We start from the raw sequence: 57671 nt of genomic DNA on the forward strand, positions 1-57671 counted from the left end.
GGCTTCCATCGATGATGTCAGGTCGCTGGCGCTCTTTGGGCGTCATTGAGCTGATAATCGCTTCGATAGGTTTGAAGGAATCGTTGTCGATATCCAAATCCTTGATCATCTTGCCCATACCCGGTATCATTCCGAGCAGATCCTTCACGTTGCCCATCTTCTTGATCTGCTGTAACTGTGACAGAAAATCATCAAAGTCGAACTGGTTCTTACGCATCTTGGCGTTGATACGCTTCGCTTCATCTTCATCAAAAGCTTGCTGAGCGCGCTCTACCAGCGAAATTACGTCGCCCATACCCAGGATTCGGCTAGCCATCCGGTCGGGGTAGAATACGTCGAGGGCTTCCATTTTCTCGCCCGTACTGATGAATTTGATTGGCTTGTTGACAACCGTTTTGATGGAAAGAGCTGCACCACCGCGTGCATCGCCGTCAAGTTTGGTTAAGACGACTCCATCAAAATTAAGCCGCTCGTTGAAGGTTTTGGCCGTGTTGACCGCATCCTGCCCCGTCATCGAATCGACAACGAACAACGTTTCGGTAGGTGAGATAGCCCGTTTGACAGCTTCGATCTCCTGCATCATAGCCTCGTCAACCGCCAGCCGACCGGCCGTATCGACAATCACGACTTTTTTACCGGTTTTTCGCGCCTGGGCAATGGCATTCTGTGCAATCTGAACAGCATTCTTATTGTCCGGTTCGGCATAAACATCTACGCCAACCTGCTCACCCAATACTTTTAGCTGGTCAATAGCCGCCGGCCGGTAAATATCGGCCGCTACCAGCAATACGTTACGTCCCTGTTTTTTCAGGTACGACGCTAACTTGCCCGAAAAGGTGGTTTTACCAGAGCCTTGCAGACCCGCAATCAGCATAACTGCCGGATCACCTTTGATATTGATGCCTTGCGCTTCACCGCCCATCAACTCAGTCAATTCCTCCTGTACAATCTTAACAAAGAGTTGACCCGGTTCAACCGAAATAAGCACTTTACGATCAAGTGCTTTGTCGCGGATACGGTCAGTAATATCTTTTGCAACTTTATAGTTAACGTCGGCGTCGGTGAGGGCTCGTCGAACCTCCTTGATGGTTGCGGCAACGTTGATTTCGGTAATACGACCTTGCCCTTTTAGGGTTTTGATGGCCTTATTAAGCTTATCCTGAAGATTCTCAAACATAGTCTTTTACAAACGATCCTGTAAAGATAACAGTTTCCCGCGGGCGGTAGAACATTGAAATAAGCGAGAGAGCTGTTACTACCTATTTCATTGAATTTATCTACAGCAATATTGACCGAATAGACAATCAACTAATGGTAACGTAACGGTCAACAAAAACGCGGGAAACCATATATTATTTTATAAACTTTGTGTTCTTTATAATTAAATGAGTTAAAAATGGTTGCTTGAAAAATATTTATTGCAGTTCTATATATCAATAATTCAATTCTGCGTTATCTTCGAACAAGCGATTCATGGTTTTGTACGTTGCTTATGCAACAGAGATGAATGCTGAGAACCTACTCATGAGAATTCTTTCGATGAACAAAGTAACGAGTTATTTGGCTGCTACGCTGATAGCAACGAGTTTATTCGTATCCATGACAGCGTCGGCAATGCCATGTCAGGGTACGTTATCAACTACAGCAAAGTCGGAAAAGGAACCTATGCTGGCTGCTAAAACAGAATCCAGCGAGTCGAAAAAAGCTCCGGTACTAGTTCGTAATGCAGTCGCTAAATCCGCACTTGCGGCTCCAACAGCAACCGTTCAGAAAAACCAGGACAAAAAAACGGTTGGCCGATGCTGGCAACGGTTAATGACAATGGTTCGCGAAGTAAGCCATGCCCATCGTACCAGTAATAACCAATAGGTAGGTACTAAATTAGAGAGAAGCTACTGTTTCTTTCGTCGACGTTGCGGTTTGTTTTCTTGGTATATAGTGTCTGAAGAAACTGCTAATCTTCATTTGCAGCACTCCAAAAACAGCTTCCTTGAAAATCTTTGACGACATTTTAGAAACACCTTTCGTGCGGTCGGTGAAAATAATGGGCACCTCGCAAATCCGAAAGCCGTATTTCCAGCACGTAAACTTCATTTCAATCTGGAAAGCATAGCCTACAAATTTGATTGGGTTATGCAGAATCACTTCCAATACGTCAGCACGGTAACAGACGAACCCTGCCGTTGGGTCCATAACGGACATACCGGTAATGAAGCGTACATATACCCCCGCAAAGTATGACATCAATACTCTACCGATTGGCCAGTTCACTACGTTAACCCCCCGAATATAACGCGATCCAACCGCTACGTCGGCCCGATCAGGTCCTTCGTCCGCGCAGGCATGATAAAGTTTGATTAAATCTTCCGGATTATGGGAGAAATCAGCATCCATTTCAAACAGATACTGATACCCTCTTGACAAGGCCCATTTGAAACCATCAATGTAGGCTGTTCCTAAACCGAGTTTCCCACGTCTTTCGAGTAAATGAAGCCGAGTGCGAGTCGGTGTGTTTGCCGTACCCGACAATGAAGAATCGTTGGCTGTATTAAATATTTCCTGTAGGTCACGTACACGCTGAGCAGTTCCGTCGGGCGAGCCATCGTCTACAATAAGAATATCGAACGGTTCCGGCAATGTAAACACCTTTCGAATAATGGCTTCGATATTCTCAATTTCATTATACGTTGGAATGACGACTAAACGCTCTTTCACAGATGTCAAGATTAGATAAAGAGGTATTTATATAACTAAAGAACGTGCATTTTTTGCACAAAATAATCATTAAAAATTGTTAACGGCTGATTTTTCCGTCAACTTCTCAGCCAGTTTCTGAGCCTTACGAATACAATCTGAGAGTGATACCCCTCCGTACCAGTTCGCGCATACGTACAGACTATCCACTTCCACTGTCTGAACCGGGCGTTTGACAGCTGTAATATGGGCATTGTATTGCGGAATGGCATACTCCCATCGCTGAATAGCACGAAAAACAGGCTTACTCGCTTTAACACCAAATCCCTCAACCAGTTCCTGATGAACGCGACTAAACACGTCCTCATCAGGCAAGCGAGCATTGTCAGGATTAGCTTCTCCTCCCACAAACGTAGTGAAAAGTACTTCATCTTCCGGACATCGCCCGTCAAACACCGAGCTACTCCAAATGTGCCCACTGGAAAACCGACCTTCAATTTTTGGATTTAAACCGCCAAATCCATCAAGTGGATGCTGAACATCGGTTCGTTTATAGACCGAATGAACGGCCGTCATGGGCGGATAAGCAATTTGACTCAGTTTACTTGCCAATTCGGGATAAATCGATCCGGTTAGCTTAGCCGCTACGTTTGTAGGTGTAGTTATCACCAACTGATCAACCGTTTTTATGCCTGATCGACTCTCCACACGCCAGCCATCAGTGCTTTTTTGAATGCGTTGGACAGGATCATTCAGCGAGAGACCGGTCAGTTTAGCTGCCAAAGCGTCAGGGAGCATCTGCATCCCCTCACGAAAACTAAACGAATGACGGCGACCCGTTGCCGATTGATTTTTTATTAATCCACGTAACACCGAACCATATTCCTTTTCGTACTGGAGCAATACCGGAAACGTTTCGGAAACCAGCAATTGTTCAGGATCACCGGCGTAAATTCCCGCCACGAACGGCCCAAGAGCATACTCAACAATTTCATCGGAAAAACGACGCCGGAAAAACTGGGCCAGCGTTTCGCCTTGTGTGGACTCGGCTTGTGGCGACAACGTTTTGTTGTTACGTTCGCGAAGGATAGCCAGTTTGGTTTTCCAGCTAAAAAAGCCTCCGAATAAAAGCGAGATAGGCCCAGATGGTAGCTTCTGATAGCGCCCATTACGGAAAATGTAGCGCGCTTTACTAACGGGTTTGCTAAATAAGATGTCGGGTGTGAGTCCCAACTCGTCAAGCCAGAAAAGCAGGTCTGCATCGCCCAGAAGCGAGTTAGGACCCAGCTCCCGTAGATACTGGCCCGTTGCATCAGCAGGCTGGTTATTACTCTGGTCGCGCCTTGACTGGATATACCCTCCTGGCCGATCAGCGGCTTCCCAAAGCTGATAATCGACACCGCGCTTCTGGAGTTCGTAGGCTACTGTCAGGCCCGAAATACCTGCTCCAATAATACCAACCGTCATGATTTTGCTTTTTTTGTCGTATCTGTTCTACTCGTCAGCTTTTGGGTAACTTTCTTGTAGATCGCTTCCATATCGGCGGGGTGAGACGAATAAAAGATGTAACTCTTTCGATACGTTGCTGTATCGACAGCGAATTTTTTGAAAATCTGGCGTTCCAAATGCTTATAAACAATATTCGACGAATCGATCGAACGTAAATTCAATCGACTGACACGCGATTCGGCAATATGGACTTCCGTTAGAATAGCCGCCATCCGATCTTCTTCAATCAGGTTATCCGGTCGTTGATCTTCGGGAGCCGTACAGGCCGCTGCCAGCCAAAGGCTAACGAGCAGGCTCCACAAACAAAATTGTTTCTGCATAAACTCATCGGTTAACTGTGTAAGTTAATCGGCATCGGCAAAGTTCGGAATTGGCCGTTAAAATAGGTTAAGACTAACGGCGGATTGACCATAATCATGCATTGTCGTAGCCAGTATTGTATTTTTGTTTTACTGCTTCTGTAATTTTTACTGTTGCTTCGTACGTTACGTTAAAACAGTGTACTTGTATGGACGAATTCTTAGCCCGACTCCGCAATTTCGATATTCGTATCCGTAAGGCAGTTAACTCGCAGATGCGCGGTAGTTTTCGGTCAATATTCAAAGGTACAGGACTGGAATTCAGCGACTTGAGAACGTATCAGTATGGAGATGACGTACGGGCTATTGACTGGAACGTATCGTCGAAAGGACACGGTACGTTCGTGAAAGTATTCCGGGAAGAGAAAGACCAGACCGTTTTTTTTGTCGTTGATGTCAGTGCCTCACAACAGGTTGGGCCACACTACCGCGATAAGCTGGAAGCAACCAAAGAAGTGTGTGGCGTGTTGGCGCTGTCGGCAATTCGGGAGGCTAATCATGTGGGGATGTATTGTTTTTCTGATCAAAAAGAAAAGTACATCAAACCGGCCGATGGTCTGAAAACGGGCTATCAGCTCATTATGAGCCTTTATAAATTACAGCCCGAATCAGGTCGCACAAATATTGCCGATGCCCTGCTCTTTACGCTCAACGTACTGAAACGACGTAGCGTCGTGATCTTGCTGTCTGATTTTATTGACCAGAGCTACGAGCATAATCTCAGGGCTTTAGCCAGAAAGCATGATCTGGTCGTTCTCCATCTGTACGATCAGCGCGAAATAAAACTACCCAAATTGGGTATCATTCCTGTTCATGATACCGAAACGGGTCGGACTGTGTGGGTCAATACGTCTTCCGCTTCGTTTCGCAGCCGCCTACACGATACCTTTCGTCAGAATCAGTCACGGTTAGAGCGGCTGTGTAAGCAATTTAACGCCAACTACCTCGCCATCGACTCGCAGGAAGACTTTGTGCCAAAACTTGTCGAATTGTTTCGGGTAAGAAAGTATCAATGAAACTATTCCGTTGTAAACTTCTGGCCTTCTGGCTTTTAACTATACCGAGCTGGGCGCAGCAGCCGGTGAAGTCGACAATAGACGGTCATTTTTTGACCGATAGTGTTGAGATTGGTCGGCCATTTCTGTATTCGTTAATGTATCGGCATCCATCCCAGGTCGACGTACTGTTTCCAGATACAGCTACTAATTTCCTACCGTATCGGGTTCAGAAAATAGACGTATATGCAACGCAAACAACAGGAAATGGCATTACTGCTATCAGTCGCGATAGTGCTGTGTATACGTTAGTGTCTTTCGAAACAGATTCAATGCAGTTGCTACGTGTGCCTATCCGAATCATTAACGACGTCGACTGTACGGCTTTGTGGTCACAAACTGACACTGTGTTTTTGCGTTCAAAACTCCCATCTGTACAACTCGATTCAACTCATGACGAGCCGCTTACACTGGCGACAGAAACTGAACTAGCGCCTTTACAGCAGCAGTTTAATTATACAGCACTGGCAAAAGGTCTGCTGCTCGTTAGTGCTCTTGCCGCTCTGTTGTATGGATTATTTGGACGAATTATCCGACGTCAATGGCGATTGTATCAACTCAATCGACGTCACATTCGCTTTCTACGAAACTATAATCAACTTAGCCAGCGACTTAATTCGTTCACAGCTTCGGAAACCGCTAATCAGGCCGTTGTTTTGTGGAAAACCTATTTGGAACGACTCGACCGACAGCCCTACGTTGCGCTAACAACACCCGAACTGGCCGAGCGAATAAATGATCAACGTGTTACCGATGCTTTACGGGAAACGGATCGGATGATTTACGGGGGTACATTTTCACCTCAATCGCAGCCTGCATTATGGACCTTGCGAGACGTTGCTACACAGATATACCATCGCAGCCGAACTCGATTACAAGGTTCGGTTAACCAGTTAACAGATAGCATTCAGCAGCCTGATTCGGCTGAAACCTCTTCTTTCTCCTAATCGTATGGAACCCTGGTACTCTCTTCATTGGTTCAGCCCAACGCAGTGGAATCAGTTCCATATAGCTAATCCGCTGGCTCTAGTACTGATTCCAGCGGTGCTTCTGTTATTTTTAGTACGTCACTATCTGCATCGAAATGCGCAGCAACGCTTAAATATATCTCTTGATCCACTTGCTTCATCTCGCACACGCAGCAGGGAACTTCGTGACCAGACGACTCATTCACTGCTTAGCTCATTGCGTTACCTGTTGCCAGTAAGTATGTTTCTAGGGGTTAGTCTGGTTCTGGTTGCTCTGGCCAGACCGCAGATTGTACGTGAGCAGCGCGATGAGCAATCGGAAGGAATCGATATTATGCTGGCAATAGACGTATCGGCGTCAATGAGCGAAACGGACCTTCCTCCTACGCGTCTGGCAGCCGCCCGGCGCGTGGCGCAAACCTTCGTAAATGGTCGCCAGAACGATCGCATTGGCCTGGTTATTTTTGCTGGCGAAGCGTTTTCACTATGCCCACTCACCACCGATTATGGCTTAGTCAAACAATACCTCAGCGACCTCAATGATCAGATGATACGTACGTCGGGCACAGCCATCGGTGATGCACTAGCCCGCTGCATTAACCGAATGCGGAATCAGACAGTATCCCTAGCCGACACCACCCAGAAAGAGGCAGAGGAATGGAAAAAGGGACGTAGCAAGATCATTATTCTGTTGAGTGACGGCGACAATACGGCCGGTAATCTCGATCCTGTTACAGCGGCCCGGTTAGCCAAGTTGTTTAACATTCGGCTCTACACCATTGCGGTTGGCCGCGCCGTTACGTCGGCTTCGAAAGCGGCTACCGTCGATGAAGGTATTCTGAAAACAATTGCGACCATCGGTAATGGCAGTTTCTTCCGGGCCACGGATACCCGGCGACTACGAGCTGTATTTGCCCAGATCAGTAAGTTAGAAAAGTCGCCCGTTCGGGTTCAGATTTACGAAGACGTTCAGGACTATTACCGGATTTACCTTTATTGGGGCATCTGCTTTTTGCTTTTTGCTTTATTCCTGAAAAACACGATTTTCGGCAATGTTCTGGAAGATTGATAACCCAACCATTCCGTTATGTTAAAGTCGTATTACAACGCCGACGCCATTGAAGCAGGCTTAGACGAAGTTGGGCGGGGTTGTCTGGCAGGTCCCGTTGTGGCGGCTGCTGTTATTCTGCCCAAAGACTATACCCATCCGATTCTAAACGACTCCAAACAACTCTCCCGTATCCAACGGGAAACGTTACGTATTGATATTGAGCGAGATGCGCTGGCCTGGGCTGTGGCCGAAGTATCGCACGAGGACATTGACCTGATTAATATATTGAAAGCCAGCTTCCTGGCAATGCACCGCGCCATCGACGCTTTAGCGATCAAGCCCGAACATCTATTGGTAGACGGAAATCGTTTCGTACCCTACCCGATGATTCCACATACCTGTATTATTAAAGGCGATGCGCATTTTCTGGCGATAGCCGCTGCGTCCGTATTGGCCAAGACGTACCGTGACGATCTGATGGAACGACTGGGTTTAGAATATCCAGCTTACGGTTGGGCAAAGAACGTTGGTTACCCGACTCCCGTTCATCGCGAAGCCATCCGACAGTTCGGCCCGACGAAGTACCACCGAATGAGTTTTCGGCTGATTTAGGGCAGTCTGAGGAGTTTCCGGGCTTTTTTTGCTTTGAGGTTATGATGAATCGCTGCTCATGACCTCAAATCAGGATTATATTCTTCAGGTACGTAACCTAACCAAAACTTTTGCGGGCATAAAAGCACTGAACGATGTTCAACTAGATCTTCGAAAAGGCGAGGTTCACGCGCTTATGGGTGAAAATGGCGCGGGTAAATCGACGTTCATGAAGATTTTATCGGGTCTCGAAACGCCAGATTCCGGCGAAATCAGTCTCAGTGGCACGCTTTTAGCAAACAAAACCGTCCGGGAAGCACAACGTAGCGGTATTTCGATGATTCATCAGGAAATTCTGGCCGTTCCCGAGTTAACCGTCGCGCAGAATATCTTTCTCGGACGCGAATTAACTCATTGGCTTCCCGGCTGGCTCGACAATCGTAGCATTAACCAGCAAGCAGAAAAGCTATTGAACCATATGGGTGCGACGATCAATGTCCGCGCCAAAATGAAAAACTTGAGCGTAGCTGAGCAACAGATGGTCGAGATTGCCAAAGCGATCTCGAACAATGCGCAGGTTCTGATTATGGATGAACCGACTTCGGCGCTTTCTTACAAAGAGGTCGACGTTCTTTTCAAACTCATTGACGAGTTGAAGCAGAAAGGTGTAGCCATCATTTACATCTCCCACAAAATGGAGGAGATCCGTCAGTTGGCCGATACAATCACAGTGCTGCGAGACGGGAATTACATTGGAACGTATCCAGCCAATGAACTTGATACCCATTCGCTGATTAATTTAATGGTGGGTCGAGAGATTAACAATCTTTTTCCAGAAGCGTCTTCTCAAGCTGGACGTGAAGTGCTACGTATCGAAAACCTCACCCGGCAAGATGCCTTTTCCAATATCAGCTTTACGGTTCATGAAGGCGAAATTCTGGGCATTGGTGGCTTGATGGGGGCTGGCAGAACCGAACTGGCGCGGGCTATTTTCGGCTTAGACCGTCCAGAGAGTGGTGAGATTTATGTCAAGGGTCAACGTATCGATATTACGTCGCCCCAACAGGCGATTCGTACGGGAATCGGTTACGTAAGCGATGATCGAAAAGGCTGGGGCTTTATTCCCGAACTTTCCATAAAGCATAACCTTACGCTGGCCAGCTTACCTGCTCATGCAAACGGTACGTTCATTGATGCTAAACGTGAGACCGAATCAGCCCATAAAATGATCCGGGAACTACGTATCAAAACGGCGGGGCCAGATCAAAAAATAGCGCAACTGAGTGGCGGTAATCAGCAGAAGGTTGTGATTGGGAAAGTCCTTCTGGCGTCGCCGTCACTCATTATTCTCGACGAACCTACGCGTGGCATCGATGTAGGGGCGAAGTTTGAAATCTATAAACTCATTCGACAACTGGCCGCCGATGGCGTAGCAATTATCGTCATCTCGTCTGAACTTCCGGAACTGATCGGTCTGAGCGATCGGATACTGGTTCTGGAAAAGGGGAAGCAAACTGCTTTACTTGACAAAGCAGAAGCTTCGCAGGAAATGATTTTACGCTACGCCATGCCAAACTAACGATAACCCACCTTCTTTTATCTGCATGAAAAACACGAGTAATACGTATGTTGATCTGGTTGGAGGTTCGCCGAACCTGCGCATCAAAGGCCTTGGTCAGTACGGAATTTTTGTCGCTTTTGCCTTAATTTGTCTGGCGCTATCGCTCACCACGCGCAACTTCCTGAGCTGGGGAAACTTAATGATTGTTGTCACGCAAGTCTCAATCAATGCGTTGCTGGCCTTTGGCGTTACGTTCGTCATCATCACCGGCGGAATCGATCTATCGCTGGGGTCGATGGTCGCTGTTACGGGTGTTGTAGCCGCTTCATTTGCTCATCCGGATACCTATCCGGTAGCCGTCCCTATCGGTATGGGTTTGCTGGCGGGGCTAGCAATCGGCGCTTTTAATGGCTTTGTCATTACCCGGAGCAACGTACCGCCTTTCATTGTTACATTAGGAACCATGACCATTGGACGTGGACTAGCCCTGATTTTAAGTAAGGGACGCCCCATCTCAAACCTGTCTGACTCATTCAATTTTATCGGCGGAGGGCAATTATTCGGCGTGCCGATGCCCATTTTTATTCTGATCATCCTATTTGTGCTCTGCGCCATACTGTTAAACAAAACCATACTTGGTCGGTACATGTATGCGATCGGCGGTAACGAACAGGCGGCCCGAGCGTCAGGGATTCCGCTGAACAAAATTAAAATGGTGGTTTATACGCTCTGCGGTGGACTGGCTGGACTAGCGGGTATTTTGCTTACCTCACGTATCACAACTGGCCAGCCAAACGCCGGAGCCGGTTTTGAACTGGATGCCATTGCCGCTGCTATTATCGGCGGAACCAGTACGTCGGGCGGCACCGGGACGATGGCGGGCGCTCTAATCGGTGCATTACTGATTGGCGTGATCAGCAATGGTCTGGACCTACTCAACGTAACGTCTTATTATCAGGAAGTTGTGATGGGGATTATCATCATTGGTGCCGTCGTACTGGACAGCTTACAGCATAAAAAAAAATAAGTAATAACCGTTTATTATTTCCAGATGAAATCAATACGTCAAATCGGATTGTGTTTCTTTGCTTCTGTTCTCCTGGGAGCCTGTTCACAATCAACCTCTTCAGATAAAGACCAGGCAGGCGATGGGCAAAAACTTGTTGTTGGTGCTACTATGCTGAGTATGCAGAATGAGTTCATCGTCAACGTCCACGACGAAATGGAGAAAAAGGCAAAGGAATTAGGCGTTGAGCTAATCACTGTCGATGCGGAGCGGTCGGCGCTCAAACAGATTGAACAGGTAGAAAGCTTTATCGCGCAAAAAGTGGACGTCATCATTATGAATCCCTGCGAGGTGGAAGCCAGTTCACCCGCTGTTACAAAAGCGCTTGCTGCCAAAATCCCGATTATCAACGTTAACTCTGAAACCAGCGCCAAACCATCGGCTTTTGTCGGTTCCGATGACGTAGAGTCCGCCAAAATTGCATTGAGATATATTGCCGAGAAGTTAGGCGGCAAGGGAAACATTCTGATGATGCAGGGCTATATGGGTCAGGCCGCTCAGCTAAAACGCGAACAGGGCGCGAAAGAAATCCTCAAAGAATACCCAGGTCTGAAATTGATTGCCCAGCAAACGGCCGAGTGGGATCGGGCCAAGGCTATGTCGCTGATGGAAAACTGGATTCAATCGTATGGCTCACAGGTTAACGCTGTTTTTGCCCAGAATGATGAAATGGGGATGGGAGCGGTCAAAGCGTTAACGGCGGCCGGTCTCAAAAGCAAAGTGATTGTCGTGAGTATCGATGCCATTCCCGATGCGCTGCAAGCTGTAAAAAAAGGTGAACTGGACGCTACTGTTTTCCAGAACGCTCAGCAACAAGGCGCCAAAGCCATTGAAACCGCCATTAAACTAGCCAAAGGTCAGCCTTACGATAAAGAAACACTGATTCCGTTTCAGCTGGTTACGAAAGAAAATCTGGCAAAATTTCAGTAGTATTAGCTCAATAGGAAAGGACACGGCACGACGGTTACCGACCACGCGTAACCTGGCGGACTAATATGTGTCAAAATCCTATGCAAGAAGGCCTATCAGAATTTATCAAAGAATCCTTAAGACAATCGCTCCCTGAAAATAAACAAATCATTCTCGGCACCGTACCTGATTCTATTGTACAACAGGTAGTCATCGAATGTGGTATCGACTTAACCAACTATATGTTTACGATTGACACTTACGCTATCAGGCATATTATGAAAAGCCATGGAAATCCACAGAAAAAAGAAGCACGTGGCCAAAAAGCTATTACTACCGATGATTTTGAACTAATTTACCAAATTATTAATGATTCTGATGTTGTTTTCTATGATGGCAAAAATCGTATTGGGCGAGAGGTTATACAGTTTCAAAAGCGTATTGGCGACCGCTATATCATTTTGAAAGAAGTCCGAAATGGTCGGAAGCAACTGGCTCTGAATAGTATGCGTATTATAAAAATAAAAAGGAACCAGGATTAACCCGATTCCTTTTTAGACAACGAGCAGGTGCATTTCCGTATGGAACCCCCTCTCTCACGTCCAAAACGTTTTTGTCTGTGTTAGGGACAAAAACCTGGCAAAAAAAGTTCTACACAGTTAGCTTACTAATCTCAACTAGCTCCCGTAATTTTTTCGTTGGACGAAATCGCTCTCCATACGTATCAGCCAATCGATCACAGGTTTTTACGAACGTATCAATACCTACAAAATCCACAAACGATAGGGCACCACCGGTGTACGCTGGGAATCCCCAGCCCAGAATAGACCCAAGATCAGCATCTAGTTTGGTGCGCACTACGTTTTCTTCAAAACAACGTACCGCTTCGATAGCCTGTCGATACAACAGACGTGTTTTTACTTCGTCAAGGGTCGGCTGGTTGACTGATAAAGGGAATAAGTCCCGCAGGCCGGGCCAGAGATGTTTCGGTGCATCGGCTGGGTACTCATAAAATCCCGCTTTGGCTTTTTTTCCTAGACGACCCAGCTCAACAAACTGCTTAGCCATTTGATAACTGGTGTCATCCTGGCTCACAACTCCGTCATTAACACCCTGACTGGAAATCTTATAAACTAAATCCAGAGCCACTTCATCCGTTACCGCCAATGGCCCAACAGGCATACCCGCGTTCTTTCCGCCGTTTTCGATCAGTACCGGATTGACACCTTCTTTCACTAGTTCCATGCCTTCCGCCGTGTACGTACTAAAGCATCGTGATGTGTAGAACCCTCGCGAATCGTTGACGACAATCGGCGTTTTACGAATCTTACGGACGTAATCAATCGCCACAGCCAGCGCATAATCGGAGGTTTGTTTGCCCAAAATGATCTCCACGAGCCCCATTTTATCAACCGGCGAGAAGAAATGGATGCCAATGAAGTTTTCGGGTTTGGCCGATGCCTGCGCCAGACCACTAATCGGCAACGTAGACGTATTCGAGCCAAACACGCCATTCTCAACCAGCCTTGGTTCGGCTTCCTGAGTCACCTGCGCTTTAAGGTCCCGATTTTCAAAAACAGCCTCGATGATCAAGTCGCAGTGCTGTAAATCCTGAACATCGGCGGTTGGCGTGATCAGATTCAGCAGACCATCTACTTTCTGCGGATCGACTTTTCCACGCTCAACACCTTTCTGAAGCAATGTGCGTGAGTACTCCTTTCCTTTCTCAGCGGCTTCAACCGATACGTCTTTCAAAACCACCTCAATACCTGCCTGCGCCGATACGTAGGCGATTCCAGCACCCATCATGCCTGCACCCAGAATACCCAGTTTTTTTACGTCGGTTTTCGCTACGTCTTTCGGGCGACTAATGCCTTTGTTGGCTTCGTTCAGGCCCAGAAACATCGTCTGAATCAAATTCTTAGCCACTTTCGACGTAGCAACATTCACAAAATGGCGTGCTTCGATTACCAACGCCCGATCAATATTGACCTGTAACCCTTCGTAGACACAGGCCATAATTTCGATTGGGGCCGGATAATTGCCTTTGGTTTTCTCCATCAGCATGGCCGTTCCCGCACCAAACGTTTTTGCGCCAACACTACTCTGCACATTGCCCCCCGGTACGTTGAAATTCTCCTTCCCAACGATTTTACCCGTTTTCCGATCTAGTTCGTCCCAGGGCTGCAACGGTTTTGGATTGGCGTCGATCCAGGCACGCGCTTTCATCATCATCTCTTCGGGGCTATCGGCAATGTCATCGATCATACCGAGCCTCTTCGCTTCCTGAACACCGACTTTTTTGCCTTCCAGAATCAAGGGCAATGCGGCTTGAATACCGAGCATTCGCGGTAGTCGCTGCGTTCCGCCAGCGCCGGGCAACAAACCAATCGTAACTTCAACTAAACCAATCAGCGTTTTCGGATTATTCAGCGCAATACGTTGATGGCAGGCCAGGCAGATCTCATAGCCACCACCCAAAGCCGTACCGTTCATAGCGGCAACCGTCGGCTTACCTGATGTTTCAATGCTACGGAAAATACGATTTAGCTCTGATGACACGTTCAGCATTTCGGTCGGCTCTTTATCATTGTTCCGCAGAATCATCTTCAGGTCAGCACCGGCGACAAATTCGGGTTTAGCCGACGTAATGATGACGCCTTTTACCGACTCATCCGCGTAGGCGCGTTGCAAAGCTGCTTCAAATTCCGGGATCGACTCGTCGTTTAGTACGTTCATCGGAGACGATGTCATCGCCCACGAAATGATTGCTACGTTCTGGTCAATAGTGTAGTTTAGCATGGTAAGACTATAAATCAATTTAACCACAAAGGCACGGAGAACACAGAGATTTAAGATGACAACATTATGTCTCTGTGTTCTCCGTGCCTTTGTAGTTAATCTTTCAAATTCATTATTAATTTACCCGCTCAAAAATCGTAGCAATACCCATACCGCCCCCAACGCAAAGCGTTACAAGGCCAACTTGCTTGTCCGTACGCTCCAGTTCGTCAAGCAACGTAGCGGAAAGAATAGCGCCTGTTGCACCTAATGGATGCCCTAACGCAATCGAACCACCGTTGACATTCAGGCAGCTATGATCAACGCCCAGTTCATCCATAAACAGTAATGGAACGGCGGCAAAAGCTTCGTTGACTTCGAATAAATCAATATCGCCGACCGTCATACCCGCTCGTTTAAGCACTTTTCGCGTAGCCGGAATGGGGCCAGTTAGCATAATTGTCGGCTCCGATCCGATGACAGCAAATGCTTTAATTTTGGCGCGGGGTTTCAGTCCGGTTTTTTCACCAAACTCTTTACTACCGATCAAAATGCCGGCAGCTCCGTCAACAATTTGTGACGAATTACCGGCATGGTGAACGTGGTTGATTTTATCGAATTGAGCGTATTTGAGCAATGCCAGCGCATCGAAACCCATTTGCCCTATCGCTTCGAAAGCAGGTTTTAGCTTTCCTAAACTCTCAACCGTTGTATCGGGCCGGACGCCTTCGTCGCGGTCGAGCAACGTAACGCCGAGTTCATCGTTGATCGGCATAAGCGTTCGCCGAAAACGGTTCGTATCTTGTGCTTCTACAGCACGACGATATGACTCAGCGGCAAACGTATCGACATCCTGGCGAGAGTACCCGTATTTGGTCGCAATTAAATCGGCCGAAATACCTTGCGGTACAATGTTATGACGAGCAACAATCAGTGGATTCATGAACAATGCTCCTCCATCTGATCCCATCGGAACCCGTGACATTGACTCAACACCACCCGCAACAATGGCGTCTACCTGCCCCGACATTACGTATGCCCCAGCCATGTTGATGGCCTCCAGACCTGATGAGCAGAACCTGTTCAGTTGGACACCCGCTACTGATTCAGCGTAACCCGCTTCAAGAGAAGCCGTTCGGGCAATGTCAGCACCCTGTTCGCCAATCGGTGTAACGCAGCCCATAATAATATCGTCAATAAGCGACGTATCGAATTGATTACGGGTTTGAAGTTCGCGTAGGACGCTCGTCAGTAACTGAACTGGCTGAACGTCATGCAATGATCCATCGCTTTTTCCTCGTCCGCGGGGCGTCCGAACAGCGTCATAAATGAAAGCTTCGGCCATGATTTTGTTGTTAAGAGTAGTATGCAAGCATACGGCTTACGAACAAAAGTACGTGCAAAAGTTGAATAGGGCAATCCGTTAAAGGCTAAACATATTTACCTTCGGGAAAACAAAAAGCGGAAGAAACGTCGCCATTTCTTCCGCTTTCAGATACTAAATCAGGTTCTGATTCTACTTGTCCAGCACCACTACGTCGCCGACTAAATACGAGCCGGATTCGGTAACCAGATTGTACACTTTCTTTACTGATCGGATGGCTTGTTCTGTCCGCACGACTTTGTAAGCCGTAGCGCCACCCATTGAGGCATCGTACCGATACAGAATTTCTCCCGCTTTCACATCGCCCAGCGCTTTCCGGCCTGTTGCAGTTAGAACGGGGTGATTGGCCGTCGCTTCGAAGAAAGTCGGTGCATTTAACGTACTACGGTTGTCGGCAGTAAGCTCGTTAACGGCAGTCAGCCATACGCCCGCTAGTGTGAACTCGCCTTCGTGTGTATCTACGCGTGTTACGTGTGTTGGCAGGAGCGTTTTTGTTTGGGCATCATAGCTTTTTACAACATCATTCATTGTTACGTCGCTAATAGTTTTCGAGCTACCATCAGCCAGCGTTACGGATGCATCAGCCGCAAAGCAAAAGTTGTATTCTTCTTTTTTCTTACCTCCTTCGTCCGCTTTAGTACCCGCACCGCCAGCTAGTAATCCGGCCATCTCGCGCGAGAGCACAAACGTGAGTGTAGACATCAGACCGGGTTCTTTCTCACCAATGTATTTAAGGTCGTCGATGTAGGCATCCCATGCTTTCCGATCAGCCGATGCGCCAGGAATCACAAACGGTTTTATTTCACCCGACTTCTCGTTTTTGTAGATAGCCAGCAAGCCAAGATCTTTAGTATCCTCTGCAGCAAACACTTTATAAAGATAAATTTTTCGGGTAATGCCATCGCTGTACGTAAATACATAAGCCGGCCGTTCTTCGTAACGATCCAGGATAAAACCACCCGATTTAAAGTAGGCGTCTTTATCGAGATTGGCAATTTTAATGGCTTTGACAGCCTTAAGTTGGTCAACGGTCATGCCCGTTGCGGCAGCCGTTTGCGCCCAGACTCGCTGGCTAAAAAACTGCGTTGCAACAGCGCAGCAAAAGAAGAGTACAAGAGAGAGCAGGTTGTTTTTCATTGGATTGATAGTGTCTATTCAGATTGATCAAAAACTATTTTTTTGTGTATTCGCCCACGCGGGCGTGGATAGATTCCACGGTACGTCGGGCGGAGGTGAAGGCACCTGCCATCCAGGCCGTCAGATACGTAGTGTGTTCACCCGCGAAGTAGATGTTGTCATCGGGTTCAAGCAGCGATGGGTAGTATTTTTTGCGAATCGCGTCATCGTAAACAGCCCATCCCCCACCACTAAACGGAATGCGATGCCAGGCTAGCGAGAATGAGTTTTCGAACTCAGCCGGATACTGAGGGTGTATTTTAGCGCCTTGTGTCATTGCCATTTTCTCACGTTCAGGAATGGTCATTGCTCCGACAGCTTCGGCCCGGCTGTAAAAATTGTAGTAGCCGATTAGAACACCCTTGGGTCCCTGCAGACCAAACGACGGATACCAGATTTGGTTGATATCCATATTGGTACGTGAAATCCCCCCGTAAATACCGTCATCTTCTTCCCAGAACCGCCGTTTAAACTGGAGTCCAATTTTACCGGTTTTCATGTATGGGATAAAGTCAGCGGCTCGTTTTACGGTTCCCGACAAATCCGACTCAAGGTTTTTGAGCATAGGTAAAGGCAGGGCGCACACACAAAACTCGCCGGTAACTTCTACGGACTTTCCTGCTTTCTGGTAAACCACCCGAACACCATTTTCGGTTTTACGTAATTCGGTGACCGGTGCACTGAAGATAATTTTGCCAGCTAGCTTTTTTTCAAGTGCTTTCGGAATAGCGTCCATCCCTCCTACCGGCTGTAACAACGTCGTTTGCTGCTCATAAGCGTAATCACCTACGTTGTAGAAAACGGGTTGCATGAACCCCGAACGTAGCAGATCGGTTAAGCCATACGGATCGGTAATGGTACCGGGAGCATTTCCAGCACCGGGGTCGCTTTTGCTTTTATAGCCGCGTCGGTTCGTACCCTTGTAAAGATGCGCCGTATTTAAATCGCCTTCATTTTTAAGAAAATCGATCAGCTTTTCTACGTCTTCTTTAGTCAGTTGCTGATCAAGCGATGACTGGTCAAGGGCCTTAGCGAGCAATTCGGATGTATAGCCGCGCATATCATTGTGGTAATCGCTGATACGCATCCGTCGGTTGGCGAGATCTCCCGTTCCGCCGTCGTTGTACAAATACGCCGATTCATTCGCTCCGTTGAATATCTCCAATGGAACACCCAGTTCCCGACAATACTGAAGCGTTATCTGATGATGATGAGGGATTCGAGCAGCGCCACCGTTAAAGTACAGGCCATTAGCGAACGTACAAGTCTGTGCTGGCCCTCCGTTCATCTCACTCTCCTGCGTGCCACCACGGACCGTCCATACTCGCCCACCTGAGCGGGCACGGGCTTCCAGTACGGTACAGTCATAACCTAGTTTACCAAGCTCGTAGGCGGCTGTCATACCCGCTAAACCCGCCCCTAAAATGATTACTTTTCGGCCTTTACCATCTTTGTTCTGTCCATTGGCCGGTAAATTTAAAGCCGATGCCGGAGCCGCAGGTAACATTCCCCAGGCCAACAGACTGGCATAACTGGCACTTGTTGAATTGATAAAATCTCGTCGCGTCATAGAAAGAAGGGAGGAAGGGGAGAAAAGGGAACAGAGGAACGCAACAGTAATCCTTTTTCCCCCTTCCTCCTTTTACCCTACTACCTTTTTAAAACCATCGATAAATATTGTCATCTCGTCCATCGTTCCGACGCTAACCCGACAGTAGGGTTGTCCGTTGAAATCGCGTGTCTGAATACCAATGCCTTGTGCAAACATCTGCCCTTCAAACGTCTTGGTTTTCATACGTATCGGGAACAAAATGAAATTGGCCGAAGACGGAATCACTTCATATCCCAGATCAGTCAATGCTTTTGTCGTATACGTGCGTGCTTTGGCGTTTTCAGCGCGGCAGTGGTTTTGCCAATCAATGTCTTTATAGCTGGCGACACCGGCCATTAACGTTGTGATGCTTACCGCGAATTCGCCGTTCGTGTAGGCATGAAGCGTTTTTAGTACGTCCGGTTGGGCAATCGCGTATCCTAAACGTAATCCGGCAAAGCCGTGAATTTTCGAGAATGTCCGGGCCAGAATCAGATTCATTCCCTCAGCAACCAGCTTGCCTAATTTGGGTCGATCGGCTGGTTCGTAAAAATCAATATACGCTTCGTCGATAAAGACGGGCACTTTGGGTGCTATTTCCCGACAGAACGCTTCCAGATCGGCCGTAGGAACGATTGTGCCGGTTGGGTTATTCGGATTAACAATGTAGACCAGCTTCACATCAGGCGTAATAGCGGCCTTAATGGCAGGCAGGTCGTATTTGAAATCTTTCGTCATCGGCATGGCTTTGATTTTTGCGCCAAACTTCTGAGCACGCTGGAGCAAATCATCATAGGTCATGGCACTGGTCAGAATAGTACCGCCTTCCTTGGCAAAGTGCTCAGCCGCAGCCATCAGTACATCCGACGAACCCGGCGACATCATAATATTTTCCGGCTTTACGCCTTCGTCAGCCGCAATTGGCGTTTTCAATTGCGCAAACTCCATCCAGGCATACCGATTGCCGATTTCTGTTGCCTTTACGATGGCGTCTTTGGCACTCTGCGCAATACCTAGTGGATTCTCATTCGCCAATAAACGAGCCTTTAGTTTTGGCATCTTGGCAAATGGATCATCAGCAAACGAAAACTCATTGGTAAACGCCGAAACAAAAGGCGCGTTCGACCGGGCAGCTTCAGCAGGGGTGAACCGGCTCAGACCGAGACCGGCCGTCAGGAGGCCACTGGCACGAAGCCAGTCCCGACGAGTTAGTTGTGATGACATGAGTAGTCGATTTTTTTGTATTTATCCAGGATAAAATAAAAGTAAAGTTAACTATAACCTTTTAGTAGATAGAGATTTGTGAAAGTACGAATTAATGCCAACAAAAGGCTGTATAAATGCAGAAACACTTTTAAATTATTTTGATAAAATATGAAAGTGCAGAATTTATAAACTATTAATATATAAATAGCCAAATAAAAAGTATAATATAAACGATATAATATTTAGCACAAGATATTCAGAGATCATGTTTTGTAAATATTTATCTACTAATTATATATAAAAAAGTATTTTACTGCTTGTAAATAATATATAAAAAAACAATTTTTGACGAGAATTATCAATCATTTGTTTTATTATTTATGATAGTCTATCGAATTACCAGAGCGACGTTTCTATTTGGGGGAATATTGATTCTCACCAGTTCATGCAAGAATAGTGGGGTTCAGGAAAAATCCTCAGTTGAATCCAACTGTTTAATTGCGACCATGACAGTAAAAGAATTAGCTAAAGCTAATCAACCTCTGATTGACTCCGAGAAAGTCTCCATAAATGGAGAATCATTTGTGGTGAGTACAACGCAAAAAAGTGTGTATAGCTATGACAATCAGGGTAGAATACTAACTGAATACAACACGTATACGAACGGAAAAGCCGACTCGGTTCTCTACCTGTATACTTCAGAAGCTGTTACCATACGGGCTACTACGATCACTCCCTCAAGTAAAACATCAACCACAAACGTTGTGGCCTTAAATAGTCAGGGGTGGGCTGAGCACCGGCCTGATACATATAAAGCTACGTATGATAAAGAAGGCTATTTAACAAGTTTAAAATATGCATTTGGCGACGCTAGTGTTATCAATGGCAATGTGGTTGATCAACCCTTCGGCGGTGACGACGCTACCCCAACTTATACTTATAGATATCAATATGACCTAAATAAAGCAGGTGTAGCGCCTATCCAGACTTTTTACGGGAAGGGGTCACGCAATCTATTGACCCGCTACGTAATTGAAAATGATCGTCATGATAGCATCTATGGCGATTCATATATAGGTGATTATGATTATTTATTTGATGAGAAGGGACGCATAAAACGTCAGACATTCCGTGGAAAACAGGGAGAATTAATTGGATTCTTGTTTGAAGCAGATAAAGTAATCGTCAAAGAATTTACTTACATCTGCCCTCAATAATCATTGGTTACAATGACAGTTTATAATTCTTTACCCCCTTTCAAAAACTTGCTATGAAGCCAAATTGTCTATTTACACTTCTTGTGTGCTTTTCATTTATTCAGTTTTCATACTGTCAACATTTCAAACCTGAATTAGTCAATCAATCTGAGTGGAATATATCTTCACCGGTGGCAGGAGGTATCTATCAAAGAGGATCTAACAACGCCAGGATGATAAAAATAAATGGATCATTTAAAGGGACAGGTATGCTATATTCTACAACTATTTCTGCAACAATCAAGCAACTAGACTTATACGGAAATGACATAGGAAATCCAGTATTGATTCCGATCACAACACTAAGTGTAAACGATGGTGTGCGAAGCTTCTCAGGAGAAACATACCTGTCCGCGGGATGGTACCACTTAACGATTACAGCAACAGGAAACGATATTCCTGTTGTCAGAAATAGAACGATGAAAATAGGCGTTGGAGAAGTATTTATTATTGCTGGTCAGTCTAACGCTCAGGGCATGCCGAATCAATACTTAAACGATAACGTAGCTAATAACCCTGCTCCTTTTTTAGATGCAGTTAGAATACAACCTGATCAGTTTGACGCAGCTAAATACCTGGTTTCTACCGATCCAACTTCTGTTGCCGTAACAACAAATTTCAATGTAAAAAAACCATATTTATCTCCACTGATAGCGGGCAGAGAAGCATATAACAATCAGAATTCAGGCATTGCTCCTTTAGGAAATTCATTATGGTATTGGATATCTCTTGGGGAGAAAATTGCACAGACGTATAACGTACCCGTCAGCTTTTTTAATGCAGCTTATGGCGGCACAACAATTAAATCTTGGCAAGAGTCAACTGATCCCAACGCTAAACCATTAGGTCGACCAGGTGCGCCAGGCGATGGCAGATATCCTCCTGGTGCTCCCTATGGTTTTTTGAAGAATGCACTCAAATTTTATGGTTCCACATATGGAGTTAGAAGCGTGTTGTGGCTACAAGGGGAAACTGATGCAGAAGCCTTGCGTGGAGGATCAGAATGGAATTTCCAAAAAATATCTTCCGCAGATGACTATGCTCAAAAACTTATACAAGTTATCAATCAATCAAGGCAGGATTTAAAACCTAATTCTGATCTCACCTGGATGGTCGGCAAAACCTCCACTCTGGGAGGAGTTAAATATACTGACGGTAACCAATCGGCCCAATCAGCTATAATCGTGCGACAAGGGCAAGAAAACGTCATTACTTCGGGATGGGCTAAACGAGGTCCTGATATAGATCAAATTTTGGATAGAGCACCTGATGGAACCCACTTAGCCGGAGCCGGTATATGGAAAGCGGCTGATTCTTGGTTTAGCGCTCTACAATTCTCTAATCTGCTTAGTTCAAATCCTGTTATACCACAATCGCTAGGAACAGAGCCTCGCCTTGTTCAGCTTGACGATAATGGAAATGTTATTACAGTTTTACCGACTGGTTCGCGGTATATATGGTATAATGGTAATGGAGGCAATATCGATTTGAATGCACCTGTAGGCTATGGATCGACTATTCCTGGTAATATAATAGATCCATTGGTTTTGATTGAAGACAATCAAGGCAACACTACGTTGGGAGGGTTAGTCTTCCCTAACGCAAATGCAGCAAGCACTTGTGTGGTCAATAATCCAGGGGCAACCCTCGATGATGCGACCTGTAATAGCGTGCAGGGCTGGGCATTGGACTGGGCAAATCTCAATCAACCTGTATCTATTGATATTTATGTGGATGGTGTTAAAACCTACGCAGGCATTACCGCCGATGGGGACCGACCGGACCTGGCATCTTATTTCAATAACCCAGCAGCTCGTTATCACGGCTTTAGTTATACTTTCCCAACTGACGCTTCCTGGAGAAATGGGCAAAACCATTCCATCAGTGTTCGCATTTGTGGCACTAATAATTACATAGCAGGAGGTCCAAAAACCATTAACTGTACAGGCGGAAGCAATCCACCCAATCCCCCCAGCAGTGCTTGTTCAGTCAGTAATCCAGGGGCAACTCTCGATGATGTCACCTGCAATAGTGTACGGGGATGGGCATTAGACTGGTCTAACCTCGATCAGCCTGTGACAATTGATATCTATGTGGATGGAGTCAAGACTTATGCAGGTATTACTGCTAATACGGATCGTCCAGACTTGGCTGCCTATTTTAACAATTCGTCTGCTCGTTATCACGGTTTCAGCTTTACTTTTCCAAATGATGCTGCCTGGAAGAACGGTCAGAATCATTCTATCAATGTTCGTATTTGTGGTACAAACAATGACATGCCTGGTAGCCCTAAGACCATTAATTGTACAGGAGGAAGTAATCCGCCGAATCCACCAGTAACCGGTGGCAGCCTGGCTTTCCAGATTATCAGCTACGATTGTAACTCTGGTGTTCTTCAATATAGATTTACCAGTAGTGATAATTCACCGGTTAATGTAAGCTTACCAGGTATATTCGGTGGAACGATGAGCCCCAATACAGTCGCTACATATACCTTCCCTGGCGATGGGCGACAAGGACGCACCGTGACAGGTTCGGCTTCTCAATCAGGTAATCAGATTTCAATCAACTTTACAAACGGATGTAGCTTAAGCGGAGGCCGCATTAGCTATAACTCTATTGATGATTTTTCTGAAAATAATGACTTGAAGCTGACCACTTATCCTAACCCTAATGATGGACAGTTTTCAATTAGTTTTTCTCTTCCTAAAGGAGAAAATTACACAATCCAAGTAACGGATATGCTAGGTCATACTTTACTAAAGCGCGAATCCATAAGTAAAACCAGTCAAGTTATTGAGCAAGTAACTCTCTCGAACTTGAATTTAAAGCATGTGCTCGTTCAGGTGAAAAGCGGTCTGAAAACCGTTACAAAGATGATCATTGTCCAAGAATAGAACCTTACTAGGTATATTACCTATGAAGTATGATAATATGCCTACTAAATTACCAGCAGAGACATATGAGATCTGCGATGGTGATAGAATTTGCTTAAAATAATTTCTTACATAAATTTGTTTAAGTCTATGAAAAAAGGTCGGTGTGTATTCACCGACCTTTTTGTCTATACAATGAACCAAACGCTTACTTTCTATAAACCCACTGCATCTTACCAGTAACTGTTGCAGTACTCGATACTGGAAGAGTGTAATTTCCAGGAGTAACCTGAGCAATTTCTTCAATATTTTTATTTTTACTGTACGTATACGAGTCTTGCTGCCCGTTACTATACTTTAAATTCAATGTATTGTTCGTGAAATCCCAAGTACCCTCAAGGTCACTTACAACAACAGATTTATAATTCTCGACAAAAGTATTGTCAGAAAAAACATCTATTGTCGAACCTTCTGACCCCAAGTAGTACAGATCCAGTGGTGCGCCATTGATGCTTAATGAAGCAGGAAAACTACTCGCGATGCCTCTATTTAACTCCCAGCGACCAACTATTGGTGAAGCAGGAGCAGGATCATTATTTTTCGAACAAGCAATTAATCCTGAAAAAGAGACTAGTAAACAGAGTGCATATACGTAACGCTTCATAATTCTTAAATTTATTGAGTCAAATCAAAGTATAACCAGAACAAAACGACTGTAAACTACAAAAAAAACGAATTAGACAACACTTCTGGTACGCTGAAACCAAACTTATTGATGCAAGCCATGAAAAATCTTTACCGTAAATTCGGCACAGGCATTATGGGTAAACTTTCATTCCCATCCTCACTAACGGCCTGCACAGCAAAACCCCAAATCAAATTTTATTTGGTTCACTACACTTTACTCAGTATCAGCACGAAATCGGAAATGTTTATCACACTGACATGCGGAAACGTAACATCTTTCAGTACGTTGAAGTGACTGTCGTTCGTCACAACACAGTCGGCATTGGCAGCAATAGCACAGTCCACAAATTTATTGTCGTCGGGATCGGCCTCGATAAGCTGCCAATTGTATGTAGGGTCAACAAAGTGTATATTATCCAGATTCAGTAATTCCCTGAACTTGACATCTGTGCGTTCAAGGCCCAGTCGTTTACCAATCTGTTCCTCATATTCAGCTACTATCTCATTACTCACATACAGCTGGAAGCGCTTATCGAGTAGTGCCTGGTAAATCGGGAAATACTTCGAATAAGAAGCTAATGAAACGATCAGAACATTCGTATCCAGAACGACGCGCATGCAATTACTGATTGGGATCGTCCAGGATTCGATCCATGTCGTCATCAGACCAATTATTTCTCGTCCAAGCATCATCAGCTAGCCGAGTAAGCCTCTTGGCAAAATACTGCCCAATCAACTCTCTGATATTCGCCAGATCCGATTCACTCACCTGATGAGCGTATAGTTTTAGCAGTTCCAATTGGAGGTTCGAAAAAGGCGTTTTTGAGGTAATATCCATAACCCGTTTCTTTTTTTACCAAATTTAGAGAAACCCATTGAATTTGACTTAACCAGCACCTCCATCGTTCAACAATCAGAAAAATCACCAGTCAGAGCTGGCAAGCAATCATTTACTATCGAACGCTACTGCAAATTCGGCACAGGCAATATGGGTAAACTTTCATTCCCATCCTCACTAACGGCCTGCACAGCGAAGTAATAATTGTCTTTCGAGTAAGGTAATGTCATACCCAGCTTGGTTTAGAACATCAACACGTTATCTAAAAATGCCTGTAGGCGGATAATTTGAATTTCCCGATACGGTCTGAGTGCTAGTAAATCGTTTTTATTGCCGGTGATGAGATATTCGGCCTGAGCATCGATAGCCAACGATAATAAATAATTGTCGTCAGGGTCAGGGCTATCCGTAACAATAGTAGTCGGGTTAATAATCGTCAGTCGTGCCTGAATGGCTTCCAGAAAAAGGCAATTTCGCCAGGAGTAACGTATTTCCGGAACTTATCCCGATATGCTACTTCAGAAAGTTCAGTTAGCAGATTAGCATCAGCAAACAACTCAATATCAGTCCTTTCTAAAATAATTTTTAACTTTTCACGGTGTTTCCTATCAATCAATGCACTGATAAAATCGTTGGTATCTACCACAATTCTCATACAGGCTCATTGGTCTGTTTGATTCTTTTTTCAAGCCGATACGCTTTGATCTCGGACATAATTTCATCCTCAGTGGTGTCAGGTTCAGTCTGGGGCAATTTTCGCTCTACTTTATTCCATACGTCTACCCAGGTAGATTGGTCCGTTTTTAACGAAATAATACCCAGATCAATCAGGTCGTCGATGAGTTTACGGGCCTTAGCGGTCTTGATTTCTACAGTGAGCGTTTCCATGATACGTATCGTGCTTACTTTTCCAAATCTAACGAATAACTGAAGGTGAGACAAGTTTATAAATTGACCATAAATCACAGTCTCTCTTAGGCCATTTACCGCAAATTCGGCACAGGCAGTATGGGTAAACTCTCGTTGCCATCCTCACTAACGGCCTGTACGGCGAAGTAATAATTGTCTTTCGAGTAAGGTAGCGTCATGCCTAGTTTAGTCGTATAGAATTTCTTTTGCCAGAACGGCCAGTACGTTTCGCGCATCAATACGTAATAGCCTTTCACCTTGCCCGCCTGCGGAGCCTGCCAGTAAAGCACCGTCGCGTTGGTCAGGTTACGAACGTCGACCGTTACTTTCTGCGGCACTGTCGGCGATTTAGCGAGGTTAGCCAACGTAGCGAGGTTAACAGCTGTGTTTTTGCGGAGGTACTCAAAATCCATGAACTTCGGATAGTCGCCATATTCAGTCCCGTTTTCAGTCCGCAAATCCTGGTGCTGGTGTTCGTAATTTTCGTTCATTTCGGTCAGGCGCACGGCTGCAAAGCCACGCTGTACGTAGGGCGTATGATCACCACCACGCAAGTAACGGTCGTTCCGATACACCATGACCACTTCCAGATTTTCGACGTAGCGTTCGCCGATTTCTTTTAAATACCGGGCCAGTGTACGGGCTTTGCCATCATTCTCGTTGCCAAACTGCCGAATCTGGCCAATACGTCCGGTTGTGTCTTTCAACAGATTCCCGGGTAGCCCTTCACTGAATACACGAAGCCGGGTATTGTCGATGATACGCGTATCACTGCTGTTGTTACTACCCATGATATCGTTATTCAGCACCGCTTCTACGTTCCATTTCTCTTTCACGGCCCGCTCTGAGAGGTGTTCAGCCCCCAACAGCCCCTGTTCTTCGCCCGTTAACGTAACAAACACAACCGTGGCCGGGAAAGACGATTTGCTCATCACCCGGCAGAGTTCAATCACAGCCGCCGTTCCCGAGCCGTCATCATTCGCACCCGGCGCATCGGATTCGCGATTCATTACGTTCGTAACGCGGCTATCCATGTGCCCCTGCACAATAAAAATACGGTTATCGTTCGGATCAGTACCTTTCAGCGTAGCCATTACGTTCCCCATGTTGGCCGGTTTATCGACCCGCCGACCATCAGGCTGAAGCGTCCAGGTGTCGAGTGTTGCCGTCATTCGCCCACCCGATTGCTTCGCGTATTGGTTGAACTTGCCCAGAATCCACTGCCGGGCCGCACCAAGTCCTTTTTTCGCAACCGGAGCATTTGCATCGGCAGGTACGCTCAGTGTGTGGCGAGTACCGAAGCTAACCAAGCCATTGATGTGCGCCCGTAAACTATCCGCCGAGATTTGCGTAACCAGATCAGCAATTTGCGGATCACGATTAACGATAGCGGTTTGGGCGAACGTAGACAGTGAGCAGAATAGACAAAAAGAAAGAAGTAAATGGGATTTCTTCATGAAGTTGATGATTGAGTAGGCGAAGCTAACAAAAAAGCACAAGTTGCGAGGCTTGTGCTTTTTATTAGCAGGTCAATAAGTCAGAAGGACCACGTTACACCGGCCCCCAACGCTACGTGTCCCGTAAGCGGAACAGGTGCAACGGCCATCCCGATGCGAGGTTGCCGAAGCATTTCGTTATATCGCGTAACTGCTTTATTGACCTGGCTATTCCCGATAATAAAGAACGTGAGCGTAGCTACAATAGAGCCTCCATAGACCGTCCAGTACGTACCATTGCTTTGATTACGGCTTAACAGAATATACGCCAACGGAGCCAGCGCCGTCAGACGACTAAGGGTCGTTATGGTGCGAAACGTTTGAAAATGATGACTTACTTCCGGATCGTTCAGTTCATAAAACGGTATCTCCAGCGAATAAGGCGATGAGAGACGTTTACCCCCGTAGAAATAAAGACTCCCTAACGACGACGAACCAGCCGCCCGTTCAATCGGTAACAGATGCGCCGGAATCGGCTCCGTTCGGTAATGAGACGTATCGTCGTCGCGTCGACGCTGGGCATGAACGGTCAACGTAATCGCCGTTATTAGTAAAGTAAATAGGATAGATCGCTTCAAAATAAAATTAGTCGACAAACAATTCTTTAATTACTTGTTTGATCTTGACCATCTCACTGGTTGATAGATTACCAAGCACTTTAATAACGCGTAGCCGATCAATTGCTCGTATCTGATCAAGCATCACCCATCCCACCCGGCCGCCCGATTGAACCTGAATACGAGAAGGATAAGCTTTAGACGTTGAGGTCATAGGCGCAATAATTAACGTATTAACCTGTCGATTCATTTCATCAGGCGAAACAACAACACAAGGACGCGTCTTTTTAACCTCGCTGCCAATAGTAGGATCAAGATTAACTAAGATTACAGCATATTGATTAATTACCATTCCTCCCACGTTTCATCATCAAATACGTCAGGGATTAATAGGCGATCATCGCCATTGGCGTGCATTTGCTTAAAAGCTTCTTCCCAACCCTCCCGTGGTTTCCGAATAGGTCTAAGAACTAACTCATCTTCTCGCATTTCAACCTCTACTGAATTACTGATTTGGTACTTATCCAAAACAGCTTTAGGAATACGAATGCCCTTTGAATTACCAATCGAAACGACAGCTAATCGCATATAGTTAGTGATTACTTTGTAATTACAAACGTATAAAAATGACGATTCAGTTCAAAATTGTAAAAGCGTTATCGATTTTTAATCCCGATAAGCTTTTAGCGCTAGACAATCTATCGCATTCTGTTACTTCACTACTTTCAGCGTTCCCTGCATCAGCGACGAGTGGCCGGGGAAGGAACAGACGAACTGATAATCGCCGGGTTCGGTTGGAGCCAGGAAATAAATTGTTTCGGACGTTTCGGGCTGAAGGATGTTGGTGTGATACAGTACGTTCGGCGAGTTCGGTACGTAGTTCATTTTCGGGCCATTCAGATTTAATTTCAGGGCCGCATCACCAACCGCATTCGCTGCACCGGGCTTTGTAATCACGCAGTTGTGTAGCATATCGTCGTTGTTGTTGAAGACAAGTTTGACCCGGCTCCCCGCTTTTACTTCCAACTTCTCGACGTCGAATTTCAGGCCGGGTTTTGTACCGATCGTAATGCTTTGGTCAGGGCCATTCGTCCAGTCAGCAGGCATCGTAACGGTACGTTTAGCGTTAACGGCTTTCACGTTTTTAGTCGCCGTTACCGCTGCTTTTTTCTGCGTAGCGACCATATCCGCGTGTTCGTGCTTCGCCATAGCAACCGCCCGTGCAGGCAAGGCTAATTTCTCACCCGGTGCAATCGCGTTAAGCGTATAATACCCAACTGAATGCAGCAACGGCATGTTTCCTGAAGCAGATCGAAGACCTTCGGCTTTCACTTCATGAATGTATCCTTCACGTAGAACCGTATCGGCCACGATGCGGGCGCTCAGGCCATCGGGCGCTACAACAATCCCGCGAATGGGTACGGGTCGAGCATCTTCGATGGGACTACCGTAGGTTTTGTGATACCGATACGTAAAGCTATTCAGACTGTAGCTTTCAGGGTTCTCAGCCGTTTTGCGGTCAACGGGCAGGGTAAAGGTTACGTCGAAGCCATCGGGTTTCGACGTAATGGTTTTCATTTCAAACGGCGTTTTACCCGTCCAGACCAGTCGTTGAATACCGTACGATTCTTTGCCGGTTGCGGCCCAGCCCCGGCTGGTCATCCCCACGAACATAGACCCATCCTGTCCCCAGACCGTGCGGATAATACCCGATTCAAACCCTTCACGAAAGGGGAAACAGGCGCCCTGCCATTCGCCATTCACTTTTTCCAAAGCTACCCGCATGATTTTGCTATGGCCCTGATCGCCCACAAAGAGTTGATCGGTAAAGGGACCAAAGGCACCGTTGGTCGTATCCTGCTTGAAATCGGAGGTCGAAATGCCCATCAGCGTATGGGGGAACCATACCGCCGGAACTTTCAGATTTTTAATCGTTTTCGCCACTTCAAACATCGGCTTTCCCGTACTGGGTACGTCTTCTGGCTTAAGTGTCAGCGGTGAGCTCGGTTCACCCGACCAGCGTAGACCGGCCGGGTTACCGGCAAAAGTTCCTTTCTGGAGATGCGTCATCCGCCCTGAGCCAACCCAGTCGCCCTGATTTTCCGTGTACAGAATGCTACCATCCCGCAAAATACCAAAACCCGCCGGGGAGCGAAGGCCAGTTGCCCAGGGCGTCATCTCCCCTTTTTCGGTCAGTTTGAGCATCCAGCCCCGCCATTTGGCTAAACTGGCCCCGTAACCAATCCAGTCTAGGTTCAGCGTAATAACCATGTCGCCATCGGGTAGCAGTAATGGACCGTAGCTGTATTCATGGTAATTGCCCGACAGCGGCCATTTATAGAATGAGCTGTATTCATCCGCTACGTCATCGCCATCAGTATCAACCAATTTGGTAACCTCTCCGCGCTGTGTGCAGAGAAAATATCCCTTTGGGTGCCACATCAGTCCCAGCGGCTCGTGCAATCCCGATGCAAACTTTTTGTAAGTCGGCACGCGGCTCCCCTGCATGTAGGGATTGCTAATAATCCAGACGTCACCCCGACGCGTACAGGCTGCTAATCGGCCATCGGCCAAAGGTGCTAATCCACCTACTTCCAGCTTAATATCTTCTGGAATAGGCAGCGTAAGGATACGATAATAATCCTCTTCACTCGCCGGACGTTGAGCAAAAGACCAGTTAGTGAAGGAGTAAAGAAGTGAAAGCGAAAATGTAAAAGTTATAGCAATCAATAATTTCTTCATTGTAAATGCTTTATTAGGCAATTCTCAGGCCATTTTGGGTTAAGCGTTCGGTTTGGAGGAGCGTTACGGTACCATCATCAGCAACAGCACCCAATACTAAACATTCGCTCATGAACGTAGCGATCTGCTTGGGCGGGAAATTCACAACGGCAACCACTTGCTTTCCTACTAATTGATCAAGCTGATATAGTTTCGTCAGTTGCGCAGACGTACGTTTGATACCCAGTTCGCCAAAGTCAATGGTTAACTTATACGCTGGTTTACGCGCCTGAGGAAATGCTTCAGCCGCTGTAATGGTACCAGTACGTATTTCAACCTTTTCGAAGTCAGCCCAGGTGATTTGGTCATTCATAGTGCTTGATTGCCATTGGTAGTCATTGGACTGTTACGGTGAGTGATCATTAGATGACAATCAATGGCTAATTCTTTTAAAATACAATCGAGTATTGTACCGAGCCAGTGCCATTTTTCATATCAACTGGCAGCAACAATTCCTGCTTGCCGTTACTCTGACGCGTTTTCACGTTCACTTTTGGGTCGAAACGAATGTAATAACTACGGTCATTAACAGCATACAACCCTTTGCTTACTTCTTCTACTGATGATCCGGCAGCGATCCGGCAGTACGGAGTGCCAGCGGGTGAACCCGTTAAGGTCAGTGTTCGGACCAGAGCATTTCCTTCAGCGCGCATTGCATCGGTAACGGTAGCGCCAGCCATAACGTAATTAGTTGTAGGAGCGCCTTGCTTATCAACTGTCATGCCTTTGTACTTTAACACGTTTTCGCCAACGCTGTCGGGCCAGGCCATTGATTCATCGGTCAGCACCGCCAAGGGCGATTGAGCTGGCAAAGGGACGGTGGTACCCAGGGGGGTTAGCAGTTGAGGTTCCCCCCGCTCATACCACATTTCGGTTGTGTTCGCGAAATCACCTTTCCAGGCTTGTAACAGAGCCATCTGATTCAGGTCGATCGTATAATGAAGCCCTGCCGGCGAACCAACTGACAAACTGTGGGTCCGTTTCGTTTTTTCACCCGGTAACTGCACGAACGAACGTATCCGCTGAACCTGGTTGCGGGCATCACTGTAATCTGGATTTACACTAACAACCGCAACTGGGTCGGGTTCGGGGAGCGATCCGGGCGCGTGTAGAGGCTGCGGACGCGTACCCGCCTGCGACACGAAAAGTCCCAGACCCGGCCTGAACCAGGAACGGGAGAAATACACGTTTATGTCGTGTGGACCGGCTGTCAACGTAGCGTTACCACTGTTTGGCATGCCCAGTTCAAGGTGATTGATTGGAATAATTTCTTTGCCATCAACCCACAAACCCGTAACTCCACCCTGGTCAAGATCGAACCGGTAATCGCCAGCCTGTAACGCATTTAATTTACCGGAAAAAAGTATGGTATACTGACGGGGCTGCCCAAAGGCTACTTCATAGTTTAACAGGTTAGTCGTGTCCTGTTTCAGAACTTTCCGCTTGGCGGCTTCCTTTGGGTCCTGAATGTATCCTCCCTCAACAATGGTATAACTCAACGGGCCGCTCCATTGAGCCACCATGCGGGGTGTCATAACCCGATACCCGACGTTACGTATCGCAACCGTGCCCGTTTTACTGGCAATCATTAGTGGACCTAGCTTATTATTACTGAGTATCTGCCCTTCACGGACGGTTATGCCGTTGACTACAAGCTTTTCAAGGACAGCGGGTGCCTTGGCGCTACTAATCCGATACCACAATTCAACCGTTTGCCAAAGGCCAGGCGCTTTTAGTAGACGAGAAATGTCCTGCGAGTGAGCTATACTAATCGATTGGCCTGTTGGTAAGGTCAGTGCTACGTCGGCACCGGCCGTCATTAGCGCATCGAAACGCACCCGGAAATCGGCGGTAGGTGTTAATAACGTTAACGGTTCGCCAGAACCGACCAATATCTTATCGCCTGATTTAGATTTTAGTGTCGATCCGTCAGCATTGGTTGACAGCGAACCAGCTAATTGCCAGCCAGAAGGCCGGGTCAACTGCGCCAGCGGCAGAGGGGGCAAATCACCCTGGGCGTAAAGCGAGCCTGCCAGTAACCACCCCACAAAAACGTGACTAATTCTACTGATACCTACTGAAATAAACTTGTTCATACGATTGGCAAAAAGCAGCCTCTATTATTATACTCGTCAAATTTACGTAAAGTCAACGTTTACTAAACGTGCTAAAAACTTTTGTTGATATAGACCGTTTACCGCATAGCATTAGTATCCCCTGTTTGGGTTCCAGCTCAATTAACTTCTTACCATGAAAATTACGTTACTTTTCCTGACGGCCATCACAACTACTACGTTCGTAGGCCTGGCCAATACCCCTCCAGAAAAGACACCTCGTTCAAAATCAACTCCTGCTAAAAGTAGTCGTTTGTCTCGATCTACCATGGCCGATGAGTCTGCTATAAAACTTGCTAATGGGTTTCAGGCTACTATTTTCGCCGATAATATTGGTAAAGCGCGGCACATTGCGGTTGACAAGGCAGGTACTGTTTTTATAAAGCTGGAGAAACTTAATGACGGCAAAGGCATTGCTGAACTGATTGATAGCAATGGCGACGGACGCGCTGACCAGACAATAATGTTCGGGAATAACACGGGCACGGGTATGGCTATTTTCAACGACTATCTCTATGCCTCGTCTGATACGTCGGTTTATCGGTATAAACTAACGAACGGCAAAGTCATAGAAACAGCAGCCGCTGAGCCCATTGTTGTCGGTCTTACCCTACAGCGCCAGCACGCCAGTAAGTCGCTGGCTATATCACCCGATGGAAAGTTATTTGTCAATTTTGGCGCTCCGTCGAACGCCTGTCAGGAAAAAGACCGGCAAAAAGGATCGAAAGGAATGGATCCCTGCCCAATTCTGGAAGAATATGGCGGCATTTGGCAATTTGACGCCAATAAGCTGAACCAGCACAAAGCCGATGGAAAACGCTACGCTACTGGTATACGTAACGCCGTTGCGCTTGACTGGAATACGGCCACCAATACGCTGTATGCCATGCAACACGGTCGTGACAATCTCAACAACTGGGGCGGTGTATTTACCGATGAAGTTAGCGCTGAACTACCGTCTGAAGAATTTCTGATGGTAAAGGAAGGATCAGATTTTGGTTGGCCGTATTGTTACAATAACCACCTTACAAATAAAAAGTTACTCGCCCCGGAATATGGTGGGGACGGTACGAAAGAAGATCGTTGTGCCGGAAAAGAAAAACCCATTATGGCCTTTCCTGGTCACTGGGCACCGAATGACCTATTGTTTTACACGGGCAACCAATTCCCGGCCCGTTACAAAAATGGGGCCTTTATCTGCTTTCACGGCTCCTGGAATCGCGCTCCGTTGAAACAGGGAGGCTATTTCGTTGCGTTCGTTCCGTTTGGGAAAGACGGGCGCCCGTCGGGTAAATACGAAGTATTTGCCGAAAACTTCGCCGGGGTGCCCGAACAAGGTCAGCCCGGTACCAATGTTAACGCTGGGAAACTTGACTTAGCCAGCCCCGGCGACGCGAAAGCCCGACCGGTAGGACTTGCCCAAGGTCCTGATGGCTCGCTTTATATCACTGATTCAGTAAAAGGCAAAGTCTGGCGCGTAATGGCGAAGAAATAGCGCTAATCCTAATCTAGTACTGACCGTCCCGTTCTGGAGTGATAGAAAATGATCGCTCCAGAACGGGACGGTCAGTATTACACGTAGCAGTTACCTGGCATTAATCGGTAAATTCGTTAAAAATGGGGCTCCCACACTAAATTGGTGTAGTAGAGACCACCTACCGACGGACCACCGATGAATGTATAGTAAGGCTGATTCAGAATATTCGTTCCTCCTGCCTTTACCAAAAGATTTAGCTTCGCGAGTCGGTAACTGACCTGCGCATCCAGCGTATTGATGGGTGCCACCGTACCCGTGGCCAATTCTGATTGCCACAAAAATGCGTCCTGATGTTTATAGTTCACCGAAAAGCCAATACCTCGCCATAGATTACCATTCGATACGTTTACGTTCGTGATCCAGCGGGGCGTATTGAACGAACTCTCCAGACCGTCACCGTTTTCAGCTCGGTCGAGTTGGGCAAATGCGGCATTCCCTCCCACCGACCAGTTTTGGGTCAGGCTGTACCGCAGGCCTAAGCTGGCGCCGTAATTGAACACGCGGGTTTGGGAGTTAGTCCATAACCGGTATCGGTCCTGAGTGTTCGCTGACGAAAAATAATAGGCTAACGAATCAGGATTAGTGCCTCTGGCCAGATTGGCATTCACCTGCGCAATGAAATTTTTATACGTCGAGTAATACGCGTCAACGTCCACAAAGAGTCTTTGCTTAAAAAGTATGCCCTTGTAGCCTACTTCAAAACTATTGACCTGTTCGGGTTTCAGATACGTATAGGGGCTTTGCTTCAGGAGCCCTTTATTTTTCTGGATAGCCTGATTTGTCGTCAGTCCGTTGGTGTTGACATCGGTGGTAATCGCTGCCTGAAAGGCGTTGATCGAGGTGACCAGATAAGCGTTCTCATAAATCCCCTGCGACATGATTGGTAAGCCGCCAACGCGTTTAACTCCACCCGAATTAATATTGGTGAACCCTTCGAATAAAGACGGGAATCGATACCCATTCTGGTACGAGACGCGAATGTTGTGATTGTCCGTTGGCGAATACACCATCGATAATCGTGGATTCAGTCGGGCATCGAAATAGTAGTTTTTATCGAGTCGCAACGACCCAGCCACCTTCAGTTTATCCTCAAAAAATGTCCGGCTCAATTGAACAAAGCCGCCGGTCTTACCATAGACCAGATTTTTGCCCGGCTCCGTAGGGTTGATGAAATAGTTTCCATCGGGAAAAACTACGTACCGCCGGAAATCGAATCCTGCCTGAATTGTAATACCCGTCTGCTGCCGGAACCGTTGCCACATCACCCGCGTTGGCTCGACCTGACCTTCCACATGGTACATCCAGGATTGCACCCGCAAGGCTGCGCCAATGTCCCAGTTGTTAATATCACGGAGTTTGGTAATCAGGTCATTGAAAGCTGGCGTGCCCGGTACCGGCCGCCCTCTGTCGGCTATTGCTCGGGCGTCCCATAATGCATCGTTCACGACGGCCCCGGCTCTGGTATCGGCATTGAACTGGTTGGTAAAATCAGTAAACCACTGATTATCGGTTTTAAACGACTTATCGATATTTTCGGCCATTGACCGGATGTTATAGGAGTCACCTGTGTTTTCGCGGCTCCGGTAGGCGCGAATCTGCACGGAAGGCGAGGTCAGGGTCAGACTATGCTGGTCGAGTCGGTAGTTATCGAGTCGAAAGCGATTCGTGCGCTGATATACGTTATCCAGCGTGGCTCCCTGATACGTATAGGCCAGCTCAATCGTGGGCGAAAAACGATAGTGTAGAGACAAATCACCTCGCAGGTTCTGTAACCGATAATCCGTAGCGTCGGCCTCGTAATAACCCGTTCGGCCAATACTGTAGCGTTTACCACCTAACGTGAGCGTTCGCCGGTTGGCGGCTTCATTCCCATAGCCATTGACAGGGTCGTAGGCTGGATTATCAGCACCAAATAAACCCAGAGACGCGTTGCCATTGGGATTCAAATCATCCCGATTACCCGCTACCCAGTCGTAACCCTTCTGATAAACCAGGTTCACTTTGACTGCAAAACGCTCGCCAATCCGACGGGCATAGCGAATACTGGTTTCTGAGTAAATCTTGGGCTTTAGGGCGTCATTCCCTACGTGGTTGAGCCCTGTTTTCTGACCGATACTCAAGCCTTCTGAATTGAAAGGATTACGGGTTAGAATGTTGACCAGTCCATTCAGCGCGTTCATACCGTAGAGGGCCGAAGCAACACCGGGCACAAGTTCAACTTGTTGAATGTCCAGGTCTGAGGGTGCCAATGCGCTGGCAATGGGCGCGCCGATGTGAGGAGCTTGATTATCGCGCCCATCGACCAGTTGAACAAACCGAACATTGGTTGTGGTCGCAAATCCCCTGGTGTTATACACTTTAAAACCTAGGCTGGAGGTAAGCAGCTGAACGCCCTTGATGTTCTCAATAGCATCGAAATACGAGGGTTGCGCTGATAGTCGGATGCGTCGGGCATCAATCACGTCGACACTTACCGGTGATTTCAGGACGCTTTCCGACACCCTCGAAGCCGTTACAACAATCTCATTCAGTTGAATTTTACGTAACGAATCCGCTGGATTGCCAGTGCTGTCGGTCTGGGCAGTAGTCTGCGTAATTCCACAAATGACTAGTATTAAAAAGAAGAGGTATTTCATTAGCTAGCGTTATTTCCCGTGAAATATAACGAATCGTTATATTTCACGGGAAATAACGCTCAGTACTTTCATCAATAAAAGCAAAAAAGTGAGTTAGTGGGGCAGATTAGCTAATTCGTCCGTCAGAAATTGCTGAAAACGACTTTGCAGAGCGCGATAATGAACGAGGTATTTTTCACCTTCTTCCGTTACAATAGCGCCCCCGCCGGTTGAGCCCCCCGTTTGCGTCGTCACCAGGGGCGCATCAGCCTGAGTGTTCATGGAATGCACCAAATCCCAGGCTCGTTTGTAAGACATATTCATGGCTTTGGCCGCCTGATTGATCGAACCAGTACGTTGAATATGACTAAGCAAGTCCAGGCGCCCGATTCCCATGAATCGTTCGGCACCGTCAGTAGATTCTGTTTCAAGCCATATACGGCCGTTTATACGGAGGTTATTCATAGAACGATACGTATGTGTCCAGCGCGGCTAAATTACAACGATAGATGAATAGTTGCTTGATCATATAGCGACATATCGCCTACCGCTATAATTATTACAAAGATCATCGCGATTCCAGAGCCTCCAGTTGTACCTTTCGGACGATAGTTTTCTCGCCTTGTTCACCCTTTATCGCACTGGCGATTGCGGCTGTATTGGTTGTAGTAAACATGTGCCGAAGTATTGAAAAGTGACAGTACAGACGAGGTTTTGTGTCATCTGCCGTCACGACAGCCTTGCTACTTATCCTGTTTGCCATTGGGCTGTATCCCAACTTAGTTCTGTCAAATGTTGACCCAAAAGGTCACATTAGTATTTACGAAGCGGCTTCATCTGACAACTCCTTACGAACGATGTTACTTCTTACCGCCGTCGGTATGCCATTAGTCGCTACGTATACCATATTTATGTTCTGGACATTTCGTGGAAAAGTGAAACTAGAGGATCATAGTTATTAATATACTTAGGCCATAATTAAGTATTCTTTACTACTGAATAAATTGACTAACTCGCATTTTCAATAGCATAAACTACTATTTCCTACAGGCTTTATTCAAAAAATTCATTTTACTTTGCTATATCAAGTTAAAAATAAATTCAGGCAAGCTTATTATTATAGTACCACATATACTTGGTTCTCGATGTACAAAATTCTCAGCCGATTGAAAAAAAAGTAACACTAACTATATTTGATATTTGTACGCTTCCTACTCATCATGCTATTCACCAGTTTACACTTTATTATTCTGGCTCTCGTTACGTTCGGGCTGTATTATCTGCCTGCGCTTCGCCGGTGGCAAGTCTTCTCCCTTATTGTAGCCAGCCTAACGTTTTACGCTTATAATCAACTAAATCTACTCTGGCTATTACTCTTATCCGTTACGATTAATATTGTAGCCAGCTACTACGTCATCTATGGTCCGACGGGTTCGCAGAAACTGGTTGCTACGTTGGGCGTCATAGGAAATTTGGCCATTTTATGCTTCTTCAAATACAGTCCTTTATTCGCTCGTACGTTTCTGTCAATTGATGCAGGCGTAGGCGCCTGGCTCCTTATGTTACCGCTTCCCATCGGTATTTCCTTCTTTACCTTTCAGGGTATCAGCTTGGTCGTCGATACGTACCGCAACCGTCATGTCGATGCGTATCGTTCGTTAATTGCCCGTAACATGGCCAAACATGCTGAAACAGTGCTGTTCTTCAAAGCATTTTTTCCTCAGCTGGTATCGGGACCAATTGTAAAAGCGCACGATTTTCTGCCGCAGATTAAGCCCAAATACATCAATGCCGTTCGATGGGAATATTGCTTTCGGACTTTAGTGCTGGGCTATTTCCTGAAAACGGTGATAGCCGACAATTTGAAAGATCATACCTACATTGTTACGTACCCTTATTTTGAGAATCTATCATCGTTGAACCTGATCGTTTTGCTCTTTGGTTATTCGATGCAGATTTTTGCCGATTTCGCGGGCTATTCACTGATCGCTCTGGGGCTGGCAGCGCTGTTTGGCTATCGATTCCCAATCAATTTCAATTTCCCGTACGTATCCAGTTCATTCTCTGATTTCTGGCGACGCTGGCACATCTCTCTGTCAAGTTTTCTACGGGAGTATCTGTACATTCCCCTGGGTGGCAATCGACACGGTAAAGCCCGAACGTACTTTAATCTGATGCTCACGATGGTATTGGGTGGCCTGTGGCACGGAGCCGCCTGGAGTTACGCCATTTGGGGACTTGCTCATGGTCTGGCGCTGGCTGTCGAGCGATTCTTAACCGATAAAGGTTTATTTCTGATGCATTCGCGGGTGGCGCGCATACTAAAAGGTCTGTGGGTATTTAGTTTCGTTACGCTAGCCTGGCTGCTGTTTAAATTACCCAACTTCAGCCATGTAATCGCCTACCTGCGGGCTATCGCCGTTAACACAACTAAACCAATCGATTCGCTGGCAATCATGCTAATTTTGATGTATGCCTTTCCGGTAGTGGCTTATCACCTGCACTATCTACTCGGTACTCGGCTGCCAGCAGTTCAATTAAATTGGGCGCGGTGGGATTACGTAGCTTATGGACTACTTATTTTCATGATTATAACCAACAGCGGATCTGAGGGAACCTTTATTTATTTCCAATTCTAATGATCTTAAAGTCAGTACTAACTGCAGTAACAACACTGCTGCTCTATACGGTCCTGATTGTTTTTTTTCAGGATAGCATTACACATAGCGGTCAAACAACATTGCAGCGCAATATTGTAAAGGCCGAGGATTACCTCTATGAAGCCAATAGCCACTTCGATACGGTTTTGGTAGGGTCTTCGATGAGTGAACGACTCATCATGGATATCCTACCGGGAGGATGCTATAATCTGGCGATGGCGGGATTTTCCTCGCTCGACGGTCTACAGCTTATTAAACAGAGCGAGCATCTACCCCGATTGATCTACATAGAAATGAACACACTGGATCGGGGTCAGACGTCGGATGCCATTCAGGCTTTAGGCAACCCCAACCGGCAATTTCTAAATCAGTACCTCCCATTTCTGCGGCAGAAATACCAACCCGTTGGTGTGGTTAAATCCCTTCTGCGCGCCTTGCAGTATGGCCAGGTGCAGTTTGTTGATTTCGGGGCGGGAACAGCCTTCGATTCATCATTTCAGGAAAAAGCCGTCCAGGGAAAATTACAGGAGATGGACAACATGCTTCCCGACTCGGTTATTCAGGCGAACATAGACGTAGCCGGGCAATATGTAGAGGCATTTCGGCGGAAGGGTGTTAAAGTGATATTTTTCGAAACCCCGATCGACGTGCGTTTACAGAGTCATCGCATGACGTCAACGGTTCGTCGCTATATGAAAAACCGCTTTCCATCGAGTCAGTATCCCACGGTTAGCGTACCACCTGATGCCTACCAGACCAATGACGGGATTCACTTGACTCAGGCCGAGAATATCCGCTATACTACGTATCTACGGCAACATCTACATCAGTTAACTACGCCAGTTCTGACAGCCGAAGTTCCTAACTGAATACACGTTCTCCCTTACGCAACGCATTGACCAGATTATGCGCCCGGCGTGTGGGTTCAGGGATGCGGTAACCGCCGTCACACTGGAGCGTGAGCGCCATAGCCGTTTCCAGATCAATTAAATTACCAGGCGATATATAGACCGGATTTACTTTGTTTTTCGTACGTAGCGCAGCCCCGATCACTTCACCGTAGTGCCGCATTGGTGACCAGGCTCCTCGTTCGGGAGCCAGTTCGTCGTATTTACCCACCAGCACCGACTTACCACAACCGAACGTTGGCCGATTCAGGAATAAGCCCGCGTGCGACGCAATTCCGATTCGGCGTGGGTGGGCCGTACCGTGTCCGTCGAACATCACTACGTCGGGTTCCGTTTTGAGTTTCTGCCAGGCCTGGAGCAACGAGGGAATTTCTCGAAACGACAGTAATCCCGGAATGTAAGGAAAAGGCGCCGTACCAATCACTCCAGTTTCTTCGACGGTTTCTAACGTATCGAGTCGCAGTACCACAATGCCAGCATAAACGGTTTCTTCAAACTTATTGAATGAAATATCGCAGCCCGCAATGGTTTGTGGTGGTTTCGTCAACGGTTCAATACGTATCTGTGAACGTAATTGCTGTTGTAGCGCGACGGCTTCGGCGGGCGTTACGTTCCAGTCGTGAAGGGGTTGGTAGTGGGCCATTTCATAACGTTTATGACTGCATAACCTCTACGGACAGAAAACAGTTATGCCATTTCTATACTACGTTAATTCCGTTGCTGACGAATCAATGTTTTTACGTAGTTAAGCTGACTATCCTTATGGGTCAACACATCGTCCATGCCGATCGAGACAGCAAAATCAGGCATTGTACCCCGGCCTTCGGGTAGTACTTTTTGAACGGCATTGTTGTAATAAACCAAAGGTGTTCCGACATGAATCTGCGAGTGCGGTAATTCGAGGTGGATAAAACTGCTGCCATTACCGCCTTCATATGCCCCACCCGATTCCTCCCCAACAAATACGCCCACTCGATTTGTATGCGCAACGGCCAGAAACTCGGAGGTTGTTGAAGCGCTATTACCATCCATCAGAATGTACACATTTCCCCGGAATCGATTCGGTTTAGGCGTATAACGCTTGGGTTCCCGGCTGTCACTACCTTGTTTTAACGTAAACGTACCATCAACTTCGGGAATTAGTTCGTTCTTTACGTTCTGGCGGTCGGCTTCTGAGAGATCTGAAAACCGGACGAACTCCGAACTGTCAGTAACGCTGTGCTGACGTGTGTAATACGTAACGGCTGAATCTGATTTTAGCAAGTACGTTAACAATTCGATGCCCTGACTGTCCCAGCCTCCGGGATTTCCTCGTACATCGATAATAAGATTTCGGATTTTGGCTTTCTCGAGCCTGGCCATAGAGGCATCCATAAACTTCTGGAACGTAGTAATGGCTGTTGCACCGTTCGTTACGCCCTTTCCACCAAAACTGTCGAATCGTAAAAGGCCTGTTTGTGGCGTATCGTCCGGAAAGGTCAATCGCCACGGTTTTTTCATAGGCTTTTTAATGTACCATGCCATCATCTGCCTGTTAACGGGGTTCTTTTTCCAGGCTTTCACCGAACCCGTAAACGATTGAGCTGGCGCGTCAATATGAATCGTATCACCAGTCAAACTTCGGAACTTTAGCCGGAATGTACTGGACCTCTCAACAAACCAATAATAAAACAAGCCGAAAAGTGCCCCTTTCGCGACTGCCTGTTTGGAGCTTTGAATCGCACCATCGGCCCAGTGGTAGCGCTGAACTTGTTGCCGGACTGTCGCCATCGTCTTCCCGTTAATACTCAATAACTCAAAACCCGGTTTAACAGTCGTATCAGTTGTGCCATTGAACAAAACGTATAAACGATCCTGAATGGGCAGCATGAAAAAGGGAAACGTTTTCCAGTACGTCATGAGTGCAGACTCAAAGTTTTTTGTCGGCAGGGCATAGGTATGCGCGCAACGGATATCAGCAACCAGCCCTTCGATCGTCCGATAGAACTCGTAGAACGGAAGCGGTTCAGACAACGTAGTAGCCAGACTATCCAGCTTAGCCTGCATGACCGGCTTAGGCGTATAGCGATACAAACCCGGATGCGTTTCTTCCAGCAGGCGACGCAAATACCGGAAGTCGGCCTGCATAGCAGCGGGTTGCAGAATTTTAGCTTGCAATGTATCCCTCGACTGGGCGTAGAGCGAGCAGGAAAACAGATAGACAAGAAGACAATATAGATTTCTCATGGTTGTGATCAGGAAACAGGTAACATCGTCAGGGATAAAGATTTGATTTCTAACTTATTACATATCGATTTATAACCGTTTAGCAACAAATTCACCGTTCTGATGCACGACCACCTGCGATACTTGTCCGGCTTGATTCTTGTGAAAGGTCAGTTGCGCATCGACAACCTTCAGGAAAAAGTCGGTCTCCGTTTCTGGGAAGATCTCAAATTTACTCTGCCCCGTGACTTGCAGGAATAGCTTTCCTCTTTCGAACGTAATCGCCAGAATTCGCTTAGGCTCGAGTTGATAATTACCAACGTACTGACGTAACAGACTTTCACTGAGGAGAATAGGTTTGCGATCTTTTGGAATCTGATACGGCTCTCCGAACGTAATGAGCACCAGGTCGCGGACGATCGGGTCGAGCGTCGTGAGGTCTGACGCATCGTCGATGTTGGCCAGTACGACAAAAACAATGTCTTCTTTGGGAGCCAGTATAAAGAACGTAGCGTAACCGGGCAGATTTCCATTCTGGATAGCCAGGGTCTTATTTCCGTTGAACGTATTGATTCCCCAGCCGTAGCTCCAGGTTGTTTTTCCAATGGGTGTAAAGGCCCGTTGCCGGTCGGCTGCCGTCAGGAGTTGATTAGACTGAATGGCCTGCGCCCAACGGTATAGATCGCCAACCGTGCTATACATGCCGCCAGCCGCATAGCCCACCGTCGAATCGATAGGTGCTTCTGCCACCAGAACGGAGTCTTTGTAATACGTATAGCCAACGGTTTTGCCGGGTCGTTTCAGATTGACAAAATCGAAGCCGGTCTGCGTCATCCGAAGCGGTGCGAGGAAGCGCTCCCGAATGACGGTTTCAAATGGTTTACCCGTTACCTTTTCGATGATTAGTCCCAGCAGAAAGTAGCCTGAGTTGGTATACTGCATTTTTTCGCCGGGTTTTCCGGTTACAGGCTTATGACTGAAAAGAGACACCATGCGTTCTTTCGCTACCGGATGCGTAACGTCTAGCTTGTCGGGACCCTCTTTTTGATACAGAAAATTCTTGAAGTCGTAAATCCCCGATGTGTGCGCAAACAAATCATCGAGTGTGATCTGGTCACCATTCGGATAATCAGGCAGGTATTTACTCAGCTTATCATTGACGGAAAGCGCTCCCTCAGCTTGTAATTGCAGAATGGCCGCACCGGTAAAGGTTTTGGTAATAGAACCCAACTGATAAATACTCGACGTATCGTTGGCAATTTTGGCCGCTTCGTTTCGCCAACCGTACCCTTTCTGAATCAGAATTTTTCCTTTCTGCGCGATGAGTGCCGTACCATTGAATCGGTGCAAGTTGGCGACAGCCTGCAAGTATTCGTCAAGTTTTTCAGCGGTAGACCGGGTCGATTGTGCCGAAACAAAGTGTGATACAGATGTGATAAGTAACGTAGCAAGAAACCACAAAAATGTTTTCATCGTGCATTGTTTTTTGATGGCAAACAGGCCAAAAACAACGTACGAATCTGCTCAAATCTGGATTTGAGTGCTATTTTTTGCCTGCCGGCTCACGTATTCCTTCGGCGATACACCTGTCAACTGTTTGAATGTGCGCTGAAACGTAGCCTGCGAATTAAATCCACAGTCAAAAGCGATTCCTGTGAGTGTCAGGCGTTCATGTGCCGGGTCAATGAGCCGTCGCTTCACTTCTTCGACGCGGTACTCGTTGATGAAGCTATTAAAGTTTTTTTGCAAGTGCTGATTCAGAACGGCGGAGATAAGTTTAGTCGCAAATCCAGTATGTTGCCCCACTTTCTCGACTGTCAGTTCGGGGTCTAAAAATAGTCGGTCGGTTGTCATGGCTTGCTGTAACGTATCAGTAACCTGCTGCACTGTTTCTTTGGGAATATCGATTCCTGAAACTTTCGATGGCTGACTGGCCAGGTCGATGGTTCGCGTATGTAAATAGCCTTTAAGCCCGATTCCGTATATGAAAACCGTAATCGGAATATAAATGGGATACCAGCCAACCAGATCGAGCAACGGCTCTCGCGTAACTGGAATAATATAGGGAATAAGGTAGATCAGCCAGATAACCTGAAACACCAGAAACGCATTGACAAACAACCGAAGCCAGCGTAATTGCGACTGCTGGATTTTAACCTCCGAAACTGTGTATTGACGTATCAGCCCTTTGGTCAGAAATAAATACGTAGTGACAGAAATCCACCGGGGAATATCGGAATACACATTGTATTCGTCCATGACGTATCCCCAAGCCGGGCCATCTTTCTGCTCAAAAAAGCCCAGCAACAGACCGATGATGAATATCCAGCCAATAATTTTTGAGCCTACATCCAGCACAACCGGGTAGAAATGTCGTCGTTCACGTTTCCCAAGCCGGAACGACGCGTCCAGCATTGATTGGGTATAGAAATAGATGAGTGGCCCAAGTGGCATAGCCAGAATGAGCGGCAGTAATTCAAACGCGAGGCCAACCCAACGATTCGTCTGAGGGAATCCAACCGCTAAACTCATTAACGCCAGCAGACAGATGAGCGTGGCTAACAGCCGGTTGGATAGGCGATTTCCCTTCCGATTTACCCAAAGCAACGTAGCAAGGATAAATCCCTGCGCCGTACCGAGCAGTAAGATGAGATCAAAGGGCGAAATCGTCATGCCACAAACAATAAAGACGCAGGAAGAAAGATTTAATTACCGAAGTATTACTCTTTCTTCCTGCGTCTTTATAAAAATAGCATTCTCTACATAGTAAATACGTGTTGATCGTAAGTAGACGGACTAATCCACAATTTTTACCCGAATCCGATGGGGAGCTACCTGATTTCCACCGAAATAGAGTCCGGTATTATAAGCGAATGACTTGTTGTGCGTAAACGGCACTGCCTGCCCACCTAAAATCTGATACAGCTTCCGATCATAATCTATTTTGATCGTCAATTTCGTGGGCGTATTTATGGTTGTTTCGGCTACTTTAAAATCAATACGTTTGCCTTCTACGTAGATGTAAGCACCCAGGTCAATGCAATTTCTCTGCTTATTCCAGCGCCAGCCTACCCGTGCGCCGTCTACCTGATGCGGAGGTATACCGGTAGTAATATCCTGATCTTTTGAACCAACGAAGCCTAAACCAATTACTTTATTCCAGTCGTCCGCATCAGCGGTACCCAGATCGTAAATACAACTGCTGTCGAACGTAACGGTTGCCGACACTTCGTTGGGGCTAATGAGCAATCCCACTTTTCGTTTGGGATTAGGCTCATGCTCACCGGCTTCAATCACTACCCAATCTGGATCTGAGAGAAGAAAATCAGGTACGCACGCAGTCATAAACAGGCTTAATCCTAACAGGAATAGAGCCTTACCGATAAAAGCTGGACAACGTACCGATAAATCAAAACGGGGCATCATAATGAACAAAACCTATGAACTTTATGCAAATAACGCTATAAATCAGTTGATTCGTGTCCCGTTAGATCAAACGCTGACATTGCTTTTATAGGGTATACGAATGGTCACAGTTCATTATAGCTTATTGATAAAGTATAGATAAAACGACTTGATAGTGTAGTTCACTTACCTGCTGCTGAGGTATATAACAGCCTTTATTTTTATCCTTATTTAATTTTATTTAAGTAGGTCAGATAAAATACATTAGATTATTTTTTGTCATGCTGACGAAGGAAGCATCTTCGGGTGCCGCCTTTTACCCAGCCTCCGAAGATGCTTCCTTCGTCAGCATGACAAAAACGCTATTTCAAAATAATCTAAACTATTTGTGCTTTAGTACTTACACGTATTTAGCAATTCATTTTTTTTGTCAATCTATTTATAAAGATGCCTGATATGCAATCCTTTTACGATCTGACGGAAGCGTTTATACACATTTGCATCCAGTCGGAACGTATTCAATGGCAGTCGAAGGTTCGTTAGTGAGTCGCATTGCCGATACAACGCGAAGCTTTCGCTATCCCGATGCAAGTGGCTTCCGGGATAGCATTGATCGCTATGTTGCTAAACTCGAATCGACACCAGAAACCGAGAAAAACCAGTTGTTGATGAATACCGCTCCTGGTGTGAATCATTCGATGAAGCCCAATAACATGGTTGAATTTTCCTAGACGTTCCCATGAAACGGGCATTATCGTATTTGGGTACAGATAAAATATAAAAATTGCCTCTTAACAGGCTTGTGCCATACACAGGTGAAAGACCTATTATTATAAAAAAATCAGTAGGATAACTCGTTCTAAATCAGTTTTTGACTTCTATTTATACCGTGGAATTAAAAATATTTTTGAGAGCAGGACTTGACAAACCACGAAAACACCCTAAATTTGCATCCACAATTCGCCAATCGACTGGCAATTGACCAATGCGAAAGTAGCTCAGCTGGTAGAGCGCGACCTTGCCAAGGTCGAGGTCGCGGGTTCGAACCCCGTCTTTCGCTCTACAAAAAGGCACCGACCTCGGTGCTTTTTTTGTAAATGCCGCTTTGGCGGATGAATGCCGGGATGGTGGAATCGGTAGACACGCCGGACTTAAAATCCTGTGGGCCTCAAGCCCGTGCGGGTTCGACTCCCGCTCCTGGTACTTGACTATCAATGGGTCACGCTCTTCTAAGCGTGACCCATTTTTTATTGGTACAACATAGGCACAAAAAAATAATTATCTGGATCCTTGATACGGTTTATAGATCGTTGTTAGTTTCTGTTGGTAACTGATTTCGCCCGTAAATCGGCTCATAAATCGATAGTCGTTATCAGCTACCTAACTGACATCAATTTTTTAGTAATTGCTCATTATTTGTTGTGTTGGTACTAATGGGCAAGAACTCAGTTTGTGTCCTTAAAATATAGCCCATTTGTAAGCCGGGGTACCCATAGAATGGGTAGTTTCTCAATTTGTATCGTAGGCCAATTGGCTGAATCAGATAATCAAACTTAGTTCCGACTTTGTCCAACAAACTTGTATTGGCTATTATGTATAACTAGGTTATAAACGTAGTCAGAGCCTACTTGTAAAGTTAATGGATGGGGGTTATCGTCATTAGGTATTGAGCCGATAGCACACCAACAGTTGCAGTCGTTTCGGCATATATTACCCCATTTGATGCCTTTTCTTAACCAATTACGACCGTTTATTGATTTTGTGTAATTCTTCCTTGTACATTTTGTTTTGGTTCGTATATTTGAAATCTTTGACAAATCCGACCTGGCGTTAAATCACTCATAATGAGCAACTTTTGAACGCTATTTTCGTCTTTGTTAAGCGGTTATCCACCCGATTCGAAAGAAACAACGTTCACCTTTTTCTGCTGTTCTGTTCATGACCGGACAGGTCAGTTCCGAATTGCACATTTCACATGAAAGTTTCGCCTTTGCAGCCATTTCAAATCGTGTATTCTTTATTGGATCACGAGTTTCTAGGGTATCTCATTGAAGCCTTTGTCGTGCAACGTAACAGCCGGGGTGAGCTAACTTTACAGAATCAAACGCTCTCTACACAGAACGTTGGTGAATTTGCCAAAGGTCTAAATGAACGGGATTTCGAACTGGTTAAACTCATCGACAGTATTCAGCAAGACACGATTGTCAAAAAATTCAATACCCGTAAATTACCCGCAGTCAATTTCTTTCTGAAAATCTATGATCCACATAAGGGTGACAAACTAGTTCAGGAAGCAATTTGTAGTTACCTGGAGGCTATAAAAGCGCAGATTATGGCGCTGCTGCCTGGTAAACCTTTTTATATTATGGGCAACGATGGAAACCCGGCGTGGGAATCTATCACCTGGATGCCCGAACCAGCACGAGTTCATTTTCACTTCGTCCGTAATGTCGACTCGACGCACTATTTCCCAATTATTCGCTATCCAACAGGGCGAGAGGGCGAAACGGAGCGAATCGATTTCCAATTTAAAGATGCGCTGATGATCTGTGATGAACCAGCCTATATGATGGTTGGTAACCGGCTTTATCATTTTAGCAAAAATGTCGATGGGAAAAAACTACGTCCTTTTTTCACAAAAAACCACATTGTCATTCCGCGAAATATCGAACAGCAGTATTACGAACGGTTTGTCACTCAACTCATTGCTTCGTATGACGTATATGCTAAAGGGTTCGAAATCCGGTCCGAAGTTTTAACCCCAATACCTGTTCTGACAGTTTCCGAAATGGTTTCGTCTAGTCAGGCTACCGTAGCGCCGGTCTTGCAAACTGCATTATCAATGATCGATACAGTTGACCCTGAAGAGGAATCCAGTCAGCGTATTGCATTTGATTTATCCTTTCAATACGGTGACTTTATGTTTAGGTACGATAATTTTGGTACATCGGCCAACGTGAGCTTGGAAAAGAAAAACGACGAATACATTTTTCATAAAATTCGTCGGGATCAGCGACTGGAGCGACAAAAATTAGGGGTTCTGCGTGATACTGGCCTTGACTTACGGAACGGTCGCCTGACCCTATCAAAAGCGGATGCATTCGCCTGGTTATCTCACCATGGCCAGCAAGTTCAGGAAACAGGCTTTCTTCTTCGGCAAAGTGAACAGGATTCGAAACGGTATTTTCTGGGCTATTCAAGCATTGACGTATCGATTCAGGAGGGTCGCGACTGGTTCGATATTTACGCCAACGTACGTTTTGGTGAGTTTGAAATTCCCTTTCTGAAACTACGGACGCTTATTCTGAATAAAAAACGTGAGTTCAAGCTACCCAACGGAGAGATAGCTGTCATCCCCGAAATCTGGTTTACGAAGTATTCTGAGCTTTTTGGTTTTCTGGAGCATATTGATGGGCTTGATAATACCGATAGTCGTTTGGTCTTACAAAAACACCATCTTGCCTTAGTGCAGGAGTTGGAACGCGATAACCTGGCTACTACGATTATCAGCCGCAAACTGGAACGGCTACGCAATTTTGAGGAGATTGAACGCTTTCCTTTGCCGCATCAGTTTACGGGTACGTTACGTCCCTACCAGCAGGCGGGTTATGATTGGATGAATTTTCTGCGCCAGTACCGTTTTGGTGGCTGTTTAGCCGACGATATGGGATTAGGCAAAACGGTGATGACACTGGCTATGCTGCAAGGTCAGAAAGAAGCCGGTGCCACGGCTCCGAGTCTGCTGGTCATGCCAACCTCATTGCTTTATAACTGGGAACTCGAAGCGCGTAAATTCACGCCCAATCTGCGGGTGATGGTCTACACAGGAACGTATCGGGATAAAAATACCGCCCAGTTTGACGAATATGATTTAATTCTGACCTCATACGGTATTGTGCGGATCGACATTGATAGTCTGAGCGATTACCGGTTCAATTATGTGATTTTAGATGAATCACAGGCTATTAAGAATCCTTCGTCACATATTACGAAAGCCGTCGTTCAATTAAATACAGCCTACCGACTCATTCTGACCGGCACCCCACTCGAAAACAGTACGATGGATCTTTGGTCGCAGATGTCGTTTATTAATCCGGGGTTGCTGGGCAGCCAATCATTCTTTCGGAATGAATTTCAGATTCCGATCGAAAAGCGGCATGATGACGCTAAAATTGGCCGGCTTTATAGCCTGATTAAGCCGTTCATGCTTCGGCGCAACAAGGCACAGGTAGCAACTGATTTGCCCGAAAAAGTAGAGAGCGTACTGTATTCGGAAATGACGCCCGATCAGGAAAAGCAATACGAAGAAGCGAAGTCTTTTTACCGTAATCTGATTTTAGAACATATTGAGGAAGAAGGCATGGCCAAGTCGCAGATGATTGTTTTGCAGGGCTTGACCAAACTCCGACAAATTGCCAATCACCCACGTATGGTTGATGCTGAATACGAGGGCGATTCGGGCAAGCTGGATGACGTCTTGATACGCCTGGAAAGCGCCATGATCGAAAACCATAAAGTATTGATATTTAGTCAGTTTATTAAGCATCTGAACGTTATCCAGCATTATCTGAAAGAGAAAAATATCAAGTATGCTTACCTGGATGGCTCAACAACCAACCGACAGAGCCAGGTTGAGTTGTTCCAGACGGACAATTCGGTGAAGCTGTTTCTTATATCCCTAAAGGCGGGCGGGTTAGGTCATAATCTAACAGCCGCTGATTACGTATTCATTCTGGACCCTTGGTGGAATCCAGCAATCGAAGCCCAGGCCGTTGACCGGGCACATCGCATCGGTCAGCAGAAAACGGTATTTACTTACAAGTTCATCGCGAAGAATACGGTTGAGGAAAAAATCCTGTCGCTGCAACGAGCGAAGCAGCAGCTTGCCGGTAGCCTGATCACAACTGAAGAAAACTTCATGAAATCGCTGACCAAGGAGGATGTGTTAGCTTTGCTGGAGTAATATGTAAAGAAAATCGTCCGTTTTTGAGGAAGATGTAGGTTCACGTTAGTTATCTATCCAATAGTCTATCATTCACGATAATTAACTTAACGAACTAATGAATGTCAAAAGCTTATTCGGCATTATTCTCACACTGGTCGGGTTAGTCGGCTTAATCTACGGCGGAATTGATTTTACCAAAGGTGGCGTTGCTCAGGCGTCCTTTGTGTATCTGATTCTCGGTGGTATTTTCTTCTTTACCGGTATTAGTCTGATACGTAGTACGAAAGCATAAATGCCGTTAGTTATTAGGCTCAAGCACTAGTTTTAGTAGCCATTGACTGACGGCTTACCTTAGATAAACGCCTGTCTGCTTCTCATCACTGAGGATTACATCTACGTGTTCTGTCAACGTAGTACTCAGTTCATATCCTTTGTAATCGGCTGCTACGGGATATCGGGGATGATTTCGATCAATCAGTACCGCGACCTGTAATTTACGAACGGATAGATTTAGAAAGGGTTGCAGACTAAAAGCCAGTGTCCGACCTGTATACAGCACGTCGTCTACAACAATAACTACGGTATTGCTATAATCCGTTGTCGGAAGATCCGATTGGATGGTCGGTTGCGTGGTCTGGGCTTTGTCGAAATTAAGTTGAAGCAAATTGATCGAAAAAGGCGCAATAGTTTTCAATTCACGGGCCAGCGCCTGTGCCAGCACGTAGCCCTCACCCGAGATGCCTGCCAGTAATAAGGAATTTTCCTCAAAATTATTTTCGTAGATCTGAAAAGCGATTCGTCTGATTTTCTGGTGAATCTGTTCAGCGTTCAGGATAAGCGTCGACGGAGCCGTGTTCATGCAACGATAAAAACTAATTAGGCTGTAAAGATGAGAAAAAGCCGTTCGTCAACGAAATATATCCTATCTCCAGGGACGCTCTGATTCAATATCCTATAACAGAGATTCTAAATCGCCGTATCTTTGTCTGTTCATTAGAGGTAACTATGATTGTCAAGACCAAAAAATACGCGTTAGACCAAAAAACGTACATTAATATCGCCTTGAGGCAGTGGGTGAAAGATAACTGGCAATGGGCGTTTGTGCCGTTAGCACTTATTATTCTGAACGTAGTGCTGAACCTGACGAAAGTTTATCCGAATTACTGGATTTATATCGTCATCGTCTTATTAACCATCTTATACGTACTGTTTTGGGCCGTCCAGATTACCGGCATTGCACAGATGGAGCAGAGCAAGGCGTTATTTCAAAAATATGTCTATGAGATTGATAGCCGCCAGATCCTGATGCGGGTTAGCGCCAAAGAAGGTGGTATCTTGAAATGGAGCCAGATTAACAACGTTGTCAAAGATAAGGAGGCTTATATCCTGTTTCTGGATAATGCTGAAGCTATGGCCAACGTAAAGGCCAGCTGGATCGCCAAAACCGTAACCAAGGGGTTGTCAAAAGCACAGTTTCTTTATCTGCCTTTCAACATTTTTACCAGCGAAAATGATCTGCGCTTCACGGATGCTCTTCTGAAGCGGAAAGGGCTATTACCCGGTAGCGTTCCGGCTGAGACAGTGAAATAGTTAGTATAAAAATAAAGGCTACATCATCAGGATATAGCCTTTATTTTTACAGGAATGCATCATTTGCTTTCACTTTCCTTGATTCGTGAAATCAACGACCGTTACGTCAGCCAGCCAGGGGCCAACAATTCCGCCAAATTCTTTGTGCGCTGGATGCGGCAGATACGCATCGCGATCTTTCTCGGAATCAAATGTCAGAATAAAAGCATGCGTTAAACCATGCGCGTGGTTTTCGGGACTATTGTTCGTACCCCACTGAAAGCCTTTTATTTCTTTGATTTTCGAAGGTAAGGCCTCAAAAGCTGCCAGAATTTCCTTTAGTTTCTCTGGTGTCGTTTCAGGTTTGAATTTGAAAAGCACAATGTGCTGTACTACGTTCGCTTTCATTTTTTTTACTGGGGGTTCGTTGGTAGGCTGATACGCATAGGACGTGACTGACAAAAGTGCCAGCGCCACGATCGTAAGAATATGTTTCATAAATCAGGAGACGTTTATCTGGTAAAGAAAATAAAAGTGCCACCCTACTATAGAATGGCACTTGAAAACTAGGATTAAGTCTCGTTAGGCAGCCTGAAGCTTCGTTTTCAGGTTCGTGTCCAGCGCTTCGAGGAAATCCTCTGTATTCAGATAATGTTCGCCTGCTACTAGATTTGTATCATTCGGATACGCCGACAGAGCCAGATCTTTGGTCATCTTACCACTTTCTACAGTTTCAACGCATACTTGTTCCAGTGCGTTGCAGAAGTCGATCAGTTCATTGTTACCATCCAGTTTACCCCGGAATGCCAGACCGCGCGTCCAGGCGTAGATAGAGGCAATTGGGTTGGTAGATGTTTTATTTCCCTTCTGGTACTCGCGATAGTGACGCGTTACGGTACCATGGGCAGCTTCAGCTTCCATCGTACTACCGTCGGGCGTAACCAGTACCGACGTCATCAGTCCAAGCGAACCAAAGCCTTGGGCTACCGTATCCGACTGTACGTCGCCATCGTAGTTTTTGCAGGCCCACACGAAGTTGCCGTTCCATTTCAAAGCCGATGCAACCATGTCATCGATAAGCCGGTGCTCATAGTGTACACCTTTTGCTTTGAACTGCCCTTCGTAAATCTCCTGGAAAATATCTTTAAACCGACCGTCGTATTTTTTCAGGATCGTGTTTTTAGTCGATAGATACAATGGCCAGCCTTTTTGCAGCGCCATGTTGAAGCACGCCATCGCAAAACCACGGATAGACTCATCGACATTATACATGCCCATGGCTACGCCCGAGCTTTTGAAGTTGAACACTTCGTATTCCTGTACCGTACCGTCTTCGCCTTCGAACTTCATGGTCAGTTTACCAGCACCCGGTACCAGAAAATCGGTAGCCCGGTATTGATCACCAAACGCGTGACGACCAACAATGATTGGCGCTGTCCAGTTGGTAACCAAACGCGGTACGTTGCTCATCACAATCGGCTCACGGAATACCGTACCATCCAAAATATTGCGGATCGTGCCGTTGGGCGACTTCCACATTTGCTTTAGATTAAACTCCTTAACGCGATCTTCGTCGGGCGTAATGGTGGCGCATTTGATACCGACACCGTATTCTTTGATGGCATTGGCCGCGTCAATCGTTACCTGGTCGTTGGTTTCATCGCGGTATTCGATGCCGAGGTCGTAATATTTAATATCAACGTCAACGTAGGGCAGAATCAGCTTGTCTTTAATGAACTTCCAGATGATACGGGTCATTTCGTCGCCATCCAGTTCGACAACCGGATTCGCTACCTTAATTTTTTCCATTGGACTTGGTTATAAACGATTGAGAACGATACAAAAACTTGGCCACCGGGCGGCCCGGCGCAAAAGTAGTGAATATCGCCCAAACATGGGTGTAGCGTCTTCAATCTGCTACGTTTGTCAGGCTTGCCTGATACGTTAAAAGGTACGTAGTTAGGTGGTTTACCCCTTACTCGCAGAAGCACACTTTTGCCTACGGCAAATTGAAGAAAATACATGCCCTAAGACTACCGGTCCAGGTCGCGTTAACTATGATCGATCTACAGGATAATTCAATTCGTTGAATATGGATTCGTGAGCTGCGTTACGTCTCCTGACTGGCTCTTCTTGTTGATAATGATCTGCTGAATTCCCCATGGCAACCACGTATCGACATCGTGTTTTTGATAAAGTGCATATCCAGGCATTAGACTAGCCCCTACTACATACGTATCGTCATGTACCCACCACCAGCTTTTTGTGGGCGAAGATTTATATGAACTGCTGTATAGATACCACCCGTTAAACTCGTGACCACCATCTATTTTGGCCGGTTTAACGCCCTGCTTCATTAGATTATTCAGTGATTCCCAGCGAACACGGTTCCAAGCCAGATAATCGTGGGTGGCGCAGACGCTAAAGATTAAATAGCCTATCCCTAAACCCACTGATAAATAAAGCGGCAGTGGTAAGGTATGCTCCAGCGGTTTCTGCTCAGGAACCGGCTGAAGCCAGTGAATCAGGATTAACAACAAAACAGGAATCGGTAATAAATAGCGATCAAACAACACCTGCATGCCTATTGGAAAGAAATAAATGACCAGGAATGAAGACAACAGTATGACTATTGCCCGTTGGGATAAGCTTATCGACCTACCTAATAAAAAAGGAACTAGCCTGACCAGATGATACAGAATATAAGCACTACCCAGTAAGCTCATACCCGTCATGAGCATCGTGATTATGTGGAGAAGAGTGGGAAAAGGCAAACTGTATATCCGATAATAAAGATCCTTCAATAAGATAGGGCCAATACCAAATGCATTCAGGACATTAAACCAGATTGGCATATTCATCCCATGAAATGAAACCTGCCACAGTGCGATTACGATACCCACAATTAGTAACCAAAGCCAGCGATCCTGTATGAAGGTAGCTTTACTTTGCCTGGTCAGTAGTAGCAAGAAATAGGGAAACATAAACAACCCCACGTACATCAGACAAACAAACATATTGTTAATAAAGCTACTAAGTAGCTGCATCCTGTAATAGCTTAAGTGGAACAAATTGCCTGCCTGTGCATTGTACATGACCATATCGGTCATCATGTATTTCATCCACTTCTGATAAGCGATTTGAACACACAATCCGCTCCCCACACTAATGCCTGCGACAAGAATACTCCGCCTATGAATGCCTTTACGGACCAGATAAGCAAGGCCAAATCCCATAAAAATAGCTATACCCAACTGGCGAATTAGAAGAGCAATAACAGCCAGCCCAAGGCCAATCAGTATAAACCGAGTCACATCCTGCTTAAGCCCAGCTACCAGATAAGACAACGACCAGACCATCAATGCGTAAAAAGGCACATCAGTCATAAACGAAGCAGATAAACCCAAGTAAATCGGATTCACCATTGTTAGAAGTGTTCCAATAAAGGCGGTTTGTTGGTTATTTGTCGAGGTATTAATTAACCGATACGTACCCCATAGACCAAATGCTCCAGCTACTAATGTCGATACGCGCAAGGCAGTGAATGAAAAACCACATGGCAAACAGAAGAGCGCTCCCCAACCTATCTGAACAAATAGGTTAACAGATGTTAAGGGAGCCATGTAGAATTTTCCTGTTTCCACTAAGGCTTTCACTGACTGCGCATAAAGCCAGTCGTCATTAAATGGAAATTCGCCGTAAGGATTGATTACTAGTATCATTAGTACCCATAGCAGCGAAATAAACAGCAAATGATTCTGTTTAATTAGCGAATAGGAAAAAGCTTTTAACATAATATTTGTTTAAGTCAGGCGGGAAAGCAAATATTACAAATTCCTGATTATAATGTTTACAAATTCATTTTTTGGTATATAAATATAAATAATTGAATTTATACTAATTGGCCACATAGTTAAATATAATTTATTGGTTAGTGGAAAATTATTTATCACAAGCGGGAGAGAAGTTCTTTTAAAAGTTCATTTAACTGTTATGAATGCTTGATTGAACAATTCTATCAATAAGAATAAATTACGTATTTTTATGAAGTCATACCCAATCATACCCTATAAAATTTGGCATTACGTATGAAAAACTATATTAATCTATTATTCAGTCTACTTTTTTTGCCTGCCATACTATTTGGGCAGGCAAAAAAAGCAGTCAAGCCCGATTCTCGTCTGGAAAAATTAAAGCAGGAGGCCGTTGCCGCCGTGGAAGCCAATACGGTTATGGCCCAACAGATCAACGACATGCTGTTCAGTTTTTCGGAATTGGGTTTTCAGGAAGAAGAATCATTTAAATACCTAACGACCCTTTTGGAGAAAGAAGGGTTCAACGTGCAAAAGGGCGTAGCGGGTATTCCGACGGCCTGGATCGCTACCTGGGGATCAGGTAAGCCTTTGATTGCC

The 57671-nt window shown here is 46.0% G+C and carries 52 protein-coding genes and 2 tRNA genes (2 of these 54 only partly in view); 22 read left to right on the top strand and 32 right to left on the bottom strand.

What is annotated here, in order from left to right; all coding sequences use genetic code 11:
- Positions 1-1177: the 5' portion of a signal recognition particle protein gene (gene ffh, locus IC230_RS02465; protein WP_191037375.1), read on the bottom strand. It extends 143 nt beyond the left edge of the window; only the first 1177 of its 1320 coding nucleotides appear in the window; its start codon is at positions 1175-1177; the stop codon falls past the left edge of the window.
- A gap of 347 nt (positions 1178-1524) precedes the next feature.
- On the opposite strand from ffh, the gene IC230_RS02470 reads away from it, so the two are divergent.
- Positions 1525-1869 carry a hypothetical protein gene (locus IC230_RS02470; RefSeq protein ID WP_191037376.1) on the top strand — a complete coding sequence of 115 codons (345 nt, stop codon included), beginning with the start codon at positions 1525-1527 and terminating at the stop codon, positions 1867-1869.
- Between the two features lie 12 nt (positions 1870-1881).
- On the opposite strand, the gene IC230_RS02475 is transcribed toward IC230_RS02470, so the two are convergent.
- From IC230_RS02475 to IC230_RS02485, 3 genes are all read right to left on the bottom strand, one after another.
- On the bottom strand, positions 1882-2715 hold the full coding sequence (locus tag IC230_RS02475) for a polyprenol monophosphomannose synthase (RefSeq protein ID WP_191037377.1): 834 nt from the start codon (positions 2713-2715) through the stop codon (positions 1882-1884).
- A gap of 69 nt (positions 2716-2784) precedes the next feature.
- Positions 2785-4161, bottom strand: a complete 1377-nt coding sequence (gene hemG, locus IC230_RS02480) for a protoporphyrinogen oxidase (protein ID WP_191037378.1) — start codon at positions 4159-4161, stop codon at positions 2785-2787.
- Positions 4158-4523: a DUF4296 domain-containing protein gene (locus tag IC230_RS02485; protein WP_191037379.1), complete on the bottom strand. Its 366-nt coding sequence runs from the start codon at positions 4521-4523 to the stop codon at positions 4158-4160. Before IC230_RS02485 ends, hemG begins: the two co-directional genes overlap by 4 nt.
- Before the next feature lie 188 nt (positions 4524-4711).
- On the opposite strand from IC230_RS02485, the gene IC230_RS02490 reads away from it, so the two are divergent.
- The 8 genes from IC230_RS02490 to IC230_RS02525 all read left to right on the top strand — a co-directional run bounded on the left by IC230_RS02490 (position 4712) and on the right by IC230_RS02525 (position 12305).
- Positions 4712-5578 carry a DUF58 domain-containing protein gene (locus tag IC230_RS02490; protein WP_191037380.1) on the top strand — a complete coding sequence of 289 codons (867 nt, stop codon included), beginning with the start codon at positions 4712-4714 and terminating at the stop codon, positions 5576-5578.
- On the top strand, positions 5575-6564 hold the full coding sequence (locus IC230_RS02495; protein ID WP_191037381.1) for a hypothetical protein: 990 nt from the start codon (positions 5575-5577) through the stop codon (positions 6562-6564). Before IC230_RS02490 ends, IC230_RS02495 begins: the two co-directional genes overlap by 4 nt.
- A 4-nt stretch (positions 6565-6568) precedes the next feature.
- Positions 6569-7654 carry a VWA domain-containing protein gene (locus IC230_RS02500; protein WP_191037382.1) on the top strand — a complete coding sequence of 362 codons (1086 nt, stop codon included), beginning with the start codon at positions 6569-6571 and terminating at the stop codon, positions 7652-7654.
- A gap of 18 nt (positions 7655-7672) precedes the next feature.
- Entirely contained in the window at positions 7673-8248 is a 576-nt protein-coding gene (locus IC230_RS02505; protein WP_191037383.1) for a ribonuclease HII, read from the top strand.
- Positions 8249-8306: 58 nt separating this feature from the next.
- Positions 8307-9806 carry a sugar ABC transporter ATP-binding protein gene (locus IC230_RS02510; protein ID WP_191037384.1) on the top strand — a complete coding sequence of 500 codons (1500 nt, stop codon included), beginning with the start codon at positions 8307-8309 and terminating at the stop codon, positions 9804-9806.
- 25 nt (positions 9807-9831) lie between these two features.
- Positions 9832-10815: an ABC transporter permease gene (locus tag IC230_RS02515; RefSeq protein WP_191037385.1), complete on the top strand. Its 984-nt coding sequence runs from the start codon at positions 9832-9834 to the stop codon at positions 10813-10815.
- Between the two features lie 24 nt (positions 10816-10839).
- Complete coding sequence (locus tag IC230_RS02520; RefSeq protein ID WP_191037386.1) at positions 10840-11784, top strand: sugar ABC transporter substrate-binding protein; 945 nt, start codon at positions 10840-10842, stop codon at positions 11782-11784.
- A gap of 80 nt (positions 11785-11864) precedes the next feature.
- Entirely contained in the window at positions 11865-12305 is a 441-nt protein-coding gene (locus tag IC230_RS02525; RefSeq protein WP_191037387.1) for a PBECR3 domain-containing polyvalent protein, read from the top strand.
- Between the two features lie 109 nt (positions 12306-12414).
- Here IC230_RS02525 and IC230_RS02530 read toward each other — a convergent pair whose 3' ends face one another.
- The 5 genes from IC230_RS02530 to IC230_RS02550 form a co-directional block, all read right to left on the bottom strand.
- Positions 12415-14565, bottom strand: coding sequence for a 3-hydroxyacyl-CoA dehydrogenase NAD-binding domain-containing protein (locus IC230_RS02530; RefSeq protein ID WP_191037388.1), 2151 nt, complete (start codon positions 14563-14565; stop codon positions 12415-12417).
- A 115-nt stretch (positions 14566-14680) separates the two neighbouring features.
- Complete coding sequence (locus IC230_RS02535; protein ID WP_191037389.1) at positions 14681-15889, bottom strand: acetyl-CoA C-acetyltransferase; 1209 nt, start codon at positions 15887-15889, stop codon at positions 14681-14683.
- A gap of 171 nt (positions 15890-16060) precedes the next feature.
- Complete coding sequence (locus tag IC230_RS02540) at positions 16061-17065, bottom strand: Hint domain-containing protein (protein WP_191037390.1); 1005 nt, start codon at positions 17063-17065, stop codon at positions 16061-16063.
- A 34-nt stretch (positions 17066-17099) separates the two neighbouring features.
- Entirely contained in the window at positions 17100-18674 is a 1575-nt protein-coding gene (locus tag IC230_RS02545; RefSeq protein ID WP_191037391.1) for a flavin monoamine oxidase family protein, read from the bottom strand.
- A 72-nt stretch (positions 18675-18746) separates the two neighbouring features.
- Positions 18747-19919: a pyridoxal phosphate-dependent aminotransferase gene (locus IC230_RS02550; protein WP_191037392.1), complete on the bottom strand. Its 1173-nt coding sequence runs from the start codon at positions 19917-19919 to the stop codon at positions 18747-18749.
- A 488-nt stretch (positions 19920-20407) separates the two neighbouring features.
- Between IC230_RS02550 and IC230_RS02555 the strand changes: the two genes are divergently transcribed.
- Both IC230_RS02555 and IC230_RS02560 read left to right on the top strand, forming a co-directional pair.
- Positions 20408-21118 carry a hypothetical protein gene (locus IC230_RS02555; RefSeq protein WP_191037393.1) on the top strand — a complete coding sequence of 237 codons (711 nt, stop codon included), beginning with the start codon at positions 20408-20410 and terminating at the stop codon, positions 21116-21118.
- Positions 21119-21171: 53 nt separating this feature from the next.
- On the top strand, positions 21172-24054 hold the full coding sequence (locus IC230_RS02560; RefSeq protein ID WP_191037394.1) for a sialate O-acetylesterase: 2883 nt from the start codon (positions 21172-21174) through the stop codon (positions 24052-24054).
- Between the two features lie 187 nt (positions 24055-24241).
- Here the strand turns inward: IC230_RS02560 and IC230_RS02565 are convergent, their stop codons facing one another.
- The 12 genes from IC230_RS02565 to IC230_RS02620 all read right to left on the bottom strand — a co-directional run bounded on the left by IC230_RS02565 (position 24242) and on the right by IC230_RS02620 (position 33397).
- Complete coding sequence (locus tag IC230_RS02565) at positions 24242-24697, bottom strand: hypothetical protein (protein ID WP_191037395.1); 456 nt, start codon at positions 24695-24697, stop codon at positions 24242-24244.
- Between the two features lie 230 nt (positions 24698-24927).
- Positions 24928-25383, bottom strand: coding sequence for a putative toxin-antitoxin system toxin component, PIN family (locus IC230_RS02570; protein ID WP_223860195.1), 456 nt, complete (start codon positions 25381-25383; stop codon positions 24928-24930).
- Positions 25384-25800: 417 nt separating this feature from the next.
- The gene (locus IC230_RS34735) at positions 25801-26049 is read right to left on the bottom strand and encodes a putative toxin-antitoxin system toxin component, PIN family (RefSeq protein WP_191037846.1); all 249 of its coding nucleotides are present in this window, start codon (positions 26047-26049) and stop codon (positions 25801-25803) included.
- Positions 25995-26213 (bottom strand): putative toxin-antitoxin system toxin component, PIN family, encoded by a 219-nt coding sequence (locus IC230_RS34740; protein ID WP_191037396.1) that lies wholly within the window; start codon positions 26211-26213, stop codon positions 25995-25997. The genes IC230_RS34735 and IC230_RS34740 overlap by 55 nt, the downstream gene beginning before the upstream one ends.
- Positions 26210-26446, bottom strand: coding sequence for a hypothetical protein (locus IC230_RS02585; RefSeq protein WP_191037397.1), 237 nt, complete (start codon positions 26444-26446; stop codon positions 26210-26212). Before IC230_RS02585 ends, IC230_RS34740 begins: the two co-directional genes overlap by 4 nt.
- A 95-nt stretch (positions 26447-26541) precedes the next feature.
- Entirely contained in the window at positions 26542-27924 is a 1383-nt protein-coding gene (locus IC230_RS02590) for a M28 family metallopeptidase (RefSeq protein WP_191037398.1), read from the bottom strand.
- Positions 27925-28004: 80 nt separating this feature from the next.
- On the bottom strand, positions 28005-28541 hold the full coding sequence (locus IC230_RS02595) for a hypothetical protein (RefSeq protein WP_191037399.1): 537 nt from the start codon (positions 28539-28541) through the stop codon (positions 28005-28007).
- A gap of 7 nt (positions 28542-28548) precedes the next feature.
- A complete protein-coding gene (locus IC230_RS02600; protein WP_191037400.1) occupies positions 28549-28872 on the bottom strand; it encodes a type II toxin-antitoxin system PemK/MazF family toxin in 324 nt (107 codons plus the stop codon).
- The gene (locus IC230_RS02605; RefSeq protein ID WP_191037401.1) at positions 28866-29108 is read right to left on the bottom strand and encodes an AbrB/MazE/SpoVT family DNA-binding domain-containing protein; all 243 of its coding nucleotides are present in this window, start codon (positions 29106-29108) and stop codon (positions 28866-28868) included. Before IC230_RS02605 ends, IC230_RS02600 begins: the two co-directional genes overlap by 7 nt.
- A 123-nt stretch (positions 29109-29231) precedes the next feature.
- Entirely contained in the window at positions 29232-31262 is a 2031-nt protein-coding gene (locus IC230_RS02610) for a plastocyanin/azurin family copper-binding protein (RefSeq protein ID WP_191037402.1), read from the bottom strand.
- Positions 31263-31275: 13 nt separating this feature from the next.
- Positions 31276-31614 (bottom strand): tRNA-binding protein, encoded by a 339-nt coding sequence (locus IC230_RS02615; protein ID WP_191037403.1) that lies wholly within the window; start codon positions 31612-31614, stop codon positions 31276-31278.
- Positions 31615-31690: 76 nt separating this feature from the next.
- Positions 31691-33397: a hypothetical protein gene (locus tag IC230_RS02620; RefSeq protein ID WP_191037404.1), complete on the bottom strand. Its 1707-nt coding sequence runs from the start codon at positions 33395-33397 to the stop codon at positions 31691-31693.
- A 154-nt stretch (positions 33398-33551) separates the two neighbouring features.
- On the opposite strand from IC230_RS02620, the gene IC230_RS02625 reads away from it, so the two are divergent.
- Positions 33552-34910, top strand: a complete 1359-nt coding sequence (locus tag IC230_RS02625; protein ID WP_191037405.1) for a PQQ-dependent sugar dehydrogenase — start codon at positions 33552-33554, stop codon at positions 34908-34910.
- 116 nt (positions 34911-35026) lie between these two features.
- Here the strand turns inward: IC230_RS02625 and IC230_RS02630 are convergent, their stop codons facing one another.
- Positions 35027-37588: a TonB-dependent receptor gene (locus IC230_RS02630; protein WP_191037406.1), complete on the bottom strand. Its 2562-nt coding sequence runs from the start codon at positions 37586-37588 to the stop codon at positions 35027-35029.
- A 93-nt stretch (positions 37589-37681) separates the two neighbouring features.
- Positions 37682-38032, bottom strand: a complete 351-nt coding sequence (locus IC230_RS02635) for a winged helix-turn-helix domain-containing protein (RefSeq protein WP_191037407.1) — start codon at positions 38030-38032, stop codon at positions 37682-37684.
- 251 nt (positions 38033-38283) lie between these two features.
- On the opposite strand from IC230_RS02635, the gene IC230_RS02640 reads away from it, so the two are divergent.
- The 3 genes from IC230_RS02640 to IC230_RS02650 all read left to right on the top strand — a co-directional run bounded on the left by IC230_RS02640 (position 38284) and on the right by IC230_RS02650 (position 41096).
- Positions 38284-38529 (top strand): cytochrome d ubiquinol oxidase subunit II, encoded by a 246-nt coding sequence (locus tag IC230_RS02640; RefSeq protein WP_317171745.1) that lies wholly within the window; start codon positions 38284-38286, stop codon positions 38527-38529.
- A 258-nt stretch (positions 38530-38787) separates the two neighbouring features.
- A complete protein-coding gene (locus tag IC230_RS02645; RefSeq protein WP_191037408.1) occupies positions 38788-40206 on the top strand; it encodes an MBOAT family O-acyltransferase in 1419 nt (472 codons plus the stop codon).
- Positions 40206-41096 carry a hypothetical protein gene (locus IC230_RS02650; protein ID WP_191037409.1) on the top strand — a complete coding sequence of 297 codons (891 nt, stop codon included), beginning with the start codon at positions 40206-40208 and terminating at the stop codon, positions 41094-41096. The genes IC230_RS02645 and IC230_RS02650 overlap by 1 nt, the downstream gene beginning before the upstream one ends.
- Here the strand turns inward: IC230_RS02650 and nfi are convergent.
- From nfi to IC230_RS02675, 5 genes are all read right to left on the bottom strand, one after another.
- The gene (nfi, locus tag IC230_RS02655; protein WP_191037410.1) at positions 41089-41778 is read right to left on the bottom strand and encodes a deoxyribonuclease V; all 690 of its coding nucleotides are present in this window, start codon (positions 41776-41778) and stop codon (positions 41089-41091) included. The genes IC230_RS02650 and nfi overlap by 8 nt on opposite strands.
- 65 nt (positions 41779-41843) lie before the next feature.
- Entirely contained in the window at positions 41844-43361 is a 1518-nt protein-coding gene (locus IC230_RS02660) for a S41 family peptidase (protein ID WP_191037411.1), read from the bottom strand.
- Positions 43362-43430: 69 nt separating this feature from the next.
- Entirely contained in the window at positions 43431-44813 is a 1383-nt protein-coding gene (locus IC230_RS02665) for a serine hydrolase (protein WP_191037412.1), read from the bottom strand.
- Positions 44814-44864: 51 nt separating this feature from the next.
- Positions 44865-46013, bottom strand: coding sequence for a helix-turn-helix domain-containing protein (locus IC230_RS02670; RefSeq protein ID WP_191037413.1), 1149 nt, complete (start codon positions 46011-46013; stop codon positions 44865-44867).
- Positions 46014-46136: 123 nt separating this feature from the next.
- Complete coding sequence (locus IC230_RS02675; RefSeq protein ID WP_394355456.1) at positions 46137-46766, bottom strand: hypothetical protein; 630 nt, start codon at positions 46764-46766, stop codon at positions 46137-46139.
- A gap of 500 nt (positions 46767-47266) precedes the next feature.
- Here IC230_RS02675 and IC230_RS02680 point away from each other — a divergent pair, with 500 nt between their 5' ends.
- From IC230_RS02680 to IC230_RS02700, 5 genes are all read left to right on the top strand, one after another.
- A complete protein-coding gene (locus IC230_RS02680; RefSeq protein ID WP_191037414.1) occupies positions 47267-47476 on the top strand; it encodes a hypothetical protein in 210 nt (69 codons plus the stop codon).
- Positions 47477-47732: 256 nt separating this feature from the next.
- A tRNA-Gly gene (locus IC230_RS02685) sits at positions 47733-47805 on the top strand.
- A 58-nt stretch (positions 47806-47863) separates the two neighbouring features.
- Positions 47864-47948: transfer RNA gene (locus tag IC230_RS02690), tRNA-Leu, on the top strand.
- A 772-nt stretch (positions 47949-48720) separates the two neighbouring features.
- Positions 48721-51708: a DEAD/DEAH box helicase gene (locus IC230_RS02695; RefSeq protein WP_191037415.1), complete on the top strand. Its 2988-nt coding sequence runs from the start codon at positions 48721-48723 to the stop codon at positions 51706-51708.
- Positions 51709-51805: 97 nt separating this feature from the next.
- Positions 51806-51982, top strand: a complete 177-nt coding sequence (locus IC230_RS02700) for a hypothetical protein (protein WP_191037416.1) — start codon at positions 51806-51808, stop codon at positions 51980-51982.
- A gap of 54 nt (positions 51983-52036) precedes the next feature.
- Here IC230_RS02700 and IC230_RS02705 read toward each other — a convergent pair whose 3' ends face one another.
- A complete protein-coding gene (locus IC230_RS02705) occupies positions 52037-52549 on the bottom strand; it encodes a phosphoribosyltransferase family protein (RefSeq protein WP_191037417.1) in 513 nt (170 codons plus the stop codon).
- 146 nt (positions 52550-52695) lie between these two features.
- Here IC230_RS02705 and IC230_RS02710 point away from each other — a divergent pair, with 146 nt between their 5' ends.
- Positions 52696-53280, top strand: a complete 585-nt coding sequence (locus tag IC230_RS02710) for a YcxB family protein (RefSeq protein ID WP_191037418.1) — start codon at positions 52696-52698, stop codon at positions 53278-53280.
- A 69-nt stretch (positions 53281-53349) separates the two neighbouring features.
- Here IC230_RS02710 and IC230_RS02715 read toward each other — a convergent pair whose 3' ends face one another.
- The 3 genes from IC230_RS02715 to IC230_RS02725 form a co-directional block, all read right to left on the bottom strand.
- On the bottom strand, positions 53350-53757 hold the full coding sequence (locus tag IC230_RS02715; protein WP_191037419.1) for a Dabb family protein: 408 nt from the start codon (positions 53755-53757) through the stop codon (positions 53350-53352).
- A gap of 84 nt (positions 53758-53841) precedes the next feature.
- Positions 53842-55068: an NADP-dependent isocitrate dehydrogenase gene (locus IC230_RS02720; RefSeq protein ID WP_191037420.1), complete on the bottom strand. Its 1227-nt coding sequence runs from the start codon at positions 55066-55068 to the stop codon at positions 53842-53844.
- A 269-nt stretch (positions 55069-55337) separates the two neighbouring features.
- Complete coding sequence (locus IC230_RS02725; protein WP_191037421.1) at positions 55338-56981, bottom strand: glycosyltransferase family 39 protein; 1644 nt, start codon at positions 56979-56981, stop codon at positions 55338-55340.
- 366 nt (positions 56982-57347) lie between these two features.
- Here IC230_RS02725 and IC230_RS02730 point away from each other — a divergent pair, with 366 nt between their 5' ends.
- Positions 57348-57671: the start of a peptidase dimerization domain-containing protein gene (locus IC230_RS02730; RefSeq protein ID WP_191037422.1), read on the top strand. The gene runs 1383 nt beyond the window's last position; 324 of the gene's 1707 nt are visible here — the first part of the coding sequence; it begins with the start codon at positions 57348-57350; the stop codon falls past the right edge of the window.

This window comes from Spirosoma validum, from assembly GCF_014699035.1.
GTDB classification, from domain to species: domain Bacteria; phylum Bacteroidota; class Bacteroidia; order Cytophagales; family Spirosomataceae; genus Spirosoma; species Spirosoma validum.

Coding starts and splice junctions, on each gene's coding strand:
- IC230_RS02470 (WP_191037376.1), top strand. CDS start 1,525: ATGAGAATTCTTTCGATGAACAAAGTAACGAGTTATTTGGCTGCTACG.
- hemG (WP_191037378.1), bottom strand. CDS start 4,161: ATGACGGTTGGTATTATTGGAGCAGGTATTTCGGGCCTGACAGTAGCC.
- IC230_RS02485 (WP_191037379.1), bottom strand. CDS start 4,523: ATGCAGAAACAATTTTGTTTGTGGAGCCTGCTCGTTAGCCTTTGGCTG.
- IC230_RS02490 (WP_191037380.1), top strand. CDS start 4,712: ATGGACGAATTCTTAGCCCGACTCCGCAATTTCGATATTCGTATCCGT.
- IC230_RS02495 (WP_191037381.1), top strand. CDS start 5,575: ATGAAACTATTCCGTTGTAAACTTCTGGCCTTCTGGCTTTTAACTATA.
- IC230_RS02500 (WP_191037382.1), top strand. CDS start 6,569: ATGGAACCCTGGTACTCTCTTCATTGGTTCAGCCCAACGCAGTGGAAT.
- IC230_RS02505 (WP_191037383.1), top strand. CDS start 7,673: ATGTTAAAGTCGTATTACAACGCCGACGCCATTGAAGCAGGCTTAGAC.
- IC230_RS02510 (WP_191037384.1), top strand. CDS start 8,307: ATGACCTCAAATCAGGATTATATTCTTCAGGTACGTAACCTAACCAAA.
- IC230_RS02515 (WP_191037385.1), top strand. CDS start 9,832: ATGAAAAACACGAGTAATACGTATGTTGATCTGGTTGGAGGTTCGCCG.
- IC230_RS02520 (WP_191037386.1), top strand. CDS start 10,840: ATGAAATCAATACGTCAAATCGGATTGTGTTTCTTTGCTTCTGTTCTC.
- IC230_RS02525 (WP_191037387.1), top strand. CDS start 11,865: ATGCAAGAAGGCCTATCAGAATTTATCAAAGAATCCTTAAGACAATCG.
- IC230_RS02530 (WP_191037388.1), bottom strand. CDS start 14,565: ATGCTAAACTACACTATTGACCAGAACGTAGCAATCATTTCGTGGGCG.
- IC230_RS02535 (WP_191037389.1), bottom strand. CDS start 15,889: ATGGCCGAAGCTTTCATTTATGACGCTGTTCGGACGCCCCGCGGACGA.
- IC230_RS02540 (WP_191037390.1), bottom strand. CDS start 17,065: ATGAAAAACAACCTGCTCTCTCTTGTACTCTTCTTTTGCTGCGCTGTT.
- IC230_RS02545 (WP_191037391.1), bottom strand. CDS start 18,674: ATGACGCGACGAGATTTTATCAATTCAACAAGTGCCAGTTATGCCAGT.
- IC230_RS02550 (WP_191037392.1), bottom strand. CDS start 19,919: ATGTCATCACAACTAACTCGTCGGGACTGGCTTCGTGCCAGTGGCCTC.
- IC230_RS02555 (WP_191037393.1), top strand. CDS start 20,408: ATGACAGTAAAAGAATTAGCTAAAGCTAATCAACCTCTGATTGACTCC.
- IC230_RS02560 (WP_191037394.1), top strand. CDS start 21,172: ATGAAGCCAAATTGTCTATTTACACTTCTTGTGTGCTTTTCATTTATT.
- IC230_RS02565 (WP_191037395.1), bottom strand. CDS start 24,697: ATGAAGCGTTACGTATATGCACTCTGTTTACTAGTCTCTTTTTCAGGA.
- IC230_RS02570 (WP_223860195.1), bottom strand. CDS start 25,383: ATGACGACATGGATCGAATCCTGGACGATCCCAATCAGTAATTGCATG.
- IC230_RS34740 (WP_191037396.1), bottom strand. CDS start 26,213: ATGAGAATTGTGGTAGATACCAACGATTTTATCAGTGCATTGATTGAT.
- IC230_RS02585 (WP_191037397.1), bottom strand. CDS start 26,446: ATGGAAACGCTCACTGTAGAAATCAAGACCGCTAAGGCCCGTAAACTC.
- IC230_RS02590 (WP_191037398.1), bottom strand. CDS start 27,924: ATGAAGAAATCCCATTTACTTCTTTCTTTTTGTCTATTCTGCTCACTG.
- IC230_RS02600 (WP_191037400.1), bottom strand. CDS start 28,872: ATGGTAATTAATCAATATGCTGTAATCTTAGTTAATCTTGATCCTACT.
- IC230_RS02605 (WP_191037401.1), bottom strand. CDS start 29,108: ATGCGATTAGCTGTCGTTTCGATTGGTAATTCAAAGGGCATTCGTATT.
- IC230_RS02610 (WP_191037402.1), bottom strand. CDS start 31,262: ATGAAGAAATTATTGATTGCTATAACTTTTACATTTTCGCTTTCACTT.
- IC230_RS02615 (WP_191037403.1), bottom strand. CDS start 31,614: ATGAATGACCAAATCACCTGGGCTGACTTCGAAAAGGTTGAAATACGT.
- IC230_RS02620 (WP_191037404.1), bottom strand. CDS start 33,397: ATGAACAAGTTTATTTCAGTAGGTATCAGTAGAATTAGTCACGTTTTT.
- IC230_RS02625 (WP_191037405.1), top strand. CDS start 33,552: ATGAAAATTACGTTACTTTTCCTGACGGCCATCACAACTACTACGTTC.
- IC230_RS02630 (WP_191037406.1), bottom strand. CDS start 37,588: ATGAAATACCTCTTCTTTTTAATACTAGTCATTTGTGGAATTACGCAG.
- IC230_RS02635 (WP_191037407.1), bottom strand. CDS start 38,032: ATGAATAACCTCCGTATAAACGGCCGTATATGGCTTGAAACAGAATCT.
- IC230_RS02645 (WP_191037408.1), top strand. CDS start 38,788: ATGCTATTCACCAGTTTACACTTTATTATTCTGGCTCTCGTTACGTTC.
- IC230_RS02650 (WP_191037409.1), top strand. CDS start 40,206: ATGATCTTAAAGTCAGTACTAACTGCAGTAACAACACTGCTGCTCTAT.
- nfi (WP_191037410.1), bottom strand. CDS start 41,778: ATGGCCCACTACCAACCCCTTCACGACTGGAACGTAACGCCCGCCGAA.
- IC230_RS02660 (WP_191037411.1), bottom strand. CDS start 43,361: ATGAGAAATCTATATTGTCTTCTTGTCTATCTGTTTTCCTGCTCGCTC.
- IC230_RS02665 (WP_191037412.1), bottom strand. CDS start 44,813: ATGAAAACATTTTTGTGGTTTCTTGCTACGTTACTTATCACATCTGTA.
- IC230_RS02670 (WP_191037413.1), bottom strand. CDS start 46,013: ATGACGATTTCGCCCTTTGATCTCATCTTACTGCTCGGTACGGCGCAG.
- IC230_RS02675 (WP_394355456.1), bottom strand. CDS start 46,766: ATGATGCCCCGTTTTGATTTATCGGTACGTTGTCCAGCTTTTATCGGT.
- IC230_RS02680 (WP_191037414.1), top strand. CDS start 47,267: ATGGCAGTCGAAGGTTCGTTAGTGAGTCGCATTGCCGATACAACGCGA.
- IC230_RS02695 (WP_191037415.1), top strand. CDS start 48,721: ATGAAAGTTTCGCCTTTGCAGCCATTTCAAATCGTGTATTCTTTATTG.
- IC230_RS02700 (WP_191037416.1), top strand. CDS start 51,806: ATGAATGTCAAAAGCTTATTCGGCATTATTCTCACACTGGTCGGGTTA.
- IC230_RS02705 (WP_191037417.1), bottom strand. CDS start 52,549: ATGAACACGGCTCCGTCGACGCTTATCCTGAACGCTGAACAGATTCAC.
- IC230_RS02710 (WP_191037418.1), top strand. CDS start 52,696: ATGATTGTCAAGACCAAAAAATACGCGTTAGACCAAAAAACGTACATT.
- IC230_RS02715 (WP_191037419.1), bottom strand. CDS start 53,757: ATGAAACATATTCTTACGATCGTGGCGCTGGCACTTTTGTCAGTCACG.
- IC230_RS02720 (WP_191037420.1), bottom strand. CDS start 55,068: ATGGAAAAAATTAAGGTAGCGAATCCGGTTGTCGAACTGGATGGCGAC.
- IC230_RS02725 (WP_191037421.1), bottom strand. CDS start 56,981: ATGATACTAGTAATCAATCCTTACGGCGAATTTCCATTTAATGACGAC.